This is a genomic window from uncultured Marivita sp. (assembly GCF_947488135.1).
Classification (GTDB): Bacteria; Pseudomonadota; Alphaproteobacteria; order Rhodobacterales; family Rhodobacteraceae; genus Marivita.
The window spans coordinates 622508-679906 of the sequence record NZ_CANKYW010000002.1; the positions used below are offsets into that span (position 1 = coordinate 622508).

The 57399-nt window shown below is 61.0% G+C and carries 52 protein-coding genes (2 of these 52 only partly in view); 22 read left to right on the plus strand and 30 right to left on the minus strand.

Annotated elements, in window-relative coordinates; all coding sequences use genetic code 11:
• The 8 genes from Q1B16_RS10130 to cysQ all read right to left on the minus strand — a co-directional run.
• Positions 1–393, minus strand: partial view of a sulfotransferase family 2 domain-containing protein gene (locus Q1B16_RS10130; protein WP_299787453.1) — the beginning only. Its footprint begins 1047 nt before the window's first position; 393 of the gene's 1440 nt are visible here — the first part of the coding sequence; the start codon lies at positions 391–393; its stop codon lies beyond the left edge, outside the window.
• Between the two features lie 3 nt (positions 394–396).
• Positions 397–2103 carry a beta-1,6-N-acetylglucosaminyltransferase gene (locus tag Q1B16_RS10135; protein WP_299787455.1) on the minus strand — a complete coding sequence of 569 codons (1707 nt, stop codon included), beginning with the start codon at positions 2101–2103 and terminating at the stop codon, positions 397–399.
• On the minus strand, positions 2100–3110 hold the full coding sequence (locus tag Q1B16_RS10140; protein ID WP_299787458.1) for a glycosyltransferase family 2 protein: 1011 nt from the start codon (positions 3108–3110) through the stop codon (positions 2100–2102). The genes Q1B16_RS10135 and Q1B16_RS10140 overlap by 4 nt, the downstream gene beginning before the upstream one ends.
• Positions 3111–3153: 43 nt before the next feature.
• A complete protein-coding gene (locus Q1B16_RS10145) occupies positions 3154–4332 on the minus strand; it encodes a glycosyltransferase (protein WP_299787461.1) in 1179 nt (392 codons plus the stop codon).
• 19 nt (positions 4333–4351) lie between these two features.
• Positions 4352–5332 (minus strand): UDP-glucose 4-epimerase GalE, encoded by a 981-nt coding sequence (gene galE, locus Q1B16_RS10150; protein WP_299787464.1) that lies wholly within the window; start codon positions 5330–5332, stop codon positions 4352–4354.
• A 3-nt stretch (positions 5333–5335) separates the two neighbouring features.
• Positions 5336–6226: a UTP--glucose-1-phosphate uridylyltransferase GalU gene (gene galU, locus Q1B16_RS10155; protein ID WP_299787467.1), complete on the minus strand. Its 891-nt coding sequence runs from the start codon at positions 6224–6226 to the stop codon at positions 5336–5338.
• A 115-nt stretch (positions 6227–6341) separates the two neighbouring features.
• The gene (locus Q1B16_RS10160) at positions 6342–7580 is read right to left on the minus strand and encodes a glycosyltransferase (protein ID WP_299787470.1); all 1239 of its coding nucleotides are present in this window, start codon (positions 7578–7580) and stop codon (positions 6342–6344) included.
• Positions 7581–7588: 8 nt separating this feature from the next.
• Entirely contained in the window at positions 7589–8386 is a 798-nt protein-coding gene (gene cysQ, locus Q1B16_RS10165; protein ID WP_299787473.1) for a 3'(2'),5'-bisphosphate nucleotidase CysQ, read from the minus strand.
• 124 nt (positions 8387–8510) lie between these two features.
• Between cysQ and Q1B16_RS10170 the strand changes: the two genes are divergently transcribed.
• Positions 8511–9341 (plus strand): ABC transporter permease, encoded by an 831-nt coding sequence (locus Q1B16_RS10170; RefSeq protein ID WP_299787476.1) that lies wholly within the window; start codon positions 8511–8513, stop codon positions 9339–9341.
• Here the strand turns inward: Q1B16_RS10170 and Q1B16_RS10175 are convergent, their stop codons facing one another.
• Entirely contained in the window at positions 9342–9944 is a 603-nt protein-coding gene (locus Q1B16_RS10175; protein WP_299787479.1) for an alpha-ketoglutarate-dependent dioxygenase AlkB, read from the minus strand.
• Positions 9945–10152: 208 nt separating this feature from the next.
• Between Q1B16_RS10175 and dnaK the strand changes: the two genes are divergently transcribed.
• The 3 genes from dnaK to radC all read left to right on the plus strand — a co-directional run bounded on the left by dnaK (position 10153) and on the right by radC (position 14146).
• Positions 10153–12075, plus strand: a complete 1923-nt coding sequence (gene dnaK / locus Q1B16_RS10180; protein ID WP_299787482.1) for a molecular chaperone DnaK — start codon at positions 10153–10155, stop codon at positions 12073–12075.
• A gap of 77 nt (positions 12076–12152) precedes the next feature.
• The gene (gene dnaJ / locus Q1B16_RS10185; protein WP_299787485.1) at positions 12153–13301 is read left to right on the plus strand and encodes a molecular chaperone DnaJ; all 1149 of its coding nucleotides are present in this window, start codon (positions 12153–12155) and stop codon (positions 13299–13301) included.
• 59 nt (positions 13302–13360) lie between these two features.
• A complete protein-coding gene (gene radC, locus Q1B16_RS10190; RefSeq protein ID WP_299787861.1) occupies positions 13361–14146 on the plus strand; it encodes a DNA repair protein RadC in 786 nt (261 codons plus the stop codon).
• A gap of 6 nt (positions 14147–14152) precedes the next feature.
• Here radC and Q1B16_RS10195 read toward each other — a convergent pair whose 3' ends face one another.
• The 3 genes from Q1B16_RS10195 to secA form a co-directional block, all read right to left on the minus strand.
• Positions 14153–15712 (minus strand): phosphate ABC transporter substrate-binding/OmpA family protein, encoded by a 1560-nt coding sequence (locus Q1B16_RS10195; protein ID WP_299787488.1) that lies wholly within the window; start codon positions 15710–15712, stop codon positions 14153–14155.
• A 24-nt stretch (positions 15713–15736) separates the two neighbouring features.
• Positions 15737–16699, minus strand: a complete 963-nt coding sequence (locus Q1B16_RS10200; RefSeq protein ID WP_299787491.1) for a translocase — start codon at positions 16697–16699, stop codon at positions 15737–15739.
• 107 nt (positions 16700–16806) lie between these two features.
• Positions 16807–19518: a preprotein translocase subunit SecA gene (gene secA / locus Q1B16_RS10205; RefSeq protein ID WP_299787494.1), complete on the minus strand. Its 2712-nt coding sequence runs from the start codon at positions 19516–19518 to the stop codon at positions 16807–16809.
• A gap of 174 nt (positions 19519–19692) precedes the next feature.
• Between secA and Q1B16_RS10210 the strand changes: the two genes are divergently transcribed.
• The 4 genes from Q1B16_RS10210 to Q1B16_RS10225 all read left to right on the plus strand — a co-directional run bounded on the left by Q1B16_RS10210 (position 19693) and on the right by Q1B16_RS10225 (position 22417).
• On the plus strand, positions 19693–20544 hold the full coding sequence (locus tag Q1B16_RS10210) for a peptidylprolyl isomerase (RefSeq protein ID WP_299787498.1): 852 nt from the start codon (positions 19693–19695) through the stop codon (positions 20542–20544).
• A 2-nt stretch (positions 20545–20546) separates the two neighbouring features.
• A complete protein-coding gene (gene argJ / locus Q1B16_RS10215; protein WP_299787501.1) occupies positions 20547–21776 on the plus strand; it encodes a bifunctional glutamate N-acetyltransferase/amino-acid acetyltransferase ArgJ in 1230 nt (409 codons plus the stop codon).
• A 1-nt stretch (position 21777) separates the two neighbouring features.
• Positions 21778–22176 (plus strand): 8-oxo-dGTP diphosphatase MutT, encoded by a 399-nt coding sequence (gene mutT, locus Q1B16_RS10220; protein ID WP_299787504.1) that lies wholly within the window; start codon positions 21778–21780, stop codon positions 22174–22176.
• Between the two features lie 106 nt (positions 22177–22282).
• Complete coding sequence (locus Q1B16_RS10225) at positions 22283–22417, plus strand: hypothetical protein (protein WP_299787507.1); 135 nt, start codon at positions 22283–22285, stop codon at positions 22415–22417.
• Positions 22418–22485: 68 nt separating this feature from the next.
• Here the strand turns inward: Q1B16_RS10225 and infB are convergent, their stop codons facing one another.
• The 7 genes from infB to Q1B16_RS10260 form a co-directional block, all read right to left on the minus strand.
• Positions 22486–24972, minus strand: coding sequence for a translation initiation factor IF-2 (gene infB, locus Q1B16_RS10230; protein ID WP_299787511.1), 2487 nt, complete (start codon positions 24970–24972; stop codon positions 22486–22488).
• A complete protein-coding gene (locus Q1B16_RS10235; RefSeq protein ID WP_299787514.1) occupies positions 24969–25616 on the minus strand; it encodes an RNA-binding protein in 648 nt (215 codons plus the stop codon). The genes infB and Q1B16_RS10235 overlap by 4 nt, the downstream gene beginning before the upstream one ends.
• Before the next feature lie 29 nt (positions 25617–25645).
• On the minus strand, positions 25646–27331 hold the full coding sequence (nusA, locus tag Q1B16_RS10240) for a transcription termination factor NusA (RefSeq protein WP_299787517.1): 1686 nt from the start codon (positions 27329–27331) through the stop codon (positions 25646–25648).
• A gap of 7 nt (positions 27332–27338) precedes the next feature.
• Entirely contained in the window at positions 27339–27908 is a 570-nt protein-coding gene (gene rimP / locus Q1B16_RS10245; protein WP_299787520.1) for a ribosome maturation factor RimP, read from the minus strand.
• 133 nt (positions 27909–28041) lie between these two features.
• Positions 28042–28848, minus strand: coding sequence for a metal ABC transporter permease (locus Q1B16_RS10250; protein WP_299787523.1), 807 nt, complete (start codon positions 28846–28848; stop codon positions 28042–28044).
• A complete protein-coding gene (locus Q1B16_RS10255; RefSeq protein WP_299787864.1) occupies positions 28845–29588 on the minus strand; it encodes a metal ABC transporter ATP-binding protein in 744 nt (247 codons plus the stop codon). The genes Q1B16_RS10250 and Q1B16_RS10255 overlap by 4 nt, the downstream gene beginning before the upstream one ends.
• Positions 29585–30061: a Fur family transcriptional regulator gene (locus Q1B16_RS10260; protein WP_299787526.1), complete on the minus strand. Its 477-nt coding sequence runs from the start codon at positions 30059–30061 to the stop codon at positions 29585–29587. The genes Q1B16_RS10255 and Q1B16_RS10260 overlap by 4 nt, the downstream gene beginning before the upstream one ends.
• An 83-nt stretch (positions 30062–30144) precedes the next feature.
• On the opposite strand from Q1B16_RS10260, the gene Q1B16_RS10265 reads away from it, so the two are divergent.
• Positions 30145–31125, plus strand: coding sequence for a zinc ABC transporter substrate-binding protein (locus Q1B16_RS10265; protein ID WP_299787529.1), 981 nt, complete (start codon positions 30145–30147; stop codon positions 31123–31125).
• Here Q1B16_RS10265 and Q1B16_RS10270 read toward each other — a convergent pair.
• From Q1B16_RS10270 to Q1B16_RS10280, 3 genes are all read right to left on the minus strand, one after another.
• Positions 31119–35198, minus strand: a complete 4080-nt coding sequence (locus Q1B16_RS10270) for a translocation/assembly module TamB domain-containing protein (protein WP_299787532.1) — start codon at positions 35196–35198, stop codon at positions 31119–31121. The genes Q1B16_RS10265 and Q1B16_RS10270 overlap by 7 nt on opposite strands.
• A 1-nt stretch (position 35199) precedes the next feature.
• On the minus strand, positions 35200–36990 hold the full coding sequence (locus tag Q1B16_RS10275; RefSeq protein WP_299787537.1) for an autotransporter assembly complex family protein: 1791 nt from the start codon (positions 36988–36990) through the stop codon (positions 35200–35202).
• A 196-nt stretch (positions 36991–37186) separates the two neighbouring features.
• Positions 37187–37696: a hypothetical protein gene (locus Q1B16_RS10280; protein WP_299787540.1), complete on the minus strand. Its 510-nt coding sequence runs from the start codon at positions 37694–37696 to the stop codon at positions 37187–37189.
• A 181-nt stretch (positions 37697–37877) separates the two neighbouring features.
• On the opposite strand from Q1B16_RS10280, the gene Q1B16_RS10285 reads away from it, so the two are divergent.
• Positions 37878–38162 (plus strand): hypothetical protein, encoded by a 285-nt coding sequence (locus Q1B16_RS10285; RefSeq protein WP_299787543.1) that lies wholly within the window; start codon positions 37878–37880, stop codon positions 38160–38162.
• Positions 38134–38838, plus strand: a complete 705-nt coding sequence (locus Q1B16_RS10290; RefSeq protein ID WP_299787546.1) for a hypothetical protein — start codon at positions 38134–38136, stop codon at positions 38836–38838. Before Q1B16_RS10285 ends, Q1B16_RS10290 begins: the two co-directional genes overlap by 29 nt.
• Before the next feature lie 17 nt (positions 38839–38855).
• Here Q1B16_RS10290 and Q1B16_RS10295 read toward each other — a convergent pair whose 3' ends face one another.
• The 4 genes from Q1B16_RS10295 to rbfA all read right to left on the minus strand — a co-directional run bounded on the left by Q1B16_RS10295 (position 38856) and on the right by rbfA (position 42172).
• Positions 38856–39638, minus strand: coding sequence for a 3'(2'),5'-bisphosphate nucleotidase CysQ (locus Q1B16_RS10295; RefSeq protein ID WP_299787549.1), 783 nt, complete (start codon positions 39636–39638; stop codon positions 38856–38858).
• Positions 39625–40971, minus strand: a complete 1347-nt coding sequence (locus tag Q1B16_RS10300; protein WP_299787553.1) for a TldD/PmbA family protein — start codon at positions 40969–40971, stop codon at positions 39625–39627. Before Q1B16_RS10300 ends, Q1B16_RS10295 begins: the two co-directional genes overlap by 14 nt.
• A 63-nt stretch (positions 40972–41034) precedes the next feature.
• Positions 41035–41745 carry a phosphodiester glycosidase family protein gene (locus tag Q1B16_RS10305; RefSeq protein WP_299787867.1) on the minus strand — a complete coding sequence of 237 codons (711 nt, stop codon included), beginning with the start codon at positions 41743–41745 and terminating at the stop codon, positions 41035–41037.
• Positions 41746–41776: 31 nt separating this feature from the next.
• Complete coding sequence (rbfA, locus tag Q1B16_RS10310) at positions 41777–42172, minus strand: 30S ribosome-binding factor RbfA (protein WP_299787556.1); 396 nt, start codon at positions 42170–42172, stop codon at positions 41777–41779.
• An 84-nt stretch (positions 42173–42256) separates the two neighbouring features.
• Between rbfA and dapB the strand changes: the two genes are divergently transcribed.
• Both dapB and Q1B16_RS10320 read left to right on the plus strand, forming a co-directional pair.
• Positions 42257–43075 (plus strand): 4-hydroxy-tetrahydrodipicolinate reductase, encoded by an 819-nt coding sequence (gene dapB / locus Q1B16_RS10315; RefSeq protein ID WP_299787559.1) that lies wholly within the window; start codon positions 42257–42259, stop codon positions 43073–43075.
• An 88-nt stretch (positions 43076–43163) separates the two neighbouring features.
• A complete protein-coding gene (locus Q1B16_RS10320) occupies positions 43164–43523 on the plus strand; it encodes a dihydrodipicolinate reductase (protein ID WP_299787562.1) in 360 nt (119 codons plus the stop codon).
• Positions 43524–43526: 3 nt separating this feature from the next.
• Here the strand turns inward: Q1B16_RS10320 and Q1B16_RS10325 are convergent, their stop codons facing one another.
• Entirely contained in the window at positions 43527–43709 is a 183-nt protein-coding gene (locus Q1B16_RS10325; protein WP_299787565.1) for a DUF1674 domain-containing protein, read from the minus strand.
• A 79-nt stretch (positions 43710–43788) separates the two neighbouring features.
• Here Q1B16_RS10325 and Q1B16_RS10330 point away from each other — a divergent pair, with 79 nt between their 5' ends.
• From Q1B16_RS10330 to Q1B16_RS10360, 7 genes are all read left to right on the plus strand, one after another.
• Positions 43789–45069 (plus strand): transcription antitermination factor NusB, encoded by a 1281-nt coding sequence (locus Q1B16_RS10330; RefSeq protein WP_299787568.1) that lies wholly within the window; start codon positions 43789–43791, stop codon positions 45067–45069.
• 85 nt (positions 45070–45154) lie between these two features.
• Entirely contained in the window at positions 45155–46903 is a 1749-nt protein-coding gene (locus Q1B16_RS10335) for a heparinase II/III family protein (protein WP_299787571.1), read from the plus strand.
• Between the two features lie 21 nt (positions 46904–46924).
• Positions 46925–48514: a bifunctional phosphoribosylaminoimidazolecarboxamide formyltransferase/IMP cyclohydrolase gene (gene purH / locus Q1B16_RS10340; RefSeq protein ID WP_299787574.1), complete on the plus strand. Its 1590-nt coding sequence runs from the start codon at positions 46925–46927 to the stop codon at positions 48512–48514.
• Positions 48515–48557: 43 nt separating this feature from the next.
• A complete protein-coding gene (lspA, locus tag Q1B16_RS10345; protein WP_299787578.1) occupies positions 48558–49028 on the plus strand; it encodes a signal peptidase II in 471 nt (156 codons plus the stop codon).
• 59 nt (positions 49029–49087) lie between these two features.
• Positions 49088–49612, plus strand: coding sequence for a DUF3035 domain-containing protein (locus Q1B16_RS10350; RefSeq protein WP_299787581.1), 525 nt, complete (start codon positions 49088–49090; stop codon positions 49610–49612).
• Between the two features lie 135 nt (positions 49613–49747).
• Positions 49748–51091 (plus strand): pitrilysin family protein, encoded by a 1344-nt coding sequence (locus Q1B16_RS10355; RefSeq protein ID WP_299787584.1) that lies wholly within the window; start codon positions 49748–49750, stop codon positions 51089–51091.
• Positions 51088–52392 carry a pitrilysin family protein gene (locus tag Q1B16_RS10360; protein ID WP_299787587.1) on the plus strand — a complete coding sequence of 435 codons (1305 nt, stop codon included), beginning with the start codon at positions 51088–51090 and terminating at the stop codon, positions 52390–52392. Before Q1B16_RS10355 ends, Q1B16_RS10360 begins: the two co-directional genes overlap by 4 nt.
• Before the next feature lie 110 nt (positions 52393–52502).
• Here the strand turns inward: Q1B16_RS10360 and dapA are convergent, their stop codons facing one another.
• On the minus strand, positions 52503–53378 hold the full coding sequence (dapA, locus tag Q1B16_RS10365) for a 4-hydroxy-tetrahydrodipicolinate synthase (RefSeq protein WP_299787870.1): 876 nt from the start codon (positions 53376–53378) through the stop codon (positions 52503–52505).
• Positions 53379–53508: 130 nt separating this feature from the next.
• Between dapA and Q1B16_RS10370 the strand changes: the two genes are divergently transcribed.
• Entirely contained in the window at positions 53509–55473 is a 1965-nt protein-coding gene (locus Q1B16_RS10370; RefSeq protein WP_299787590.1) for a lytic transglycosylase domain-containing protein, read from the plus strand.
• Here Q1B16_RS10370 and Q1B16_RS10375 read toward each other — a convergent pair.
• Positions 55438–56304 (minus strand): DMT family transporter, encoded by an 867-nt coding sequence (locus Q1B16_RS10375; protein ID WP_299787593.1) that lies wholly within the window; start codon positions 56302–56304, stop codon positions 55438–55440. The two genes, Q1B16_RS10370 and Q1B16_RS10375, sit on opposite strands and share 36 nt — an antisense overlap.
• The gene (gene mnmD / locus Q1B16_RS10380; RefSeq protein WP_299787596.1) at positions 56301–56975 is read right to left on the minus strand and encodes a tRNA (5-methylaminomethyl-2-thiouridine)(34)-methyltransferase MnmD; all 675 of its coding nucleotides are present in this window, start codon (positions 56973–56975) and stop codon (positions 56301–56303) included. Before mnmD ends, Q1B16_RS10375 begins: the two co-directional genes overlap by 4 nt.
• Before the next feature lie 47 nt (positions 56976–57022).
• Here mnmD and Q1B16_RS10385 point away from each other — a divergent pair, with 47 nt between their 5' ends.
• Positions 57023–57399, plus strand: partial view of an FAD-binding oxidoreductase gene (locus Q1B16_RS10385; protein WP_299787599.1) — the 5' end (the start) only. Its footprint extends 664 nt past the window's final position; the window shows 377 of its 1041 coding nt (coding positions 1–377); it begins with the start codon at positions 57023–57025; the stop codon falls past the right edge of the window.

Consider the following 57399-nt stretch of genomic DNA (forward strand, 5'->3'; position numbering starts at 1 on the left):
CTGGACATTGGTGAGTTTCCACTGATCCGTTGCCCGCGCGATCTTGAGGCTGATGTAGCTGTCCAGCGGGTTGCGGGTGAGCACGATCTTCGCGCAACGTGGGTCCGACAGGATCGACGCCAGAATGCGGGGGTCGTGATCATGAAAATACCGGAATCCGCCAAGGCCGTCGGTCTCTTGACGAATGGCGCGAAGTAGGCGGTCCGGATTGTCCTCACGCTGGCGCTGGGTCACACCGAGAATATCGGTGCGGTTAGGATACCCGATGAAATTCGAGTTGAAGGCTTCGCCGTGGCTTGTGATGCCGTCGATCTGGTTAAGGTAGTCTTCCAGCAAATTGGACCCGGTCCGCATCTCGGCGAAAACGACGAAGAAATCGAAGGGTCCGGTCACGGCTTACTTCTTCACGAGATAGGGCCGGGGGCGCGGCGCATCGCGGGATGGGCCCTGAGCAATGGGATCGGCCGGGAAATCACCCATCAGGTACGGGTGCATGCCCTGGTTCTTGAGGTTCTGAAGGAACTGGCCAAAACCCGTCAGATCGACCATCAATGGGGCTTCGGTCAGGCGCCTGTTGGGTTGCACCCCGATTTCATCGACGATGACCTGGATGGCCTCCATCGGGCTCTCCATGAACTCCGCCATGGTCCAGATGCGTTTGCGGCACGTGGCGTATGGCGACCTGAGCGCATCCAGCATCTCGGTTTCGATCTTTTGCAGCTGCGCCGCCTCGCGCCTCAGATCGGTAAAACTTCGGTTTGATTGGAACAGCGGGATCGCCCAGGCGCCGCTGATGACCGACATCTGAGCATTTGGGTCTTTTGCAATATCCCAGATCACGTGTCGGGTGCTGTTTGGGCCAAGCTGGAAGCACTGCCGTTCGCCACGGGTGTTCCAAAGCAGGTTGGTCAGAAACATCTTGGGATCGTAGTCTCGCAACACCGGGTTGTCCGACAACGCGCCGTTCATGAAGCTTTGGCCCTCTGCGAAATGCGCCCGATCCGGCGCGAACAGATGACCATGAACGCGCGCGCCTGTCACCTGCGCGAGCCACGGTTCGAAATCCGTGAAAAGCTCCGTGAAGCCTTGGAACACTGAATACTTGGCCGCGGTCACGCCGTTTTCCCAGTCTTCGTTGGGGAACCGGCTTTGCATGTAAAGCCCGGGACGCCCGCGCGTGCGGCGGTCCACAGCTTTGGCAAAAATGCGGTCGATCTTGCCCGGATTGGGCTCCTGCAAACTAAGCTCACCGGGTTTCGGGTTCAGAAAAGTCTCGTACAGCCGGTCCGCGTTGTGCCAGATTTTTCGGGCGACAAAGCAATCCGAGCGGCGCAGCAACTGAAGATGGTCGTCATAGAAAATGTGCGGTTTGCCTTGGAAGTCGAACTTGGAAAGCGTCAATGACCGACTGATGACGTTTGTGGAATACAGGCGGGTAAGGGTCTGGAAGTAGCTTTCGTCCGGGATCCAGACGTGACGGAAGTACTTGTCGTAGACCTTGCGTTTCGGGTCTTCGAGGATTGAGGACAATGTCTGACGTGTGAGGCACCACCATTGGCTACCCATGTGCGGCGTCAGGCCCTCTGGGATCTTGCGTTTGTAACCGACCTTACGCTGCAATTCGACGAAGCGGTCGAACAGATACCTGTTGCGCCGCCAAGAGAAAGGGAAGCGCAGCGTAAATCGTTCCTCGTCCAGTCCACCGATTGTCCAAGGCACATCGGCGGTGGTGGCGCTTTCGATATGGTCGGTGCGCGGGCGCGCCTTGAGGTAGTCGATCAACTCCTGCACCGGGCGCAGAGGGAGGCACGAGCCCGAGGTGAGGTAGACGTGGCTCACCTCTTCGAACTCGGCCAGCATCAGTTCGCTGGCATCTTGGCTTGCGGCGACAAGCCCCCACGTGCCCCAATCACAGCGATGTCTGCGCGAAAAGCGGATCAGGGGATCGTCGCTGAGACGTTCGGTGAAGATCTTGTAACGCTTGTTCGACACGATCTGATCGACATGGATCACAACCGGACATCCAGCCTTTGTCCAGTGGCGCGCGACCTGTTCGGCGCGGTGCAGCGCCGTGTGGGCCAGCATGATGATCCCGATGCTCATGCCCAGTTGCCCATGGACATCAGGCCGAGGATCTCAAGTTGGCGCCAGTTGATGTATTTTTCCGACCACTTGCACCAAAGCTCGGGATTGTCCTGAAGAGCAGAGGCGTAGGCGACGTATTCTTGGCTGCCGGCATAGTGTTCGCGGCGCTTCAGCTCTTCCATCGCCTTTTCATTGAACGTGCTGATGAACTTGGTGTGCAACAGCGCGCCGGACGCTTTTTCTCCACCCCATTCGTCGTAGACGTAGTTGAGACCGCGCGGCAGAAGCATGTGGGTCGAGCTGGCGTAGGCGTAGCGGTGATGCCACTTCACCAGCGGGATCTTGTTCAGTGCAGGGGCCGCTTCGGGCCGGTCGGCGAAGAACACCCGCGCGCGTGGGCCGCCCTGGATCCAGAGATTGCCCAAAAGGTGATTGCGCTTGAGCGTGTAATTCCCGGAGTCGAACCACGATGCAATTTCCAGCGGGTCCTGTCCGGCCTGATATGGCACTGCGTCGATCCGGCCCTTGGGATACATATCCAGCAACATCGCGCTGAAGGATCGGATCGACGACGCGTCAAGCCAGTCCGTGAGCGCGGGCAAGGGACGCGAGTCGCAGAACGGGTAAACGAAGAATTCGTCGGGATCGACGGTGAGGCACCAGTGATCGTGGCCGTATTTGCGCAGAAGCCAGTTCATCCAGTCCATTCCGAACCGGGACCGTTTGTAGCTTTTGCGCGAATGCCAGACCGACACATCGGGTTGTTGCGCCAGCAGTTCGGCGGTGCCATCCGTACTGTCGTTGTCGACGAAAAAGAAATGGGACACCCCCATCTCTCTGTAATACTTCAGGAAATAGGGAAGGCGAACACCCTCGTTTCGCAGGGTGCAGAACAGTAGAATGTCGGTCTTGCGGATGCGGTCGGTGCGATTTGAAACGGGTTTCAATTCGCGGCGTTTGCGGAACGCGCGAAGCCTCCAGCGTTTGCGCTGGAGTCGTAACCCATATCGTTGCACCACTCCCAAGAGCCAGCTGCCTGTGTCTGTGGTCGCACGTGTCGCGTGGGTATCAAAGAAGTGTAAACAGCTTGTTGAAGTGTGCCTGCCACGTTGGAGCCGAAAACGACCCCGAGCCTATGTGTTCACCGCTTTGTTCCCAGCGTCTCTGCGCCAGTTGCTCGATCTTATTGCGCCAAACGTAGCAATCTGATTCGTCTGCGTAAATAGGGTAATCGTCCAAGAGTTCCTTGAAGACCGGCAAGGGGTTGCAGATCAGCGGCACACCGAGCAGCGCGGCCTCCATCGCCGGGTATCCGAACCCTTCGGCCAAGCTTGGAAAGAGCAGTCCGCTGCTGCGCTGCAAAAGGGCCCACATCGCGGCGTCGTCAAGGTCGGGCAATTCGTGCACATTGGGTGGCCTGCGGTCCAGCCGTTCGAAGACGTCTGCGTTGAGCCATCCGCGCCGCCCGCAAAGGATCAGGTGCGGGTCGTTCGGGCCCGAAAAGTCCGACCAGAGATCAAGCAAGAAACCGATATTCTTTCGGGGCTCGATCGTGCCAATCGCAACGAAGTAGGGGCGGTCTTCCCAAGATCCGGAAGGCGCGGTTCCGATGCGCATGTCGGGCAATCCGGGCAGGAGATTGTGCACATTTTCTTGAGAAAGATGTGTTGCGCGGTCCAGGATCCGCGAACGGGTGTCCTGAGAATTGCAAAGAACCGTGTCCGCGTGACGATCCACGCGGGCAAAGAAGCGCTTGAAGGCAAGCCTGGATTTCTGCGTTTGCGTGTCAGGCCAGTCCAGCGGGATCGTATCATGCAGGTAGATGACGTTGCGCGCTGCGTTGCAGGCGCGCAAAGCGTGGATGATGCGATCATTGAAGTTTATTTGTCCGACATTGAAATACACCGCCCCGTCGGGAAGGTGACGTTTTAGCATCTTCGTCAAACGTGACGGAATGGCGCGATCCAGCGCAATTTTCCGTAAACCGCTTTCCGTTCGCCCTCGCGCCGCATCGGCCTTGCGAGACACCTTCGAGATCAGATCAGCGCTCTGCCAGATCGGCGTATCGCAGTGTGCGCGCAGGGCGGCGCAGCCGTCTTTATCGAGCAGCAGAAAGCCAAGCTTGGTCCGCACGAGCCCGAAGAGCGGCGCCGGGTCCTGGATCAGATGGTCGATATAGGCCCGTTCGATCCTGTCGATCCCGGTCGGACGTTGCCGCGCGCGACTGACCGTTCTTGTGACATCCAAAAGATGCGCCGGGGCAGGGCTATTCGCGGTAGTCTGCAACTTGATGCCACCGCCATGCGTCCTCAATCATCTGGTGCATGGTTGATTGCCGCGGTTGCCAATTAAGCTCCTCCTCGGCCCGAGTGGAGCCGGAGACGAGTTTCACCGCATCTCCGGCCCGCCGGTCACCAAGGGTGGTCGGAACGTCGCGATTGGTAACGCGCCGAGCGGAGTCAATCACCTCGCGCACGGAAAATCCCGATCCCGTGCCAAGGTTGAACACCTCATTACCCTTGCCCTCCATCAGCCAGCGGAGACCGAGAACATGCGCATCCACGAGGTCGGAAACATGCACGTAATCCCGAATACAGGTGCCGTCTTCGGTCGGATAATCCGTGCCGTAGATGGTCACACCATCCCGAATACCGGCCACGGCATCCAGGACGATCGGAATGAGATGCGTTTCCGGGCGATGGAATTCGCCAACCTCTGCCTCGGGGTCAGCCCCGGCGACGTTGAAGTAGCGAAAGATGACGTGTCGCAAGCCATGGGTCACGCCGAAATCGTGAAGGATACGCTCCACCGTCAGTTTAGATGCCCCATACGCGTTGAGCGGTTCCTGCGGCGACGATTCATCCAGAACCACGTTGTCTTGGTCGCCGTACGTTGCGCAGGTCGACGAAAACACGAAATCAAGACAGCCATGTTCGACGGCCGCTTCGATGAGGTTGAGCGATCCCAACACGTTATTGCGCCAGTAAAGGCCGGGATTGCTCATCGCCTCATCGACGCGGCTTAATGCTGCGAAATGCAGGATGGCCTTGGGATCGTGTTCCTGAAAGACGCGTGCGATGCTGGATTTGTCGGTCAGATCGCCTTCGACGTAAGGCCCGAAGCGCACGGCATCGCGCCACCCGGTCGAAAAATTGTCGAAGGTGATGGGGGTGAAACCGGCCCGCGCGAGCGCCTTACAGGCGTGCGATCCGATATAGCCCGCGCCGCCCGTAACAAGAATGTCCATGCTTTACTCTGCCGCGTTGTCGATCTGCATCACTGAATCAAGGAAGCTGCGAAGGTCGTCCTTGAGATCGTCGCGCGCCAGGCCGAAGGCAACAGTCGCCTGCAAAAAGCCGGCTTTCGACCCGCAGTCGAACCGTTGGCCGTTGAACCGGTAGCCATAAACCCCGGTCCCGTCGATTTCCTGCGCGATTGCGTCGGTCAGTTGAATCTCGCCCCCTGCACCGGTCTTGAGCTTGTTGAGGTTTTTCAGAACCTTTGGATCAAGGATGTAGCGGCCAATTACGGCGAGGTTCGATGGCGCGTCTTCGACCTTGGGTTTTTCGACCATGCCCTTGACCGAAACCATCGCACCCATGTCTTCCTTAACGTCAAGGATGCCGTAGCTCGACGTCTTGTTTTTCGGGACTTCCATCGCCGCAACCATGTTGCCACCGGTTTCCTCGTAGGCTTCGACCATCTGTTGCAGGCATGGCTTTTCGGCAGAGATCACGTCGTCGGGCAACATGACGGCGAAGGGTTCGTTCCCGATCAGACGGCGCGCGCACCAGACCGCGTGCCCCAGCCCCAGCGCTTTGTGCTGCCGCATATAGGCAATCGCACCGCTTTCCATGTTCGTCGATTTGAGATCTTCGAGAATGGCGGTTTTGCCCTTTTTACGCAGTTCTTGCTCGAGAATGGGTGACTCGTCGAAATAATCCTCGAGCGCGCTTTTCCCGCGCGAGGTGATGAAGATGAATTCCTTGATCCCGGCAGCTCGGGCTTCGTCGATGGCGTACTGCACCAACGGGCGATCCACGAGGGTCATGATCTCTTTCGGGACGGACTTCGTAGCAGGCAGAAAGCGTGTTCCAAGCCCGGCAACCGGGAAGACGGCTTTTGTCACTTTTCTACGCATCGGGCTGCTCCTTATGTGGTCGCGTCTTACTGCGCGTTTCCGTTTATGCCACAATATTTGCTTCAGGTGTATGACTTAACTGCGGAATTAATACGGTCTTTTGTCGGAATCCCGCTCATTGCCCAATCAATGATCCCTCTTTCGCGCGTATTCGGTCCAAGCGTTCCAGCGTTTTCCGGACGCGCTGTTCCAGCGTGCTTTTTTGGATCAATGGCTCATCACGATGTTCGCGACCGAAGATCCCACCGGTGTGCAGCCAATAGCCATCACTGGTGAATTCGACACGGTGATAGCGGGGTGTCGGTCGGTAATCGAAGACAGTCACCCTGTGGCCCTGTCCGACCAGCGCCCTTGCTTTTTCCGGCGTGGTTTCGCGTCCGGTCCGCGACGAAATCAGATAGATGTCGTTATTCGGTGACTGGATATCGCGCGAAGAGAATGTGCTTCTCTGCGAAAACGTCGGCTCGGGAACGCCTGATCGTCCAGCCCCGTCTTCGTACCCATCCGTCAATTCCTGGATCAACCGATAGGCCCGATCCGGCGTAAGAGCCCCGCGCACCATATGATTGATGATCCAGCTTCGCCGGTCCTTGAGAAACGCTGCGCGCGCGGCATATCTGTGGGCTATTTCACAATGTTTGCGGTGAAAAATCGCGGCGGAGGCTGCGATTTCAAAGACGCGGCGCGGGGTTCGTTCCTCGTCGCGATACCGGCTCGGCCCGCTGGCATGATGCACGACCGCTTGGGGGACATAGGCAGTCCGCCCGCCGCTTTTGGTTATGCGATAGCTCAGATCGGTTTCGTCGAGGTAAAACGCAAGCCGTTCATCAAATCCACCGTGCGAGACAATAACCTCCCGCCGGATCGCCATGTTCGTTCCGTGCAGTCTTGGGTGGCGGTCGCCGTCGGGGTCGATGATCACCCCTTTTAATTCGGCACCGTCCACCGGATAGGTTTGGCCCGCCGCCGAAACCCGCGCTGCGGCGTGTTGCACCGTGATCCCGTTGCGGCCAAGGGTTGTGCCTCCGGCCTGCGCGACAGAAGAGTTTTCAAACGCCGAAGAAAGATGCCAAAGCCAGGTCGGCTCGGGCACGGCATCATCGTCGATGAACGCAATGATATCGCCAGCCGCGGCGTCGACGCCTTTGTTCCTGGCGGCAGAGATATTCGCACGATCAGCGGTTAAGACGCGTTCGACCTTCATTTCCTGCGCAATCTGCGCGCCATCTGAACAGGCGACCACGACCACTTCAAAGCGGGTATAATCCAGTTGGCCGATGGCGCGCAGGCATTGCTTCAACCAGTCGGGCCTGTTCCAACTGACCACAACAACGCTGACCGCAGGCGACGCCATCGCGCGTCTCAGACAGGCTGGAGGTCGATGCCCGGAGCGGTTGCGACGAAGAACGGGTTGGCGAAAGTCGGTTTTCCGTAGGTCAGTGTCTGCAAGTCGTCCAGCCGCAGGACCTTGCCGCCTGCGCCATTGAGAACTGCGTGACCCGCTGCGGTGTCCCACTCCATCGTGCGACCCAGCCGCGGGTAAAAATCCGCCTCTCCGGTGGCGACGAGGCAGAATTTGAGTGAAGATCCCGCGCTTTTGCTGTCCTTGATGGAATACCTGTTGATGTAATCGTCGGTCGCCTGGTCACGGTGTGATTTCGACGCAACCACCATCAGCGCGTCGGACTTCGGAACCGAAACGTGGATGAGTGTGACGGCGCCGATCGTGTTTTTGTCAAAGCTTCCGGTTTCTTCCACGCTTTGGCCGGATGCATCCGTGAAGAACAGCCGTTCCTTTGCTGGCGCGTAGACTACGCCGCGCGTCGGAACGCCGTCTTCGACCAGCGCGATATTCACTGTGAAGTCGCCGCGCCTGTGGATGAACTCCTTGGTGCCGTCCAGCGGATCGACGATCAAAAAGTCGCGGACTTGCAGATCGTGCGTGTCGGATTGTTCTTCCGTTACCAATGCGATGTCGGGGAACGCGTCACGCAAACCCGCCGAGATCAGCGCATCCGCGGCCTCGTCCGCTTCCGTGACGGGACTGTCATCCGATTTCGAGCGCACGTCGAAATCATCGGCGCGGTAGATTTCCATGATCTGGTGACCTGCCTCGAGCGCGAGACGGCGCATTTCGTGCATCAGTGCATCATAGTCCATGGCCATCTGTCCTCACGTCGATTGATTTGAAAGCGCGCCTCTCTTATCATTGTCTTAACAATTGTTCGCAACAACAGTCAGAAAAACTGACGGAAAAACGCGGACCGAGGCAGAGGCAGACCACATGTTTCAGAAAACGGCTCCGATGAACCGGACGGCTTCGGCCGTAAACATCGCCGAACTCATCTATCACAACACGGTCCGCGCCATTCGCAAAACGCATGGAAACGCGTTCATGTCGATCGCGGTCAGTGTCTTTCAGTCCCTTTTGTTCGTTCTGTTTTTCTACGTCATGTTCACGGTCATGGGGCTCAAGGGGTTGGCGCTTCGTGGCGATTTCGTGATTTTTCTGCTTACCGGGATCTTCATGTTCATGACCCACAACAAGGCTGTGGGCGCCGTCTTGGGAAGCGAAGGACCGGCCAGTCCGATGATGCAACACGCGCCGATGAACACGTTTATTTCCATCGTGTCCGGAATGCTGGCGACGCTGTACATTCAGACGTTGGCTGTCGCGTTCATCCTCTTCGTCTATGATGTCGCGATAAACCCTTACGTCCTCCGCGAGATCGTGGATCCCGTTCCGGTGATGGGCATGTTCCTGTTGTCATGGTTTTCGGGCGGGGCGGTCGGCCTTGTGTTTCTCGCGCTGAAGCCGTGGTTTCCGGGCCTGACCGGAACACTCTCGACCCTTTACAAGCGTGCGAACATGATTGCGTCGGGCAAGATGTTCGTTGCGAACTCTCTCCCCTCGTTCATGATCTCGATGTTCGACTGGAACCCGCTCTTCCACACAATTGATCAGGCGCGGGGATTTGCATTCATCAACTATGTTCCGCGAAACACCAATTGGGAATACGTCGTGTATCTGTCGCTGACGCTCGTCATGATCGGGTTGATGGGGGAATTCTATACCCGCAAGCACGCCTCTGCATCCTGGTCGGCGCGGCGTTGATCACGTCACGACACGCAGGGTCAGGTTGATCCGGCCCCCTTTTGGCAAGAGTGTCGAACTCTGCGGCCGCACCCGGTCGATCCCGTGATAGGCTCTCCGAGCCGTACCGGCCATAACCACGACATCCCCAGAACGCAGCCAGACCGACTCGGTCTTGCCGCCGCGTGTCTGGTTGCCCATGCGAAACAGCGCCTCATCGCCAAGCGATACCGACACAACGGGTTGCGACAGGTCCGCCTCGTCCTTGTCCTGATGCATTCCCATCTTCGCTGCTTCATCATACCAATTGATCAAACAGCATTCCGGCAGCCGGGCATCTGGCACCAGATCCTGCCACATGGTCATAAGCGCATCGGGAATCGGGGGCCATTCTTGTCCCGATGGATGTCGCGCTTCGTACCGGTATCCCTTTCGGTCGCTGATCCATCCGTACTGTCCAGCCGCGCTCATCCGTACTGACATCGGCGTCCCGCGTGGCGTCACCGGTTGGAAAAGGGGCGCTTGTTCAAGGCATTCCCGCAATCTCGCCACAAGTTGCTCCTGCGCCACCGAGGAGAAATAGCCGGGATGAATCTCGAAATCGCGGACGTGCAGAACAGTCATGTGGTAAGAATAATGCCGCAAAACCTGAAACACATACCGAATTTTCAGAAATTCACGTTAGCTGCGGCGCTTGCAGGCGTCTTGATGCCTCCTTATATACCCACCGGACCCGCTGAACGGTAACGTCAGTGGAATGAAATGCGGGGCGGGATGCCGGAATGGGTCTTCGTCTCGTGACATCGCCTTAAGAAATGAAGGGATCGAAAACATGGCCAAAGTGATTGGTATTGACCTCGGTACAACCAACAGCTGCGTCGCGATCATGGATGGTTCGCAACCGCGCGTGATCGAAAACTCCGAAGGCGCACGGACGACCCCGTCCATCGTCGCTTTCACCGACGACGAGCGTCTGGTCGGCCAGCCGGCGAAACGCCAGGCGGTCACCAACCCCGAAAACACAATCTTCGGCGTCAAGCGCCTGATCGGTCGTCGGAATGACGACAGCGATCTCGCCAAGGACCGCAAGAACATGCCGTTCGAAGTGATCGACGGCGGCAATGGCGACGCATGGGTGCGCGCCAAGGGTGACAAGTACAGCCCCTCCCAGATTTCCGCCTTCATCCTGCAAAAGATGAAGGAAACCGCTGAGAGCTATCTTGGCGAAGAGGTGACACAAGCTGTCATCACAGTACCCGCCTATTTCAATGACGCCCAGCGTCAGGCGACCAAAGACGCCGGCAAGATCGCCGGCCTCGAAGTGCTGCGGATCATCAACGAACCGACGGCAGCCGCGCTCGCCTACGGGCTCGACAAGAAAGAGTCCCGCACCATCGCGGTCTATGACCTTGGCGGCGGTACGTTTGACGTGACCATCCTCGAAATCGACGATGGTCTCTTCGAAGTGAAATCGACCAACGGCGACACGTTCCTGGGTGGTGAAGACTTTGACATGCGGATCGTCAACTACCTTGCCGACGAGTTCAAGAAAGAGAACGGCGTCGACCTGACCAAGGACAAGATGGCGCTTCAGCGTCTCAAGGAAGCGGCGGAAAAGGCCAAGATCGAGCTCAGCTCTTCGAGCCAGACCGAGATCAACCAGCCGTTCATCTCGATGGACAGCAAGACCGGTCAGCCGTTGCACATGGTGATGAAGCTGACCCGTGCCAAGCTGGAAAGCCTGGTTGGTGATCTGATCAAAGCATCGATGAAGCCGTGCCAGGCCGCTTTGAAAGATGCAGGTCTGTCCACCTCCGACATCGACGAAGTCGTGCTTGTCGGCGGTATGACCCGCATGCCCAAAGTGGTCGAGGAAGTGACCAAGTTCTTCGGCAAGGAGCCGCATAAAGGCGTGAACCCGGACGAGGTCGTGGCGCTGGGCGCGGCGATTCAGGCCGGCGTACTGCAAGGCGACGTCAAAGACGTTGTCCTTCTCGACGTGACTCCTCTGTCGCTTGGTATCGAAACGCTGGGTGGCGTGTTTACCCGCCTGATCGACCGCAACACCACGATCCCGACCAAGAAGTCGCAGATCTTCTCGACCGCCGAGGACAACCAGAACGCCGTGACGATCCGGGTGTTCCAGGGCGAGCGTGAGATGGCGGCGGACAACAAGATGCTCGGCCAGTTCAATCTGGAAGACATCCCACCAGCGCCGCGCGGCATGCCGCAGATCGAGGTGACGTTCGACATCGACGCCAATGGTATCGTGTCCGTGTCCGCGAAAGACAAAGGCACTGGCAAAGAGCAGAACATCACCATTCAGGCGTCTGGTGGTCTGTCCGATGAGGACATCGAAAAGATGGTCCAGGATGCGGAGCAGAACGCCGAAGCGGATAAGGAACGCCGCGAGATGGTCGAGGCCCGTAACCAGGCCGAAAGCCTCATCCACTCGACAGAGAAATCGGTGGAAGAGCACGGCGACAAGGTCGATCCGACGACTGTCGAAGCGATCGAACTTGCCATCGCGGCTCTGAAAGATGATCTGGAGGATGAAAAGTCTACCGCCGACAAGATCAAGTCGGGCATCCAGAACGTGACTGAGGCGGCGATGAAACTTGGCGAGGCGATCTACAAGGCGCAGCAGGAAGAAGGCGATGCCGAACCTTCCGCAGCGGACTCGCAGGGTGGCGACGATGATGACACCATCGTCGATGCCGATTTCGAAGATCTCGACGACAATAAGCGCGCCTAACGCTTGTTGGGCGGAACCGAAATGGGGCCGGACCGGACACCGGGCCGGCCTCTTTCGTTCCGGTGAAGGAGGGCATGATGTCCAAACGTGACTACTACGATGTGCTCGGCCTCAAGAAAGGCGCCTCTGCTGACGAGATCAAGAAAGCCTACCGCACCAAGGCGAAAGAGCTGCATCCTGACCGCAACGCGGACAACCCACGGGCCGAAGAACAGTTCAAGGAAGCGAACGAGGCCTACGAGGTCCTGAAAGACGCGGACAAGAAGGCGGCGTATGATCGCTACGGCCACGCCGCATTCGAAGGCGGTATGGGCGGAGGCCGTCCTGGTGGCGGCTTCAGCGGCGGTCAGGGCGATTTCGCCAGCGCGTTCTCGGACGTGTTCGACGATCTTTTCGGCGACTTCATGGGCGGACAACGCGGCGGTGGACGGCAACGCGCCTCGCGTGGCGCTGACCTGCGCTACAATCTCCGTGTGACGCTGGAAGACGCCTATATGGGCATGCAGAAAACCATTCAGGTCCCGACATCCGTTCAATGCGGTTCGTGTTCGGGATCGGGTGCCGAAGGCGGGGCAGAGCCGACAACCTGTCCGACCTGTTCGGGCATGGGCAAGGTCCGTGCGACCCAAGGGTTTTTCACGGTCGAACGCACCTGTCCGACCTGTTCGGGGCTTGGCCAGACGATCAAGAACCCGTGCAAATCCTGCGGCGGGGCAGGGCGTGTCCAGAAAGAGCGCGCCTTGTCGGTGAACATTCCCAAGGGGGTGGAAACCGGAACGCGCATCCGTCTGGCTGGTGAGGGTGAAGCAGGCCTGCGCGGCGGGCCGCCGGGCGATCTCTACATCTTCATCGAGGTGGCCAAGCACGAGCTTTTCGAACGCGACGGCGTTCATCTGCATTGCCGGGTGCCGGTGTCGATGATCGTTGCTGCCCTTGGTGGTAACATTGAGGTGCCCACCATCGACGGTGGGCGCAGCCGCGTCGCGATACCGAATGGCAGCCAGTCCGGCCGCCAGATGCGCCTTCGTGGCAAGGGCATGCCCGCGCTGCGCGGCTCTGGGCAGGGCGATATGTTTATCGAGCTTGCGGTGGAAACGCCGGTGAACCTGACGTCGAAGCAGAAAGAACTCCTGCGCGAGTTCGAGGAATTGAGCGAAGACAACAACCCGGAATCGAAGAGCTTTTTCAAATCCGTAAAAGGCTTTTGGGATTCCATGAAAGGATAACGCCGACGGCCCCCAATGTGGGGCCGTTAGCATTTTCTTAAACGTTCGTGTGCCACGGATTGCACATGCCGCGTCACACCAATTCAGCCCAACTTGCTTTGTTTGAACCGTCTGCACGGGCGCTGCATGGTGCGCCAAAAACCGAAAAAGCGGCAAAAAAGCCAGAGAAGGTGCCGTCTTACCTCAAGGACCACCGAAAACGCCTGCGCAGTCGTTTCCTTATCGGCGGAGCAGAGCCGTTTCCTGATTACGAGCTGCTCGAACTGATCCTGTTCCGGATGCATAGAAACGGCGACGTCAAACCCACTGCGCGCCTGCTCATCGACACTTTCGGCGATTTGAACAGCGTCCTCGCGGCGCCGATCGAGCGTCTCCAAGAGGTCAAGGGCATCGGCCCCGAAACCGCCTTCGATCTGAAACTTATCGAAGCTGTGTCGCACCGCATGACCCAGACCAAGGTTCTCAAGCGCGAAGTGATTTCAAGTTGGAATGCCTTACTCGAATATTGCCGCGCGTCCATGGCGCATCGCGATACCGAACAGTTCCGCATCTTCTTTCTCGACCGCAAGAACGTTCTTATTGCAGACGAAATGCAAGCCAAAGGCACGGTGGACCATGTGCCTGTCTATCCCCGCGAAATCATCAAACGCGCCTTCGCGCTGAACGCCTCGGCGCTTATCCTTGTGCACAACCATCCGTCCGGCGATCCGACCCCGTCGCAGGCCGACATCACCATGACGCAAGACATCGTCGCGGCATGTGACGCCGTGGGCATTGCCGTGCACGATCACCTGATCATCGGCAAATCGAGAGAGGTCAGCTTCAAATCAGAAGGGTATCTTTAGGGCGGTCTAACGAACCCAGACTTCGACCCGACGATTGACCTGTCGACCCCAGCTCGTGTCATCGCAGGCCATCGGCATGGCCTCTCCAAATGCATCCGTGGACAACCGGACCTGTGACAGGTTCGACGCCTCGACCGCAGTTTCTATCGCAAGCTTGACGGCCTGGGCGCGCTGTTGTGCGATCCGGAGATTGCCCTCGGCCGGGCCTTCTCCGTCGGAGAATCCAACGAAAACAAGCTGGCGTCCGTCATAGATGCCCGCCTCGATCGCGTGCGCGAGCTGTTGCACGTTGGAGCGCGATTGCGCATCCAATCTTGCTGCACCCGCCTCAAAACGGAACGATGTCGACAGGCGTCGCAGCGGCGACAACGTGTCGACCATGCGCTTCAATTCACTCAGACCTGCCTCGCCTTCTGCCACCGAGATTGCGTTGGCGAACCGGTCGCCCTGAGCGTTCAAGGCAATCTCTTCCGGCGCCTGGTCCATGAAACCCGCCCTTCGGGTGATAATCTGAGCGGGCGCCGTGCGCGTGTAGGCAAGAAACTCACGCGCCAGTTTGGGAAGACGCCGCGCAGGGATGTAGAGAAACATCGGCGCAGTCAGCGGATAGTCCTCGGTCTTGATGTTCAGACGGTTGGCACGAAGTTGGAAACCGCACGGTCCTGTCAGCGCCAGAGGCTTGCTGTTGCCGATTTCGGAATAGCTCGCCACGCCGATGCCGAGTTGGTCCTCTGCCACGGCGCGTGCCAGGGCTGCATTCGTGGCGTGCCGTGTCACATCTTCGGACAGCACCATCCGCGCCGGTTTGAGGACGCGATCCTCGACGGCCTGCGCGATCCCCGATTGCGCGTCGCGCATGTGGACCGAAATCGGCGCGTCAGGTCCTCCCAAGGTGCGCCAATTGTCGATATTCCCGGAGAGGACCCGCGCCAGATCGGAAACGGAGAGGGCGGAAATGGGATTGGTCGGCGACACGATCACCGTCATCGCGTCAAGCGCGAGAACCCGGCTTCGGTTGACCTCGTCCAACTGCCCCAACCCAACTTCCGCAGCGAGCGTCAGCTCTCCGGGGCGGATTTCGCGCAACGCCATGACGAGGTCGGCTTCGTCCGCCAGCAGATCGGCAAAGCCTTCATCCGTGCTGGACACCCGAAACCGGAATCGACCGACCGTTTTTTCCTCTTCGACGTCTGAGAGCACGTATTCGAAGTGGGTTTCATCCTCGACGATCCGGTCGGCCTTCAACCCGTTTTGCAGTGCAAAGCCTTCGACCAAAGCGGGCATAAGGACTTTGCCCACTGTCGAGGAGCCCGAGATGGAGAGTTCTGCGACGAAATCGGTCAGCGACGGACAGCCCGGCCCTTCACACAACACGCCGGACCCATCGACGGTGAGTTCGCCGTATTGCGTTTCGACGCGGTAGAATTCCCCGTCGAAGCCCAGCAATGTCCCTGACAATTCGATGGCACCATCGCGCGACCGCAACGTCACGTCGTCGGCGATTGCCGACGCACTGGTCAGGCAAAGGAAAAGTGCGGCCCAAAGCGCCGCACAGAGATGTTTCATGGATCGCGCCTTTGAACCGCCCTCTTATTTTGCGGCGATTGTCAGGTCTTCGACGATATTTTTCAACAGCAAGAAATCACCAACGGCATCGCAGCCGGGGACGTCGATCGTCAATTCCTTGGACATCAAGGCCGAGCCGTTGCGCAACTCGAGCGTTTGGGCTTCGACGCTGGTGTCACAATTCGAGGCGAGGATTTCTGTCTCGACCGTCAGGGCAACCGTTCCCGAAGCTTCGGTCATGCCCGACGGGAACGTGTAGACCTCTGCCAGAAGAGCGTCCGGCGCATCCGCCGCGCCCAGTTTGGTCAGGAAACCGCCTTCGCCGGTAGCGGCACGTGTTGGATCCGCGATCGACCCCTGCCAGATATGGCCGTCGGTGAAGTATTCTGCGTCGAATTCGCGGGCGTGCAATTGAAGACCGGCATTCCCGCGCCATTGCAACGCGACGCGATCATAGAACGGAACCGACGTCACTTCTGCCGTCGCAACGGCACCCGCCCCATCCATGAAGGACGCGATAACCAAAGCGTTTTCGGTCAAGGCCGGGACATCGACGGTCAGCGATCCATCGGGCTGCATCACCTCGGTGAACATCAAGCCGTTGTGGTGGAAGGTCACCCGGTCACTGCCGTGGCAGGGCGCGCTTAGCGTGACCGTCATCATCGCGCCTGCAATCGGTGTCGCGGTCATGTCGACTTCGCAGGCAAAGCCGGAGTCCTTTGGGGCTGTCGGAACCGTGATCTTCGGCTCCTCGACCGATGTGACCGCTGCACTGATCACCGATGACGGAAGGGATGCGGTGATCGGCATATCGGAAGGTACAATGTTGCGCGGTGCAGAGGACACGTCCTGAACGTCGGAGACGACAAGAGGAGCCTGCGCGCTTTCTGTGTCGGAAGACGTTGGCCAGTATTGCATCGCCGCCCCGATTGCGAGTGCGCTCACGACTGTCGCAGTGGCAATGCGGATAGAGGCTTTGCGGTCCATGACAGACTCCCGATACGTACGTTGCATCGTCTTGTCTGTCAGGAGATTTTGGTGCGCCTAGGGCGCAGTTTTGGTCACTTTACGTCGGCTTTGTGTCAAAGGCGCCCTCAGGCCAGGCGCCCATGACAATGCTTGAACTTCTTTCCCGATCCGCAGGGGCAGGGATCATTGCGTCCCGGGTTGCCCCACGTCGTCGGATCGGATTCGTCAAACCCGTCTACGGCGGCATCAGACACGGGCGCGGCGGAGCCGTCCTGCGGTTGTGCGGCCTCGGCAGCCTTTGCCATCGCCGCCTGTTGCGCTGCAAGCTGTTGCAGCATCGCTTTCTGCTCTTCCTCGGTCATCGGGCGCACTTGACCAAGCTGCTTGGTCACGTTTTCTCGAAGACTGTCGAGCATGGATTCGAACAACTGGAATGCCTCGGACTTGTATTCGTTAAGCGGATCGCGCTGCGCATATCCGCGGAACCCGACCACGGACCGCAGGTGCTCCAACGTCAGAAGATGCTCGCGCCACTTGCTGTCGATGGTCTGCAACAACACTTGCTTTTCGATCTGGCGCATTGTGTCGGGGCCAAATGCCTCGGCCTTTTTCGCCATCATGTCGTCCGAGACCTCCTCGAGACGTTCGCGAATGACATCAGCATCGACGCCTTCTTCATCGCCCCATGCGACAACGGGCGCGTCGACACCGACAAGCTCCTTGACCGCATCCTGTAGCCCTTGGGTATCCCACTGGTCAGCGTAAGTCTTTGGCGGCACATAAGTATCCACCAGATCATCGATGACCTGATGGCGCATGTCCTGCGCGATTTCCGACAGATCCTGCGCTTCCATGATTTCGCGACGCTGGCTGAAGATCACCTTCCGCTGGTCGTTCATCACGTCGTCGAACTTCAGCAACTGCTTGCGGATATCGAAGTTGCGACCTTCGACCTTGGCCTGTGCACGTTCCAGCGACTTGTTCACCCACGGGTGAACGATCGCTTCGCCCTCTTGCATCCCCAAGGTGGACAGAACCTTGTCCAGACGTTCGGAGCCGAAGATGCGCATCAGGTCGTCATCAAGCGACAGGAAGAACGAGGACCGGCCCGGATCGCCCTGACGCCCGGAGCGACCGCGCAGCTGGTTGTCGATGCGGCGGCTTTCGTGGCGCTCGGTGGCGAGAACAAAAAGACCACCTGCGTCCTTTACGGCTTTCTCGTCGTTGGCGTGCTCGGCTTCGATCTTCTGGCGGATCGCTTCCGGATCCGCTTCAGGATCGGCGGCAATCGCTTCCATGATCTTGAATTCGACATTGCCGCCGAGTTTGATGTCCGTCCCACGCCCGGCCATATTGGTGGCAATCGTGATCGCGCCCAGCTTGCCGGCGTCAGCAACGATCTGCGCCTCTTGCTCGTGCTGGCGCGCGTTTAGAACGTTGTGCTTCAAACCTTCTTTTTCCAAAAGCTGGCTGAGCATCTCGGATTTCTCGATCGACGTGGTGCCGACCAGAACGGGCTGGCCGTTGGCATGCGCTTTTTTGATCTCTTCGACGATCGCGTCGTATTTTTCCTGCGCCGTGCGGTAAACCCGGTCGTCTTCGTCGATCCGCGCGATTTCGCGGTTGGTCGGCACCTCGACGACGCCAAGCCCGTAGATCTCGGCGAATTCGTCGGCTTCGGTCACGGCTGTGCCGGTCATGCCGGACAGCTTTTCATAGAGCCGGAAATAATTCTGGAATGTTACGCTTGCGAGGGTCACGTTCTCGGGGCGAATTTCGCAGCCTTCCTTGGCTTCGATCGCCTGATGCAGACCTTCGGACAAACGGCGGCCTGCCATCATGCGACCGGTAAATTCGTCGATCAGCACGACCTCACCGTCGCGCACGATGTAATCCTTGTCGCGCTGATAGAGCTTATGGGCGCGCAAACCCTGGTTCACATGGTGGATCAGCGTCGTGCTTTCGGGATCATACAGCGACTGCCCCTCGGGCAATTGGCCCAGTTCATGCAGCGTCTGTTCGAGGAATTCATTGCCCTCGTCCGTGAAGGACACGTTCCGCGTTTTTTCGTCGAGCGTGTAATGCTCTTCCGTCAGCGACGGGATCACCTTGTCGATGGCAACGTAAAGCTCACTGCGGTCCTGCGCCGGGCCGGAGATGATCAGCGGCGTCCGCGCTTCGTCGATCAGGATGGAGTCGACCTCATCCACGATGGCGAAGAAGTGGTCGCGCTGGTACATCTGGTTCAGCTCGGACTTCATATTGTCGCGGAGGTAATCGAAGCCAAGCTCGTTGTTGGTGGCATAGGTGATGTCGCAGGCATAGGCGGCCTGTTTTTCGGCATCGGGCTGGCGCGGATAGACCACACCGGTGGTCAGGCCAAGCGCGCTGTAGACCTTGCTCATCCATTCGCTGTCGCGCTTCGCAAGGTAGTCGTTCACCGTCACGATGTGCACGCCGCGCTCGGTCAGCGCGTTCAGATAGGCGGGGAAGGTGGCGACAAGCGTCTTGCCTTCGCCGGTCTTCATTTCCGAGATGTTGCCTTGGTGCAGGAATATCCCGCCCATAAGCTGCACGTCAAAGGCCCGCAGACCCAACGCGCGCTTGGCGGCCTCGCGGCAGTTTGCAAAGGCTTCGGGCAGAAGCGCATCAAGCGCCTCACCGTTAGAGTGTCGCGCCTTGAGCTCGGCCGTTTTCTCGATCAGCTGCGCATCGTCCAGCTTTTCGAATTCCGCTTCCAGTGCGTTGATTTTTTCAACCAGCGGGCGGGTCGCCTTGACTTTGCGGTCGTTCGGCGTTCCGAACACCTTGCGCGCGACTTTACCTAATCCCAGCATGCACTCACTTTCAGCTTTGACATCTTCGTGTGCGGCATCTGCTTGCCCGCCTCGCACACAGCCCATATGTCACAGGGGAACGACCGGCTTCACAGCGCCTTGTGGCGATGTAAGGTCAGGGAAATACACTGTCAATGTCGCCCCGCAATGCGGGCGGCTCTGGAAGGAACAAACATGACGAATCTTATCACGAAATTGTCTGCAAGCGCGTTCGCCCTGATGCTGGCCCTGCCGGTACAGGCGCAGGACACGCTTACGGCCGACAGTGTCGTGGCCACGGTCAACGGCACAGAGATCACGCTCGGTCACATGCTGATGGTGCGCGCCTCCCTGCCGGAGCAGTACCAGCAGCTTCCCGATGACGTTCTCTGGGATGGCATCATGGACCAGATCGTTCAACAGACGGTCCTCGGCCAGGAAACGTCTGGCGAAGAAAGCCGTCGTGTGCAGATCGCACTCGAGAACGAGCGCCGCGCCCTGATGGCCGCGCAAGCGGTTGAGGACATCGTCGATGGCGCCGTGAACGAAGAGGCCGTGCAGGCGCTTTATGAAGAGACCTATCTTCAGGGGGAACCGACCGAGGAATTCAACGCATCGCATATCCTTGTCGAGACTGAAGAAGAAGCCGCTGCAATCGTCGAAGAGCTGAAGGGCGGCGCGGACTTCGCAGAAGTGGCCCGCGAGAAGTCGACGGGTCCGTCGGGTCCGAACGGCGGTCAGCTTGGATGGTTCGGCCCCGGCATGATGGTGCCTGAATTCGAGGCCGCCGTGGAAACGCTCGAAGTCGGTGCGATCTCCGACCCGGTGCAGACACAGTTCGGCTGGCATGTCATCACGCTCAACGAAAAGCGTAATCAGGAAGCCCCCGAATTGGAGAGCGTCCGGCAAGAGCTTGAAAGCATCCTGAGCCAGAACGCCGTCACCCGTAAAATCGACGAACTGACCACCGCCGCAGACATCTCCCGTACGTCCGGCGAAGAGGTCGACACGTCGGTGCTCAGCAATCTGGATCTCCTGGAGGAATAATCTTGGCCAAGATCACATCGGTTTCGCCGCTAGCACCCGCCAGCTTCCCGGACCTGCCCGTCATCAAGGGCGCCCGCTTTGCAACCGCTGCTGCGGGGGTCAAATACGCGGGGCGAACCGATGTGATGCTGGCGATGCTCGATCCGGGAACCTGCGTTGCGGGCGCCTTTACCAAGTCCGCAACGCGGTCTGCCAACGTGCTTGATTGCCAATCCAAGATCCGGCTTGAGGACGAGGCAGGCGCGGCGATTATCGTCAATTCCGGCAACTCGAACGCCTTTACCGGACGCGCCGGCGACGAATCCGTGCAGGCCATCTGTGCCGAAGTCGGTCGGGTCGCGGGACTGCCCACCACCCGCGTATTCACAAGCTCCACCGGCGTGATCGGCGAACGGCTCCCGCATGACCGCATTCAGGCCAAAGTTCAGGAACTGTACGACACGCTCGATGAGGGCGGTTTGGCTGCGGCGGCCAGGGCAATCATGACCACGGACACCTTTCCGAAAGGCTCGACCGTCACGGTCGATCTGCCCGACGGTCCGGTCAAGATCGCTGGTATCGCCAAAGGGTCGGGCATGATCGCGCCCGATATGGCGACGATGCTGGTCTACATTTTTACCGACGCGAAGATCGCGCAGTCCGATCTTCAGAGCCTTGTCTCCGATATCAACGAAAAGACCTTCAACAGCATCACCGTGGACAGCGACACCTCCACCTCAGATACGTTGCTGGTTGTGGCCACAGGCGCGTCCGGTGTGTCGGTCCCTGCACACGACGCCGCCTTCCGCGACGGCTTGCATCACATCATGCAGGACCTCGCGCATCAGGTGGTGCGCGACGGCGAGGGTGCCACCAAGTTCGTGGAAATCACGGTCACCGGTGCGCTGAGCGATGCCGACGCAAAAACCCACGCCATGTCCATCGCGAACTCGCCGCTGGTCAAGACGGCCATTGCCGGTGAGGATCCGAATTGGGGCCGCGTCGTGATGGCTGTCGGCAAATCTGGCGCGCCTGCTGACCGGGATACGCTCAGCATTTCGTTCGGTGATGTGAAAGTCGCGAACAAAGGCTGGGTCGATCCCGATTATCGGGAAGAGCAGGGCGCCGCGGTGATGAAACAGCAGGACATCTCTATGACCGTCGATCTAGGGATGGGGTCGGGCTCTAGCACCGTCTGGACCTGCGATCTGACACACGGCTACATCTCGATCAACGCCGACTACCGGTCTTGACGTGAAGATTGTCCTGGTTTCTGCCGTCGCGCTCATCGATCCCGATGGGCGCATCCTTCTGGCACAACGCCCCGAAGGGAAGTCCATGGCGGGCCTATGGGAATTCCCCGGCGGCAAAGTGGAACCGTGCGAGACGCCCGAGCAGGCCCTGATCCGCGAATTGCACGAAGAACTTGGCATCGACACGTGGGAAAGCTGCCTGGCGCCGCTGACCTTCGCCTCGCACAGTTACGAGACGTTCCATCTTTTGATGCCGCTCTTTGCGTGCCGCAAATGGAAGGGCACTCCCGAATCGAAAGAGGGTCAGGCGTTGAAATGGGTGCGGGCAAACCAACTCAGGGACTACCCGATGCCCCCGGCCGACATTCCGCTGATCCCGATCCTGCGGGACTGGCTTTAGAAAAGCCGACTTTCGTAGGAAATCATGCGCTCTCGGATGATTTGCTCTGGCCAAGAATTTCCCAGCATTTTAACAGGTGCGTGTCAGGCCTTGGGGGAGATTTGACGTGTTGAAAACCATCATCATCGGAAGCTGCATGTCCGTTCAGGGCATTCTTGAAAAGACCCTGCCGGACGGGCGTATTTCCGTACGCGTCGGTAACAGGATCTTCACCGGATTGCCGGTTCTCACAGCCGGCTGAATGCGGCGATCGGCAAAAGAAAAAGGGCAGCGGTGACGCTGCCCTTTTCCGTTTTCGGAGATTGGATATCAGTCCAGCGCGCGTTCGACTTCCTCGCGCTCGAAGATTTCGATCACATCGCCCTGGCGGATGTCCTCGTAGTTCTCGAAGGCCATACCGCATTCCTGACCGGACTGAACCTCAGAAACTTCATCCTTGAACCGCTTGAGGGTCTTCAGAGTGCCTTCGTGGATCACCACGTTGTCCCGCAGCAGGCGCACACCGGCGCTACGGCGGGCCACACCTTCGGTGACGAGACAACCCGCAACCTTGCCGACGTTGGACACCTTGAAGACGTCCTTGATCTCGGCGTACCCGATGAAGGTCTCCTTGATCTCGGCACTGAGCAGGCCGGATGCAGCCGCTTTCACGTCGTCCACGAGGTCATAGATCACGCTGTAATAGCGGATTTCCACGCCCTTCTGGTTCGCCGTATTGCGCGCAGACGCGTTGGCACGCACGTTGAAGCCGATCACTGGACATCCCGACGCTTCGGCAAGGCCGATATCGGTTTCGGTGATGGCACCCACGCCAGAGTGCAGAACGCGTACGCGCACCTCGTCGTTGCCGACCTTTTCCAGGGCCTGCACGATCGCTTCGGCGGAACCCTGAACGTCTGCTTTGACCAGCACAGGAAGCTCGGAGACGTTTTCGTCGTCCTTCGCCTTCTTCATCAGTTGCTCAAGCGTCGTCGCAGCGCCAGCCGCGGCACGCTTTTCTTTGGCGACATTGGCACGGTATTCCGCGATCTCGCGCGCCTGCGCTTCGGTCTCGGTCACGTTGAGAACGTCGCCCGCTTCGGGCGTGCCGTTCAGGCCAAGCACCTCGACAGGCACTGACGGTCCCGCTTCCTTGACGCGCTCGCCCTTGTCGTTGATCAGCGCACGCACTTTACCGTACTGCTCGCCCACGACGAAGATATCGCCCTGACGCAGCGTGCCGTTTTGAACGAGAACCGTCGCGACCGGACCGCGGCCCACGTCCAACTGCGCTTCGATCACGGCACCCTGGGCGGCCCGATCCGGGTTCGCCTTGAGTTCGAGGATCTCCGCCTGAAGCGCGATGGCTTCGAGCAATTCCGGCAAGCCTTGACCCGAGATGGCCGAGACTTCGACATCCTGCACATCGCCCGACATTTCTTCGACGATCACTTCGTGCTGAAGCAGGTCGGTCCGCACCTTGGTCGGGTTCGCATCCGGCTTGTCGATCTTGTTGATCGCCACGATCATCGGCACCTTGGCCGCTTTCGCGTGGTTGATCGCTTCGATGGTCTGCGGCATCACCGCGTCATCCGCAGCAACCACCAGGACAACGATATCCGTCACCTGGGCGCCACGAGACCGCATCGACGTAAACGCCGCGTGGCCCGGGGTATCGAGGAACGACAGGACAGCACCGTCCTTGGTCGTGACCTGATAGGCGCCGATATGCTGCGTGATCCCGCCAGCTTCGCCAGACGTGACATTGGCATCGCGGATCGCGTCGAGAAGTGACGTCTTGCCGTGGTCGACGTGACCCATGATCGTGATGACCGGAGGACGTGGCTTCAGGTCTTCCGGATTGTCTTCGACCTCTTTGATGACGTCTTCCACATCCGCGTCGGAAACGCGGGTCACCTTGTGACCGAACTCTTCGATGATGAGCTCTGCCGTGTCCTGATCGATGGTCTGGTTCTGCGTGGCCATGATGCCATTGTTCATCAACGCCTTCACAACGTCGCCGACCTTTTCGGTCATCCGATTTGCCAGCTCCGCAACCGTGATTGCCTCGGGCAGCTTGACCTCGCGCACAACCTTCTCGCGCGGCTGGCTGCCGCCCATGGCTTTCTGACGCGCACGCTCCTGCTTGCGCTTCATAGCGGCCATGGATTTCTGACGTCCACCTTCGCCGCCCAGAGCCTGGTTCAACGTCAGCTTGCCGGAACGGCGTTCGGAATCGTCGCCCTTGCGACGACCGCGATCTTCGCGTTCGCGATCAACCTTGCGCGGTGCGGCTTGCGACGGCTTGGGCCCACCCGAAGGTTGACGCGCGGCCGGGGTTTCGACTGGTCCCGCAGCAGCCTGCTTGGCGGCTTCAGCCGCCTCACGTGCTTTGCGCTCTTCGTCCTCGGCTTTCTGGCGTGCGCGCTCTTCGGCCTCGCGCTGTTCGCGCTCCTTGGCCTCTTTTTCGGCGCGCATCCGCTCGCGTTCTTCCGCACGGGCCTTTTCTTCGGCTTCGCGCTGGGCGGCTTCTTCACCTTCGCGGGCCTTGGCGGCCTGGAGCGCTTTCAGACGGCGCTCCATCTCGGCATCGGAAATGCCTGCCGGCCGTTTGCTGCCTGCGGCAGCCACAGCGGCGCTTGCCGATCCATCCGATGTGGATTTGGACGCGCCGGGTTTCGGCACCACAACGCGCTTGCGCTTGGTCTCCACCACGACGTTTTTGGTACGCCCGTGGCTAAAGCTCTGCTTCACGTTCCCGGAACGGGGACCGCCGCCGCGCAAACCCAATGTCTTTTTGCCGTCGTTATCGCTCATTTAGCTCTTTTTTCCTTCCCAGCGGCCCCTGCCGCTGTCTTTGCATCAGACGTTCCGATGCGAAAGCCCTTCAATCTTTGGGCTTCCTCTACAACACGTTGCGTGAGTCCGCCAGCGCCAAGCGCGGCATGTATCACAGTTTGTCGCCCGAAGGCCATTCCAAGCTCGTCTGCCGTAAGCCAACCAATGTAATGGCCGTAATGCGGCGTGCTGAGTTTCGATTTTCCGCGGCTCGATCCGTCTTCCGCCTGCAAAAGCACTTCGGCGGTTTCCTTGGACAAGGCGTCCTTGACCTTTTCATAGCCCGAGACGGCCACACCGGATTTGCGGCTGAGACTTATCAGATCGACAACTCGGCGTGCAAGCTGCTGCTCGAGATCGCTGACCAGCGTTTCCGAAAGGCGCAACTGCGTTTTTGCCGCACGATGAAAGATGTTCTTTTTTATCGCGGTTTCAAGAGCAGCGCGTGTCGATGTCACCCAGATGCCCCGACCCGGCAGTTTGCCTGCAAGGTCGGGAACAAGCTGGTTTTCGGGACCGATGACAAAGCGGATCAGTTCGGATTTCGGGCGCACCTCTCCGGTCGCAACACACTTGCGTTCCGGTCCGCTCTCCCGATCCTTGTCTTTTCCACCTCGTGCCACGTGTGTCGTCGTCCCTTGTTGTGCGCAGGTCAGGCCTGCTCTTCTTCCATACCTTCGAGATCGTCACCCTCGGCGTCTTCTTCCTCGAGCTCGGTCGGATCGACCCAGCCCAAAAGCACGCGCGCGGTCATCACCAGATGCTGCGCTTCTTCCAGAGACATATCGAAGGGCTCGAGCAGACCTTCGTCCTTGTGACGCTCGCCATCGACGGTCGTCCAGCCACCGGCCAGCTCCCAATCCGCACAGGTCGCGAAATCTTCGAGCGTCTTGACCCCGTCCTTGGCCAGCACTTCGATCATCTGCGGTGTCAGGCCTTCGAAATTGATCAGGCTGTCTTCCGCACCCAGAGCGCGGGCATTGTCGAGCGCCGCTTTCGCCTGTGCCTCGAGGTTCTCGCGGGCACGGGTCTGAAGCTCTTCTGCCGTCGCCTCGTCCACACCGTCGATCACCAGAAGCTCGTCGAGTTCGACATAGGCGACCTCTTCCAGAGTGGTGAAGCCTTCGGCGACCAGAAGCTGGGCAAAGAACTCGTCGAGGTCCAGCGTGTCCATGAAGAGCTGCGTGCGTTCTTCAAACTCCTTCTGACGCCGCGCCGATTCTTCTTCCTCGGTCATGATGTCGATGTCGAGCCCGGTCAGTTGCGACGCCAGACGCACGTTCTGACCGCGGCGACCAATCGCCAGCGACAGCTGTTCGTCGGGAACGACGACTTCGATGCGCTCGGCGTCTTCGTCCAGAACCACCTTGCTCACTTCGGCAGGTTGAAGCGCGTTCACCAGGAAGGTCGGCACATCCTCGTTCCACGGGATGATGTCGATCTTTTCGCCCTGAAGCTCGTTCACGACGGCCTGAACGCGGCTGCCGCGCATACCAACGCAGGCACCCACGGGATCAATCGACCCGTCATAAGAGATAACGGCGATCTTCGCGCGCGAGCCCGGATCACGGGCAACAGCCTTGATCTCGATGATGCCGTCATAGATTTCCGGCACTTCCATCTTGAACAGCTCGGCCATGAATTCGGGCGCCGTCCGCGACAGGAAGATCTGCGGTCCACGCGTTTCGCGGCGCACATCCTTGATGTAGCAGCGGATGCGGTCGCCGTTGCGATAGCTTTCGCGGCCGATCTTCTCGTTGCGGCGCAGGATACCTTCGCCCCGGCCCACATCGACGATGACGTTGCCGTATTCCTCGCGCTTGACCACGCCGTTGATGATGGTACCCGCGCGATCCTTGAACTCTTCGTACTGACGGTCGCGTTCGGCTTCGCGCACCTTTTGCAGGATCACCTGCTTGGCGGATTGCGCGGCGATACGGCCCATCTCGACCGGGGGCACTTCCTCGACAAACGTGTCGCCTACCTGCGCCGTGCCGGAGAATTCTGTGATCGGCGCGCCATCGCGCATCCAGACTGCGTTTTGCCCGGGCTTGGGTGCCATGAAATAGGGCTTTGCGCTCTCGGTGGTGAACTCCGCCTGGTAGTTCTCGAGCTCTTCATCCTCGACCACGGTGCGCACGCGCGTGAACTTGGCCCGTCCCGTCTTGCGGTCGATCGACACGCGGATGTCCATTTCGGACCCGTAGCGCGACTTCGCTGCACGGGCGAGGCTTTCTTCCATCGCTTCGACGACCAACCCGGGGTCGATCATCTTTTCGCGCGCGACCGCTTCGGCGGTCTGCAACAGTTCCAACTGGTTGGCGGAGGTGATTGCCATCGGTCTCTTACTCCTCTTCGGGCCCTTCGGCCTCAATCACGTCGTCAAATTGTTTCTCGTCAAAGCCTTGGGCCTTGCGCGCCTTCAGCATTTCCTTGATCAGCTCGTCCGTCAGGACCAGCTTCGCGTCGGTCAGCCAGTCGAACTTGAGACCGACCGTGCCCTCATCGAGATTGATCAGCACTTCGTCGCCCTCGACCCCGGCCAGCACACCCTTGAAGCGCTTGCGCCCGTCGATCAGCTCGGATGTCTCGATCTTCGCCTCATAGCCTTCAAAGGTCTCGAAATCCTTGAGACGCGTCAAAGGCCGGTCGATCCCCGGCGAGGAGACTTCCAAAGTATACGTGTCGAGGATCGGATCTTCGACATCCAGTGTTGCGCTCACCGCCGTACTTATGGCGGCACATTCGTCCACTTCGATCCCGCCCTCGGGACGTTCGGCCATGATCTGCAAGGTGGCGGTCTTGCCGCTCATCAGACGGATGCGCACCAGTTCGAACCCCATGTCTTCGATGACAGGGGTGACGATCTCGGCCAGACGTCGGTCCATCGCGGCTTTTGCGATCAGGTCAGACATTGTCGTGCAGTGCTCCAGACACAAAAAAACGGGCGCGCGGCCCGTTGAAGAATTCGGTGGGTGCCGACCGAAGCCAACACGCCGCTGTTGAGGTGCATATACGGAGCGTTCCCCGAGTCTGCAAGGGGTTTCCTCAGGCCTGTTGTCGGGTCCGACGGATCAACCCGAATATCGTGCAGGCCAGAAAGATCGCAGCGGCCACCGAAACGATGGTCGGTCCGGTGGGCGTGTCCAAGTGCCACGAAGCGGCCAGCCCGCCCAACGCCGAGGTCACTCCGATCCCTCCCGCCAGGACCGCCATCTGTTCCGGCGTCTTCGCGAACACGCGCGCGGCGGCCGGTGGCACGATCAGCATCGCTCCGATCAGTAGAACGCCGACGACCTTGATCGACACCGCGACCACCACCGCCAGAGTCAAAGTCAGGATCAATTTCTCGCGCTGTGGATCAATGCCCGACGCGCGCGCCAGATCCTCGTTGAGCGTCGCAGTCAGCAAGGCGGACCAGCGCCATCCCAACAAGCCGACGACCGCCATGGCCCCGCCCCAGATAACCGCCAGGTCCATCCGGCTCACTGCCAGAATATCGCCAAAGAGGAACGCCATCAGGTCGATGCGTACCCCGTCAAGGAAAGACACGGCCACAATCCCGATGGCCAGAGCGCTGTGCGCCAACACCCCGAGCAGCGTGTCCATCGCGACATTGCGCCCCGACAGGGACGCCACCAGAGACGCCATTGCCAGCGCGATCACCAAAGCCCCGAGAAAGACCGGAAGGCCTGCCGAAAGCGCCAGGGCAACACCCAGAATAGCCGCATGGGCCGTCGCGTCGCCGAAATAGGCAAGCCGTCGCCAAACCACGAAACACCCAAGCGGAGCTGCCGCCAAGGCAACGCCGACACCGGCAAGCGCTGCGCGCCAGATGAAACTGTCCAGAATCATTCAGCCGCCTCATGCGGGTGGTCATGTGCGTGATCATGCGAATGGTTGTGTTCGTGACGATAGAGCGCCAGCGCACCCTGGGTGCCTGTCCCGAACAGCGCGCGGTATTCCGGGGCGCTCGCCACATGCTCGGGCGCGCCTTCGCAACAGACATGCCCGTTCAGACAAATCACCCGGTCGCTTGCGGCCATTACAACATGCAGCTCGTGGCTCACCATGAGAACCGCGCAGCCGAGGTCTCCGCGCAAGTCCTCGATCAGTCGGTAAAAGGCGGCGGACCCGCTTTGGTCCAACCCTTGCGTGGCCTCGTCCAGCACCAGCACCTCCGGGTCGTTCAGGATCGCGCGCGCCAGAAGCACCCGCTGCATCTGCCCACCGGACAAATCCGCGACCTGACGATCTGCCAATGCCGCAACCCCGGTACGCTCGAGCGACTTGCGCGCGAGCGTCTTCGGCACCGCTTTCGGCAGGCTCAGGAACCGCAGGACGGGCAGGGGCAGGGTCGGGTCGATATGCAGCTTCTGCGGCACATACCCCACCCGCAGCCCCGGTCGCGCGATCACCTGTCCCTGCGTCGGCGTCACCGCGCCCAGAAGCGTCTTCAACAGGGTCGATTTTCCCGATCCGTTCGGACCCACGATCGTGACGATTTCGCCGGGGCGGATGGTCAGGGACACATGAGACAGGATGGTCGCTCCGCCCAATCGAACGGTCACGTCGCGCGCTTCGATCAGGCTCATGTCGCGGGCCCGGTCTGACAATTCGGGCATAACCCCTCGAATTCGATGGTGGTGCTTTCGATCGAAAAGCCGGTGTCGCGCGTACTCTCGTCGAGCGCGACACGCGCGCCCTGCGCTTCGGCCACCCCGTTGCAATCGCGACAGATCAAAAAGGCGGGCGCGTGGTCCTCACCCGGATGGATACAGGCTACAAAGGCATTCAGCTTTTCGATCTTGTGCGCGAAGCCGTGCTTCACGAGGAAATCGAGCGCGCGATAGGCCACTGGCGGCTGCGATCCCAGCCCTTCGCGGCGCAGCACATCAAGGATGTCGTAAGCCCCCATCGCCTGATGACCCCGCAACAGGATCTCGAGCACACGTCGCCGAACCGGCGTCAACTGAAGCCGGGCAGCGGCGCATTTTGCTTCCACCTCACGTACCACCTGCGTGATGCACATGCTGTGGTCATGTTTTGCGAATCCGACAGTGGGCACGTCAATCTCCGTTTGACGAAAGTGTTATGATATTACATTACACATGGCAAGTCTTAGAATCACCCAGTGTCAGGATACCAAAGATGCTCCGCAGTATTTGCCTTGTCGCCTCCACCGCTGTTTTCACACAATCCGCATGGGCGGATGTGCCGAAGGTCGTCACCGATATTGCTCCGATACATGGTCTGGCGTCGATGGTCATGGGCGATCTGGGCGCGCCGTCCATGATGATCGAACCGGGTACCAGCCCACATTCGAACGCCATGCGCCCATCGGTCGCCGCTGCCTTGCAGGACGCGGATGTCGTGTTCTGGGTCGGCGAGGAACTGAGCCCCTGGCTCCACGACCCGATCGAGACGCTCGGGGAAACGGCGCAGCACGTCGCGCTTCTTGATCTCGACGCATCCCGCCGCCTTGCGTCCCGCGATATTGAATCCTTCTCTTCGCAGGAAGATGACCACGGTCACGACGATCACGGTCACGACGATCATGACCACGACAATCACGGGCATGACGACCACGCGGAAGAGGGGCACGACCACGATCATTCCGGCACCGATCCCCATGCCTGGCTCGATCCGCAGAACGCGCAAACCTGGGTGACCCACATCGCCGAGGTTCTTGCAGAGCGAGCTCCCGAGAACGCCGACACCTACAAGGCAAATGCGGCCTCTGCCGTCCAGCAAATCGAAACGGCTGTTGAAAATGCGCAGGAGCGGCTCTCTGCGTTTCAGGATCGTCCTTTCATCGTCTTCCACGACGCCTACCAGTATTTCGAGACACGCTTCGGCCTCAAAGCCTCCGGTGCGCTCTCCCTGAGCGATGCCGTGCCGCCAAGCCCGTCGCACGTGGCCGAGATCCAGACCAGGATCCGCGAGACCGGAATTGTTTGCGTCTTCTCCGAACCGCAATACAGCGACGGCCTCGTGCAGACGGTGATTGACGGGACCGAAGCACGGTCTGTCGAACTCGATCCGCTGGGCGTTGCGCTGGAACCGGGCGCGTCGTTCTATCCAGACCTTATCAACGATATGGCCACCCGGTTCGAGACCTGTCTTCAGTAGTCGCGTTCAAAGAAAATTCCGAGCGACGAATTGCCAGTGTTGTCCACGCTTCCGCGGGCGGTGATGTCGGAGGTCACATCAAGGTTGAGATTGATCTCGGTCCGCCCGCCGCTTTCGACCACCACGTCGGAATAGACGTTGTTGGAAATGTACTTGCCCGCCCGTACGGCCGTCCCGCCATCATCGGTCTGACTTACATCAAGATCGTCGAGCCCGAACCCATCGCGTAGGCGGGACAAAATGCCAACGCCGCCGCGCCCGGCCAAGGTGGCGACCGCGTTGGCAAGCTCAAGCGCCTGCAAGGCCGACAGGTTCGACAGGTTGCGCCCGAAAAGAAGCTGCGCAAGCACCTCGTCCTCGGGCAGTTCCGGGGTCGAGGTGAAGGAGATGTCAGGCGACGACGCCGGCCCTTCGAGAATGATGCTCACGGTAATCCCGTTGGCATCGGTCGATGCAACGAAACGCAAAATCGGATTGAAACTGCCGCTTAGCTGAATGCGTCCTTCGTCCAGGACGAAGCGTTGGTTCAGGATATCCAACCGCCCGCGCACAAGCTCGAACCCACCTTGCGGAATGATGTCCGACGTAGGCCCGGTCAAGCGCAAGGACCCGGCCAGTTCGGCATCCAGCCCGCGACCGCGCACGAACACCTGGCCCGGCGCCGTCAGTGACAGGTCAAGCCGGGTGCTCGACGGTCCGCGCTCTGCCGCGACCTCTTCTTCGGCGGAGCCATTGATCCCCGCCCGGTCAAGCGTGCGCATCACGGGTCGCGTCGCGCCCAGATGATCGATCGGTGGGATCTCTCCCAAGGCCGATACACCAGAAGAGGGCACCTGAATTTCGGTTTCGTTCAGCCTCAGATCCCCGCTGATCAGCAGATCGCGCCCGATCGGACCGTTCAGGGAAACGGTGCCGTCGATGCTTGTGTCATAGAGATCGACATCACGGATACCGAATTGCCGCAGCGTTGCGGTGATATTGGCGTCAAAGCCGCTCAAACCGAGCCGCCCGTTCACGTCCACGCTTCCGCCGTTATTGCCCTGCGCCGACAGCCCAAGCTGTGCCGCGCCATTTGCCATTTGGATCTGACCGGTGATGGGCGCGAGGATGATCCCGAGCGTTGGCGCGCTGAATTCCGCCCCTTGCGGGGTGACCGTGCCCGACAGGCTCTCCAGGCCAAGTGGCCCGGAAAGGGTGAGATCAAGATTGGCCTGACCGTTCAGGCGTCGCGGCGTGATGAAGACATTGGCAAGACCCAAGGGGGCAGACCCGTCAATCGACAGGTTCGCAGTACCACCATTCGCAACGGTTCCATCAACGGCGAGAGTCGTCCCGCCTGGCCCGTCCAGATCGATATCGACGCCGTAGCCATCGCTGCGTTGCTGAACCGCCCCATCGACCACCAGCGCGCCCTGAAAATCCGGCGCGATCAACCCGACATTGGCAAGACGGGCCGAGATATCCAGATTGCTCAACGGCCCGTTTACCTGTGCCGAAATCTCGGAATTCTGAACATCCGCAGACAGGGTGCCTAGCGTGCCATTCTCGCCACTGGCACCGAATTCGAAGCGCGTCACTCCGGCGAGCAACCGGTCGACCGTGGCATTGTTGATGCCAAGACCCGAGCCCTGCCCGGAGGCGCTCACATCGAACGTCCCGCTATCCTGATAAGTGCCGCTCACATCGATGTTTGCACTGCCGCGCAACGGTTGTCCGGCCAGAGCGGACAAGGGCGCAAGGCTGTCCGCCACAAGCGAGACTGCAAATTCCGCATCTGGCGCGCTCAGAGCCTGCGAAACGGTCGCCGATCCTGTGGCGTTCAATGCGCCTGTATCCAGTCGGAACGCCTCGAGCGTCAGCCGTTCGCTTTCCTGCAACCAGTCAAATCGCCCAGTTATTGCCGGTGACGCGCCAATGGCTTGTGCCACCCGCGCGTCGGCAAGTCGCAAATTTGCCCCGTTCACGCGCAAATCGCCACCGACGGATACCAGCCCACCTCTCTCGCTCTGCGCAATCGCGCCGTCACCGGTGAGGGCGATCGTGGACGCAGACACTTGGGGAGATTGCAGATCGGTGACTTCGATCTCTGCATCCCACGACCCATCCAGGCCGCCGGTGGCGGTGATATCTACCACCCCGGCGTCAAGCTGCATCCCTCCCGCGAAAGGCAGGCGCACCGGCTGGGTCTGGTTCGACAGATCAGCCGTAATCTCCAAATTGCGCAACGTTGTCCCGGACAGGGAAACAGCGCCGTTGAACTGCGCGGCACCATCGGCTTCACCGGGATAGACCCTTTCAAGATTGCTCACCCGACCATTGAACCGAAGCGCGGTGTCCTCGCTTGTGATCTTGCCTGCCGCCTGCACATTCGCAGCCGGCGTCACCACACGCGCCTCGCGCAAGGTTGTGCCGGTCTCGTCGCGCCGCACGTCAAGCCGCGCAGACCCGACACCTTCCAAAAGGCGGTCCGCCACATCCTGACCCACCGACACATCCAGCGTTGTTCCGTCGATCACCAGATCCGCAATACCGGAGATCGGAGCGACCGTCCCATCGACCTGAACCTCGATCCGACCGGCAAGCTCGCGTCCGGCCGCGCCCGAAAACCGCGCGATGTTTTCGGCCACGACGCGCAGGTCAAGCGACAGTGGCATGGTATCCTCGGCGGTCCAGGTAACCGTCCCGTTCAACCCGTAATCTTCGCCATTGGCCTCGAGACCGGTCACGCGGATCGGCTGTCCGCTCTGGTAGTCGACCCGCGCCGCACCCGACAAATCCTGCCCAACCGCATCTGCCAAGCCCTGATCCGCAAGCGCCAAATCCTCGGCGGCCCAGGTGATGTCCAAACCAAGCTGCCCATCCTCGGCAAAGCTCGCCTGATCGATTTCGCCCCGTCCGGTCAGGGTCAGCACGTCCAGGCGCGCCGCAGGGTTTTCGAACTCCGAGACACGCGCGTCAAAAGTCAGATCGCCATTGAGCGCGGCATCGAACGTCACCTCGGCCACGCGTGTGTCACCGCCGCCGAAGGGAAGAACAACCGGTCCCCCATCCGGATTGGCGATCCGCCCTTCCGCGTCCAAGGTCTCGAGCCAGCCTGTTTCGGATACGACGGCGCTGCCGGTCAGCGACAGGGTATTGGCCGTCAAATCGAACTGCGGAAGCTCCGTGCGGCCGGACGCATCGCGGATGACCCGTGCCTGAAGCCCGATATCGGTGCCGAAGAAATCCCGTGTTTCCTCGGTCAGAAGCGGCGTCGGATCGCCGGAGATATCGACGCGCACGTCCCAGCCGCCGGTTTCAGCGGGTGCCAGGATTTCAACCGTTCCGGTGATGCGCGGCTCGTCGTCTGTTGCCAGAGCGATATCGGCGGCGAAATCGTCGACCGCGCCCTCGCCCTGCACCGTCAACGCCAGAGACGGCGCGCCGGGAATGCCCAGCAAGGTACCGGCCAGACCGCCTGCATCTTCCTCGGCACTCAGATCGACGGACAGTTGCCGCGAAGACGGATCATAGCTCGCTGCAAGTGCGATCTGCGCCTCATCCCCGTCGGTGCGGTCGAGGTTCAGATCAACCGTCGCGCCGCCATCGGCCAGATTTGCCGATCCGTTGACGGCAAATGTCGCGGCCTCACCCAAGAGCGGCGCGCCAAGCTCGACCGACCTGAGGGCGAATTCCGCAATCCGAATTTCCACCGGTAGGTCAGGAATGCTGAACGGTTCCGCCTCCGCGCTGGGTACCTCGGGTCCTGCGTCCGGGGCGCGTTCAACGACGACTCGTTCGGCTGTGAACGATGTGACATCCACGATCCCCCGCAACAGCGCCGCGCGGTTCCAATCGAGCACGACGTTTTCTGCGCGGAACCATTCGCCGGTATCATCCGAAATCGACAGCACTTCAATCGACGCCTCGCTCGATAGCGCACCTTCGAACCCGCGGATACGTACATCGCGTCCAGCCCCGGAAAGGGCGTCCTGCAACAACCCAGCCAGATAGCCCGGATCGTCGTCGCCATCTTGGGCAAAGCTGACCACCGGCCACCACAGCACTAAGAGAAGAGTCGCAAGAAAGCGCATATCAGAAGGCCTGCCCAATACCGATGTAAAGCTCGTATGCCTGTCCGGCCTCGTCGCCGGTCACAGGTGTGGCGAGGTCGACCCGGATTGGGCCGATCCCCGTGTTGTAGCGAAGTCCGACGCCGGCACCCGCGTGCCAATCGCTTTCACCGGCAAAGCCGCTTTCGTCGGTGATCATCCCGGCGTCGTAAAATCCGACCAGACCGATATTCTCGCGCACGCTGGCCCGCAATTCGGCCGAGATGCCGGCAAAACTCTGCCCGCCTGTGAATTCACCGTTGTCCAGTGTCACGCCGAGAGACTCGTAGGCCTGACCTCGCACGGTGCCGCCGCCGCCAGAATAGAACAGATAGTCTGGTACCGTGTCCTCAAGGCTCGGTCCCCAGATCGTCCCGATCTGCGCGCGTCCGGCGAGAACGAAACGATCCTCGGCCCCGAACCCGAAATATGCGCGTGCATCCGATGTGAATCGCAACCCGCTTTCGGTATCGTCGAGCCCGAGGAACGGCGTTCCCGTGGCCGACAGGTAATACCCGCCCGTTGGGTTCAACGTACTGTCCCGCGTATCGTAGGTCGCGCCAAGATTGGCGGTCAACAGTTGAAAATCACGCTCCCCAAAGGCGTCATCGGTGTCGATGTACCGGTACCCAAGCCCGAACGTGGCTGTTAACTGGTCTGAAAACCGATGTGTGAGCCCCGAGGAAATACTCGCCTGGTTGCTGCTATAACCGGGCTCGTTCAGTTGTTCGATTTCGGCGGTGAGGTAGAATTCGGTGTCCGGGGTAAAGGTCGCTGGCCGTCCGTAGGTCAGGATCAGCGAGTAATCCATTTCGTCCTCGTCGGTCCCGATCCCACCGATCTCACCCTCGATCCGCAGGCGCTCGGCACCCTGAAACAGATTGCGATGCAGCCAGAACGCGCTGAGCTTGCCACCCTCTTGCGTCGAAATCTCGGCGCCAAAGCCGAAACGGCGCGGCTTTTGTTCCGCCACCTGCAAGGCGAGGTCCAGAGTGCCGTCTGCATTCGGATCCTCGGCTTCGGAAATGGCGACAGAGCTGAAAACGCCGGTCTGGCGCAGACGCCGTTCGGCTTCGGAGATCTCTTCGGGATCGAACACTCCGCCTTGCGGCAGCCCGGCGATTTCGCGGATCCGTGTCCGGCGCACGCGATCATTGCCGGTCACCACGATATCGCCGAAACGCAGGCGGGGGCCGGGTGCAAGATCAAGCCGCACATCCAGTTCACGATTGGGGTGATCCGCTGTGATCTGCTGTTCGTCTAGCCGCGCCTTGGCATGACCGACATTCCGCCAGCCCGACACGCCCGCATCCACGGCTTCGCGGATCGGTGTCGTTCCAGCACGCGCGCCAGTCTGAAATGTCTCGGGAAGTTCCGTGCCCTCGGCCAAGGGCGCGATCTCTGCGCGACCAAAGCGAAACCGTGGGCCGGGGTCGATGTCGATCACGATATTGGCAATGCTGCCGGGTGCCTCGAACGGAGAAATGCCAGCCGCCTCGCGCCCGTCGATCCGGATCGACACGACCGGGCTGAACCGCCCGCCATCGTAAAGCGCAGCGACGATCCGACTGTAATCCGCCTGCGCCGCCGCGATCAGAGCTTGCGGCGTTGCCTTTTCGCTGTCCTGCAACGCGAACAGCGACATGGCATCTTTCAATTCGCTGCGAAGGTCGTCGCTTCCGCCCGAGACATTGAGGTCGAGGTTCTGAGCCGCGCCGATCCCGGGTGCTGCCAGCAGAGACGCGCACAGGATCGTGCGTTTCAACCTGTTCATTTGCCCTAAACCTCGTTTTTGGTTTTTTTAACCGTAACAGCCCAACGACTCCGCGTGCAAACGAGTTCCGAGGCGATCTCATCACATTTCGGACGACACAGCAGCGATGCAACAAAAGGCACGCATGGCTTGGGGTCACCATGCGTGCGAGGTGCGGCGGACCAAGGACCAAGGTCCGCCGTGGTTCCAGCGCGGTTTAGTTGCGCGCCAGTGTGTATCCACGGTTCCGCAAGCAGGGCAGGGCGTAAGCGCGTGCGGTCCCGCCACGTGTTTCGACATTCATGCGGCATGCATTGGGCAGGGACCGGGAACTGAAGTTGTTGCGCTGCAAACACCGGTCCAGAACAACGCGGTTCACGCGCCCGCCTTCGATCCGACGCACGCACTGGGCAGGCAGTGCCGTCGCACGATCGTGACGGCCGTAATTCCGCGGAACCACTTTGGGGACCGGCTTGTAGGACTTTTGATTGTAGTACTGCTGGTTGTAATACTGCTGTTTCGGTCGATGTTGCGTGATGACCTTTTTGCGGTCGTCGCGATCATCGTCCCGCGCGTTCTGGATCGCTTTGCCGATGATGAACACTGTCGCGGCACCGGCCAGCAATCGGGCGATGTCCTCTTCCGATGCGGCGCGCGCGGGGGCGGCTGAGAATGCGGCGATCGTTGTGGATATGGCCAGAACGGCCGCGATGAATTTGCGTGACATGGTTGGGGTTCCTTTCCCTGTCTGACGCCGGTGGGGCGATGTGATACGCAAGGACCATCTGGCCTTTGCTCGTATCTCCATCTCGGTTCGACTTCGGGAGTCAGACAATATCGCCCCCCGGTTATCCGATAGCGGCACCGCCGTTATTGAATTTCCCCCGACTTCGCCGCACGTTGAGCGCATGAAACACATTCTTCCCATTCTGGTCGTTACGGCCCTGGCCATGCCCGCCACCGCGCAGGCCGCTTGCTACGCCGATTACAAGGCCAAGCAGGACGCGCCTCTGCGCCTGCATTACGGCGTCGCCGAGATCTCGGATCCCTGCACGCCCGCCTCTGCGAGACAGCAGTTACAATCCCGGCTTGCACAGGCGGGCTGGACGCTGCTCAATGTGGTGTCGGTTTTTGATGAAACCGGGCTTGCGGAAAGGAAAGACAGTGCCGGACCTCACTTCCTCCGTTACTGACGCGCGCCGCTCCGGCAGCCGCATCGTGGTCATCGGTATCAGCGTGATCGTGGCGCTTCTGGTGCTGGCGGGTGTGTTTCTTGTCCTCACCCTGCCCGACGCAAATGCGTTCAACGCGCGGGTAGAGCGGATTTTCGTCGAAAACGACGATCTCACCTCGCAGGCCGAGGTCAAGCTGCTCGAAATCCTCGCGCAGTCGGGCACCGCCTTTTCCGATACGCTGGCGGGGTATCGGACGACCATCTTCGTGCTTCTGGTCTTTGCCACCGCCATGCTCGTAGCGGCGTTGGTATTTCTCGTGATGCTCGTGATCCTGAACCGGCGCATGGCGCAGATCGAACGCTCGGGCATTCAGGTCAATTCGCTGATCGTCAGCCGCGAGGAGAACACCGTCTACCTCAATACGATGGGGTTCAAACTGACTGATGCGATGATCGAAACCATCTCGATTCTGGCCGAGGCCCGCCTTGACGACGAATTGCTGTCAGGCGCGCAGATCGAGGCGATCATCTCGGGCCGGTCCGAGGTCGATTGCGACGAAGCGGCGGGCGCCACGCGGATCAAGCGGCTGCGCGACGGGCTGGGCAATCAGCTGGTCAGCGAACTGCTTATCAAGAACATCGCGCGTCGGGGATATATGCTCGCCATCGACAAGGACGTGATCGAGGTGCTCTGACCCGCTTTGGTCAGCGTCTACGCAGTATAGACAAGCTCGTCCGAAATCCGTCGGTGCAACGCCTGTCCAGCGCCCAGAACGCCATCCGTCTGCGGCATCCGATTGTTGAATCGCAGGTCCTCGCCGGATCGGTTAGACACCCTCGCTCCCGCTTCCGACAGGATCAGGGCACCCGCGGCGATGTCCCATTCCCAACTTGGCCGGAACGTCAACATCGCATCATAGCGCCCTTGTGCCACCAGACACAGCCGATAGGCGAGCGAGGGACGATGCGACCGGGCAAAACCGGGCACGGCATCGCGCCAATGAATCGGGTCCATGTTCGGCTTGGTGGCCAGAACCCGAGCATCATCAATATCGGCAGTATCGGAAACATGGATCTGATCCCCATTGCAAAACGCGCCCTGCGTGATGCTTGCGGAATAAAGCAAATTCATTTCCGGAAGGTAAACGACACCCTGCGTGACGATGCCGTTTTCGACAACCGCCAGCGAATGCGCCCAGGTCGCCTCGCCTTTGACGAAACTGCGTGTGCCGTCGATGGGATCGACGATGAACACCCTCTCCGTGCCCAAGCGCGACGCATCGTCCTCGGTCTCTTCGCTCAGCCAGCCGTAATCGGGCCGCGACGCCGTCAGGCTTTCGCGCAGGGCGTTGTCCACGGCGTAATCCGCCTGCGTGACCGGCCCAGCGTCATCTGCCTTATGTTCGACATCCAGCCCCCGCGCCTTTTCGCGCAGCGCGATCTCTCCCGCCATACGGGCAGCGTCTATGAGGAGGTCAAGATCACTCACCTGCAAGGGTCAGCCCCTCGACCAGAAGCGATGGCACGACCCGGCTCAGCCACGGACGCGCGTCATTCGCCGGAACGATGGTCTTGAGCATCTCGATCAGGTTGCCCGCAATCGTCACGCCGCTGACCGGATAGGCCACTTCGCCATTCTCGACCCAGAATCCTGCCGCGCCCCGCGAATAGTCGCCCGTGTTGGGATTGATCGTCGATCCGATCATCGACGTCACGACAAGCCCGGTGCCCATGTCCGTGATCAAACCCGCGCGATCCTGTGCGCCTGGCGTCAGTGCCACGTTCGAGACACTGGGCGACGGCCCCCCGGTTGTCCCGCGCGCCGCGTTTCCGGTGGGGTCCAGCCCAAGTTTCCGCGCCGTCGCCAGATCGAGCGTCCACCCCGTCAGCACCCCGTCCTTGACGATATCGCGCTTCTCTGTCGCCAACCCTTCGGCATCGAACGGACGCGATCCCCCGACACGCACGCGATGCGGATCCTCGGTCAGGCTCAGCTCCGCTGGCAGAACCTCTTTGCCCAGCAGGTCCAGCGCCCAGGACGACCGCCGCGCAATCGCAGCGCCGTTGATCGCCATCAGCAAATGCCCGATCAGCGACGATGAAATCCGCTCGTCAAACAGCACCGGATAGGCGCCCGTTTTTGGCTTGCGCGGGTTCATCCGTTCCAGCGTGCGCTCGGCTGCGGTACGGCCGATCTCCTGCGCCGACCGCAGATCGGCCTGAAAAATGCGCTGATCGCCATCGTAATCGCGCTCCATCCCGGTTCCCGTGCCTGCAATTGCGACACAGGACACCGACCGTGACGTCCGCTGATAGCCACCGGAAAACCCGTTGCTGGCGGCAAGGTGGATCGCCTGCGACCCATAGCCTGCCGAAGCGGACGACACCTGCGTGATCCCGTCCACCGCCAACGCCGCCGCCTCTGCATCCCGCGCATCCTGCTCCAGCGCGGCGGGCGACGGCTCGGGTGACGGGTCATACATCTCGAGCCAGTCGGACTCGCGGTTCCGGGCCAACTGATGAGGATCGGCCAGCCCGGTATAGGGATCCTCCGGGGCCTCCCGCGCCATCGCGACCGCGCGTTCCGCCATGATCGCGAGACTGTCCGCCCGCACGTCCGATGACGATACGTTGGCAACCCGCTTCCCCACGAAGACCCGCAAACCGATATCGGTGCTTTCCGACCGTTCCGCCTGTTCCAGTACCCCGCCCCGCACGTCGATGGAGATGGAGTTGCCCTGCACCGCCAGCACATCGGCGGCATCGGCCCCGGCGGCGTGGGCGCGCTGCAACAGGCTTTGCGTCAGATCGTCAAGCGTGTCTGTCATGGAGTCTCCGATGCCAAAATTCGTGTCGCAGAGAGGTAGAGCGGCGAACGCACCACCGCAACCCTACGGATCGCGCGGAGCCACGACGCCCACGATCGGCCCAAGCCAGCGCCCGAAATCCGACCGGTTCAGCTGCGGCGCATGGATCCGCGACACACTGCCATCCAGGAAAAGCGCCTGCGGCAAGCCCAGATCGTCGCGGAAAATGCGACCGAATTGGTGGAAGGTGACCGGCTGATCCGAGATCACGAAGACCACCCGCGTGCCGTCCTCGGACGTGCCCACACCATTGCGGATATAGCGCGACGTGCTGTCGACCAGGAATCTCGGGTGCAGTTCCCCGTCGATCACCAGCATTGGCCCCGATTGCGTCGCAAACCGGCATTCCGGACGGGCGGCATCATAGGCAAGCGTTTCGATCACGTCTGCCCGATCGTCGCGGATGCAGAAAATCCCGTTCGGCAACAGCCCGAAATTCCCTGGCCCGGCATTTGGGATCACGCGCATGATCTCTTCGCCGTCCTCGACATAGTGACCCACCGGCGCACGATCGCTGTGATACATCCCGCCGTTCATCGCGAAGACCAGCGTCTTGCCTTCTGCCGCCAGGGCCCCGTCGATGGCCGTGAACTGCCCGTATTTTTCTCCTGACGGCGCGTCGAGGAAAAGGCGCAGATCGGCTTCGCGAGGATCGACCTCGCAAGCGGTATAGGCCAGCCCGTCGAATTGGCGTTCCTCGCAGGTCACACTGGCCCGCGCCGAGAGCCCGGTCATCGCGACAAGCGCCAACGACGCCAAAACCGCCCTAGTTTTCGATATCACGACGCACATCGTCTTGTTCAAACATCCGGCGCGTATCGTCCATCCGGTCGAACGTGTCGTCCAGCTTGAACCGCAATTCGGGCGAGAACTTCAGCGTCAGATTCTTCGACACCGCGCGACGCAATTCGCTGCGGTTGCGGTTGAGAAGCTCCAGCACATCCTCCTGGCCCTTGCCGCCCAACGGCACGACAAAGGCCGTGGCGACGCGCAGGTCAGGCGACACGCGCACTTCCCCCACGGTGATGGAGTAGCGGTTCAGATCGGGATCGTGAATGTCCCCCCGCGCCAGCACATCGGCCAGCGTCCGGCGGATCAATTCCCCCACGCGCAGCTGTCGCTGGCTGGGTCCCTCAGAGCTGTGAGATCGGTTTTTTGCCATATTCGGCACATAAGCGGTCTGGCGGCCTTTGCCAAGCAGAGGGTCACCCGCTATTGAGGCGAAAATCCACCAGCGGAGACTGTCATGAGCGAAGAGATCGGTGTCGTTGTCACGGGGGTGTCCGGGCGCATGGGGCAAATGCTGGTGGCCGAGATCGCCAAACATCCCCGGATGCACCTCGCCGGTGCGGTCGAGCGCGAAGGCCACGACTGGGTCGGTCAGGATGTCGGCACTGCGATGGGGGGTGCGGCGATGGGCGTGATCGTGGCCGATGATCCGCTGGATTGCTTCGCGCGTGCGCAGGCGGTGATCGACTTCACCGCGCCTGCTGCTACGGTCGCATTCGCCGAACTCGCGGCTCAGGCACGCGCGGTGCATGTGATCGGCACCACTGGCCTGTCCGACAATGACCTCACCAAGATCAAGGCAGCCGCGCACCACGCCGTGATCGTGCGCGCAGGCAACATGAGCCTTGGCGTCAACCTGCTGACCGTGCTGACCCGCAAGGTCGCGGCGGCACTGGACGCCGATTACGATATTGAGGTGATCGAATACCACCACAACAAAAAGGTCGATGCGCCCTCCGGGACCGCTCTGATGTTGGGGGAGGCGGCGGCTGAGGGGCGCGGTGTTGACCTGCGCGAGGTGTCCGATCGGGGTCGCGACGGCATAACCGGCGCGCGCAAGCGTGGCGATATCGGCTTCAGCGCCATCCGGGGTGGCGATATCGTCGGCGAGCATGACGTGCTCTTTGCGGCAGAGGGCGAACGCATCACACTGCGCCACGTTGCCAGCGACCGTGCGGTCTTTGCCCGCGGCGCGCTCAAGGCGGCGCTTTGGGGGCAGGACAAGGCGCCGGGTGAGTACGATATGCTCGACGTTCTGGGCCTGTCCGAGGAATGATCGCGCCACGCACCTTGGGAACTCTTTGATCCAATCGTGCATTTCTTGCGTATCTTAAAGCAAGAAACCTGCCCGGAGGACCAAAGAGATGACACGTATCGCCCTGATCGCCGCTGTCGCTGCCGGTTTCGCGCTGCCGACGATGGCCGCCGCAGACCTCAAGCGCGTTGAAAGCAAGTCAGAATTTGTCCAGCTCGTACAGGGCAAAACTCTGTCTCGCCCGCTCGTACGTCTTCAGGTCAGCCCAAATGGTCAGATCTCGGGACGCGGCGCCACTTGGGATGTGACCGGTTCATGGACGTGGCAGGACGGCTTCTTTTGCCGCGATCTGAATTGGGGCGGCGATGATCTTGGCTATAATTGCCAGGCTGTTCTCGCAAACGGATCAGAGATGCGCTTTATCGCCGATCAAGGCGCGGGCGATGCCGCCGATTTTCGTATCCGCTGACGGTCAGAAGTCGATCGCGAGGCCGCCTTTTTCCCAGTCGCCATAGCGCACGGGCTCGGGTCCATCGCGGCCCCCCAACTCTTTGGGAAGCGGCTGTTCGGCAGCCGCTTTTTTGCGGCGCTCCTCCGCTTCGGCGAGGGCACGCTGGGCGGCGGGGGGCAAGTCTTTGGGTGTGTCAGAACTCATCGCGGTCTTCCATATCTGCTCTCTTTGATATACGCGCCTTCCGGTCCGGGACAACCCCGGCCCGTTACAGGATAGCCCCTTGCCCGCACCCGCATCGCCTCGCCTCGTCGCCTTGGACGGCCTTAGCCAGATCATCGGCGAAGGCCGCATGTTGTCCGAAGTCACAAGCGATCCGGTCTGGCAGGATTTGACCCCTCCCGAGCGCGCGACGGCGCAACGGCTCATCACCGAAACGCTCCGCTACCTGGGCCGCGCCGATCACCTGCTGACCCCGAACCTGCAACGCCAGCCGCCACTGCGGGTGATGAACCTGCTGCGCATGGCGACGGTCGAACTGATGACCGGCGGCGCCGCGCATGGCGTGGTGAACGAAGCGGTGAAACTCGCCGGTCGGAACAAGAAGACCGCACCGATGAAGGGGCTGGTGAACGCAGTCCTTCGCAAGATCACCGCTTTGGATCAGGACGCGTGGGAAAAAGCCCCCGACACCATGCTGCCGAAATGGCTGCGCCCGAAACTCGCGAAAGCGTGGAGCAAGCCCGTCGTCGCACAGATCGAACGCGCTCATGCCGTGCCGCCACCCATCGACCTGTCGGTGAAATCCGACCCGCAGGGCTGGGCGAAAAAGCTTGATGCAGAGCTGTTGCCGACGGGCTCACTTCGTCTGTCCGCGCGCGGTCAGCTTTCGGCATTGCCGGGGTTCGACACCGGCGATTGGTGGGTTCAGGACGCTGCAGCGGCGCTGCCTGTGCAACTGCTCGGCGATGTCACGGGCAAGCGCGTGCTCGACATCTGCGCCGCGCCGGGTGGCAAGACGATGCAGCTCGCGGCCAAAGGCGCCGACGTGACCGCGCTCGACATCTCCGAAACGCGCATAGCCCGACTGACAGAAAACCTCGCGCGCACAAAGCTGACGGCGAAGACCGTGATCGCGGACGCCCTGACTTACGATGACGGTCTCTTCGATGCGATCCTGCTGGACGCGCCCTGTTCGGCCACCGGCACGATCCGGCGGCATCCTGACCTGCCCTACGTGAAATCGCAGACCGGGATCGACGATCTGGTCAAACTCCAGCGCGCGTTGCTGACCCGTACGGTTCAGCACCTCAAACCGTACGGCACGCTGGTCTACTGCACCTGTAGCCTGCTGCGCGAAGAAGGCGAGGATCAGGTCAAATGGCTCCTGTCCGAGACCGATGATCTTGAACTCCTGCCGCCAGACGCCCCCGGCCTCGACCCCGACTGGATCAGCCCCGAGGGCGGCGTTCGCCTGCGCCCGGACTACTGGCCGGACAAAGGCGGGATGGACGGGTTTTACATGGCTGTGCTGCGCCGCAAGGGCAATCCATCGCCAGCATGACAATTGAACCGTGACTCGATGCGATCACGAAGGTATGATGTCGGCATAAGAACGCTTGCGCAAACGCAAGGCTGAGGCAGAGCTGATGTTTCGACTGGACGCCGCAAAACGGGCGCAGACCCGGCTTTTGAACCGTGTTCACGCGCGTCTGTCTGCACGCGTCAAACCTGCCACCGCCTTTGTCGGACACCCCGAACCCCGCACTGTCGGCTCCTTCGCGCGGGGGCGGCAACTGACGGCGGGCAATCTGCTTTTCGCCGGCCATCTGGTCGAAGCCCCCGGGGCGAACCTGTGGGACATCACGCCGCCGGACGATGCGTTTCTCGAAGAAATCCACGGGTTTCACTGGCTCGACGACATGGCCAGCGTCGGCGATGCCACAACCCGAAAAACCGCGCAGGACTGGCTGTTCACCTGGATCGAGCGGTACGGCAACGGCTCGGGACCGGGCTGGACCCCTGAATTGGCCGGGCGGCGTGTCATCCGCTGGCTGCATCACGCGATCTTCGTGCTGAGCGGAGCGACGCCCGAGCAATCCCGCGCGTTCTTCCGCTCCATCGCGCAGCAGACCATTTTCCTCAACCGCCGCTGGCACAGTTCGCCCCCCGGTCTGCCCCGGTTCGAGGCGCTGACCGGCCTGATCTCTGCCGGGCTGTCGCTGCAAGGCATGGAGGGTCAGGCCGCCCCGGCGATCAAGGCTCTGGGCCAGGAATGTGCCCGCCAGATCGACGCGGCAGGCGGTATCCCGACGCGCAATCCCGAGGAACTGCTCGAAGTCTGTACGCTGCTCATCTGGGCGCGGGACGCCTTGCACGAAACCAGGCGGACCCCTGAACTCGCGCATATTCAGGCCATCGCCAAAATCGTGCCCACGCTGCGCGCTTTGCGACACGCCGATGGTGGTCTCGCGCGGTTTCATGGCGGCGGCCGGGGCGTCGAAGGACGGCTCGATACCGCTCTCGCAGCCGCTGGTGTCAAGGCGCAGGCGGCGCAGGATTTGGCGATGGGCTATGCCCGCCTGTCGGCCGGCCGCACCACCATGATCATCGACGCCGCCGCCCCGCCATCGGGCATGGCCAGCTTCAACGCCCATGCCTCCACCCTCGCGTTCGAGCTGACCTCGGGGCGGCGCCCGCTGATCGTGAACTGCGGATCGGGCGCGACATTCGGTGAGGATTGGCGCCGGGCAGGGCGGGCGACACCGTCCCATTCCACGCTCTGTCTCGATGGCTTCTCAAGCTCGCGCCTTGGCGCCACCTCGCGGATGGGCCCGATCGAACGCGAGTTGCTGGATGATGTGCCGAAAGGCGTGCCGGTCGAACTGTCCCGCGCGACGGACGGCGTTCGGTTCGAAGGCGGGCATGACGGCTATCTGCGCACGCATGGCCTGACCCATGCCCGCATCCTTGAGCTCACCTTTGACGGGCGCGGCATCGTGGGCGAAGACCTGTTGGTGTCGCTCGATGCCACCAGCAAAGCGCGCTTCGACCAAAAGATCGAAGCCACCCGCCTGTCGGGCATCCCCTTCGACATCCGCTTCCACCTGCATCCCGAGGTCGACACCGCCATCGACATGAATGGCAGCGCCGTCAGCATGGCGCTGCGCAGCGGCGAGATCTGGGTATTCCGCTTTGAAGGCTATTGCGAATTAGCGCTGGAACCGTCGGTTTACCTCGAAAAAGGCCGTCTGCGTCCCCGCGCGACGAAACAGATCGTTTTATCTGCCCGCGCAATGGAGTATGCGACCCGCGTTCGCTGGTCGTTGGCCAAGGCTCAGGACACCGCCATCGCGGTGCGGGATCTTGTTCAGGACGATGCGACGCTGCTGAACTGAACATCGGGATTCCTTGCTGCCATGACCAATCTTGCCCCCCTCCGCCGTGCGCTCTTGTCCGTGTCAAACAAAACCGGACTCGTCGATCTTGCCAAGGCGCTGCACGCGCGGGATGTGGAGCTTCTGTCCACCGGCGGATCCGCCAAGACGCTGCGCGATGCCGGTATCCCGGTCAAGGACGTGGCCGAAGTGACGGGCTTTCCGGAAATGATGGACGGTCGGGTCAAGACGTTGCACCCGATGGTGCATGGTGGCTTGCTGGCGTTGCGCGACAACGACGACCACGTCGCGTCGATGTTTCAGCATGACATCAAGGCGATCGATCTGCTGGTGGTGAATCTTTATCCGTTTGAGGAAACCGTCGCCGAAGGTGCCGATTATGACACCTGCATCGAAAATATCGACATCGGCGGTCCCGCGATGATCCGCGCGGCGGCCAAGAACCATGCCTTCGTCACCACGGTCGTGGATGTAGAGGATTACGACGCGCTGCTCAGCGAACTCGACGCGCATGACGGTCAGACCACGCTGGCGTTCCGCCAGCGCATGGCCCAAATCGCCTACGCGCGCACTGGGGCGTATGATGCGGCGGTCAGCACCTGGATGGCAGGCGCCATTGGCGAGGCGACCCCGCGCCGCCGGGTCTTTGCCGGAACTCTGGCGCAACCCTTGCGCTACGGTGAGAACCCGCATCAGGGTGCCGCCTTTTATCGCGATGGCAGCAACCGTCCGGGTGTCGCCATCGCCGAGCAATTGCAGGGCAAGGAACTCAGCTACAACAACATCAACGACACTGATGCGGCCTTCGAGCTTGTGTCGGAATTTCTGCCGCGTGACGGCTTTGCCTGCGCGATCATCAAACACGCCAATCCTTGCGGTGTGGCCACGGGCCGGACCTTGAAAGAAGCCTACCAAAAAGCGTTCGACTGCGACCGCACTTCGGCCTTTGGCGGGATCGTGGCGCTGAACTCGACGCTCGACGGCGAAACGGCCGAGGCGATTTCCGAGATTTTCACCGAGGTCGTCATCGCCCCCGGCGCGCATCAGGATGCCAAGGATGTGTTTGCGGCCAAGAAGAACCTGCGCCTGCTGATGGCTCCGGGTCTGGCCAACACCGCTGAACCGGGTATCGCGTGGAAGCAGGTCTCCGGCGGTCTGCTTGTGCAGGATCGCGACAACGGGCGGATCGACTTGGACGATCTCAAGGTCGTTACCAAGATCGCTCCGACCGATGACCAGATGCGCGACTTGCTGTTCGCGTGGACCGTCGCGAAGCACGTCAAATCCAACGCCATCGTCTACGTCAAGGACGGCGCGACCGTGGGTGTCGGCGCGGGCCAGATGAGCCGCCTCGACAGCGCGCTTATCGCCGCCAAGAAAGCCGAACGCATGGCTGAGGCGCTTGGCTTGCCCGAACCGTTGACCAAGGGAAGCGCCGTCGCCTCTGACGCCTTCTTCCCCTTCGCCGATGGCCTGATGGAAGCAGCGGCGGCGGGGGCGTCCTGTGTCATCCAACCGGGCGGGTCGATGCGCGACGATGAGGTTATCAAGGCCGCGGACGAGGCTGGTCTGGCGATGGTTCTCACAGGGATGCGTCACTTCCGGCACTGATTTTACCGAACGGTAAAATTTCTGCCTATCGAAAGGAACGAACATGCGTCTGGTCGCTCTTGTTGCCGTGATCGTTTTCGTGATCGACCAGATCAGCAAGTGGCTGGTGGTTCACGTGATGGATCTCGCCCGCCTCGGGTCCATCGACGTGTTCCCGCCGTACCTCAACTTCCGCATGGCGTGGAACACCGGCATCAATTTCGGCCTGCTGTCCGGCAATGCCGACTGGACGCGCTGGGTGCTGATTTCGGTTGCGTTGGGTATCTGCCTTTTCGTGCTGGTCTGGATGCGGCGCGATCCGCCCGGGCGGACCGGGTTGATCTTTGCCGGGCTGCTCATCGGCGGCGCGCTGGGCAACGTGGTGGACCGGTTGCTCTATGGCGCGGTGGCGGATTTCCTGAACATGTCCTGCTGCGGATTCGACAACCCCTATGCCTTCAACGTGGCTGATATCAGCGTGTTCATCGGGGCCATCGGGCTTGCGCTTTTCTCGGGCGGGAAAAACGCCTCGTGACGGGCGCGGCCGGATGGGTTAAAGCAGGGTTGAGGCGACCACGGAGACGGGCAGAATACATGCCGCGCATATTGATCATACTGGCACTTATGGCGCTGACCGCATGCGGGTCGCGTCAGGATACGGCGGATCGGGACACCAATTTGCGTCAATTGCGCAACCCCAGCGGTGCGCCGGAAGAGTTCTCGATCGTGCCGCCGAAACCGCTCGAAGTGCCCGAAACCCTCGCTCAGTTGCCTCAGCCGACCCCGGGTGGCAGCAACCGCACTGACCCGACGCCGTTGCAGGACGCCGTGGCCGCCCTTGGTGGCAACCCGTCGCGTCTCAATCCCGGAGGTGGGATCGGCGCCGGGGATCAGGCGCTGGTGGCGCGCGCGACGCGCTTTGGCATTCAGCCCGGCATCCGCCAGGAACTCGCCGCGGCCGACCAGGAATTCCGCGAGCGCAGGTCGCTGTTCAACTGGCGCCTCGTCCCGCAGGACACCTACAACCGGATTTACCGCAGCCAGACCCTCGACCCCTATGCGTCGCTCGAGGCCGCCCGCCGGGCCGGTGCCCTGACGCCGTCTGCGCCGCCGCAGTGATGCACGTGGTTGCCGCAGGGTAATCATCGACGGAACTGAACGGGTGGCGCGGGTACGGCCGCTCACGAAACTGTTGGCCGGGTTGAACTTGGCCCGCCGCATCGTACCTTACTTCAAAACCAAGGAGATTTGCCGATGCGTCGCCTGATAGCCCTTGCCAGTACCTGTTTGCTCGCTGCTGTGCCATTGCGGGCGCAAACGATCGAAGATCAGGTCACCACCTTCCAGCTTGAGAACGGGATGGATGTTGTGGTGATCGAAGACCACCGCGCCCCTGCCGTGGTGCACATGGTCTGGTATCGGGCCGGATCCGCCGATGAACAGCCCGGTGTGTCGGGCGTGGCGCATTTCCTCGAACACTTGCTCTTTAAGGGCACCGAAAAACTTGCCCCCGGCGAGTTCAGCGAAATCGTCAAGGCCAATGGCGGCACCGACAATGCCTTCACCAGCTATGACTACACCGCCTATTTCCAGCGTGTCGCGGCGGATCGGCTTGGCCTGATGATGGAAATGGAAGCGGACCGGATGAAGAACGTCCAGCTTGACCGCGAGGACATCCTGACCGAACGCGACGTGATCATCGAAGAACGCAACCAGCGGGTCGAGAACGATCCCGGATCGCTCTTCCGCGAACAGCGTATGGCGGCACAGTATTTGAACCATCCCTATGGCACGCCGATCATCGGCTGGCGGCACGAGATGGTGAACCTCGATCTGGACGATGCGCTGGCCTATTACAAACAGTTCTATTCGCCCAATAACGCAGTTCTGGTCGTCGCCGGCGATGTGATGCCTGATGAAGTCCTTGCGTTGGCGCAGGAGCATTACGGCCCGATCCCGCGCAATGACGCTTTGCCGGAACGGGCGCGTCCATCAGAACCGCCGCAGATGGCCGAGCGTCGGATTTCTTTCGAAGACCCGCGCGTGGCGCAACCCTACGTGATGCGCACCTACCTTGCTCCGGAACGCGATCCGGGCGACCAGCGCAAGGCGGCGGCGCTGACGCTGCTGGCCGAAGTGCTTGGCGGGTCGCAGACATCCGTGATGCCGCAAAAGCTCCAGTTCGAGGAGCGCCGCTCTGTCTATGCCAGCGCGTTCTACAGCGGGCTGTCGCTGGATGACACGACCTTCGGGGTCGTGAACGTGCCCGCCGAAGGCGTCACGCTCGAAGAGGCCGAAGCCGACATGGACCGTATTATCGCGGAGTTCATCGAAACCGGTGTCGATGCGGAACAGCTCGAACGGATCAAGTTTCAGCTGCGCGCGGCGCAGGTCTACGAGCTTGACAGTTCCGACTCGCTGGCCCGCCGCTATGGCGCGGCCCTGACCTCGGGGCTGACGATCGAGGACGTACATGCTTGGCCCGAAATCGTGCAATCCATCACGCCGGAAGAAATCATCGCCGCGGCAGAAGACGTGTTTGACCGCGATAAGGCGGTGACCGGGTTCCTACGCACGGCACCGGAGGTAACGCAATGAAGTTCTTTGGACCCCTGATCGCCTTCATGATGCTGGCCGCGCCACTGCGGGCGGAGATCGACATCGTCGAAGTGCAAAGCCCGGGCGGCATCAACGCTTGGCTGGTCGAGGAACAGTCGATCCCCTTCGTCGCGCTTGAGTTGCGCTTCAAGGGCGGTGCATCCCTGGATCAGCCCGGAAAGCGGGGCGCGACCTATCTGATGACCGCTCTGCTGGAAGAAGGGGCAGGTGATCTTGATGCGCGCGCCTACGCCGAAGAGGTCGAGTCTCTGGCGGCGAGTTTCGACTTTGACGTGAGCGACGATGCCGTTTCGGTTTCGGCGCGGTTTCTGACCGAGAACCAGGATGAAGCCTTGGCCCTCTTGCGTGATGCGCTGATCCAACCGCGGTTCGACCAGGACGCGATCGACCGCGTGCGCGCGCAGATCATCTCGGGCATCCGGTCCGATCTTCAGGACCCCGATACCATCGTCGGCCGCGAATTCGACCGCATGGTGTTCGGGGATCACCCTTACGGATCGGCCATCGAAGGCACCGAGGAAAGCGTGTCCGCGCTGACGCAAGAGGATTTGATTGCCGCGCATGAAGGCGCCTTGGCGCGGGATCGCGTTTACGTCAGCGCAGCCGGCGATATCTCGGCCGAGGAACTGGCCGCTTTGCTCGACGATCTGCTGGCTGGCTTGCCCGAAACCGGGACGCCACAAGCCCCGGATATCGACGTGACGACCGAGGCGGGTGTGACCGTCGTTCCGTTCGACGTGCCGCAATCGGTGGCGATCTTCGGACATGAAGGCATCGCGCGGGACGATCCCGATTTCTTCGCGGCCTACGTGTTGAACGAAATCCTGGGCGGCGGTGGTTTTGAGGCGCGCCTCATGGAAGAGGTACGCGAGAAGCGTGGGCTGACCTATGGCGTCTACAGCTACCTCGTGCCCAAAGATCACGCGGCTTTGTATCTGGGCCGCGTGGCGAGTGCCAATGATCGCATAGCCGAAGCCATTGAGGTCATTCGGGACGAATGGACCAAGATGGCGGAAAACGGCGTTACGGAAGAGGAATTGGAGACCGCCAAGACCTATCTGACCGGGGCCTACCCGCTGCGGTTCGATGGCAACGGGCGGATTGCGAATATCCTTGTCGGTATGCAGATGGACGACCTGACACCCGAGTATGTCACGACCCGAAACGCCCAGATCGAAGCGATCACGCTGGACGACATCAAGCGCGTCGCGGCGCGTATCCTCAAGCCCGACGCGTTGCGATTTGTGGTGGTTGGCCAGCCCGAGGGGCTTGAGTCCTGATATTTGACCAAGTGGTAAAAAAGGGCCGCGCTGATCCAGCGCGGCCCTTTTTTGGTTGGGGCAAAATCCTTCGAAGGATTTCACCAAACTCTTCGAAGAGTCTGTGCCGTCTAGTTCAAAAGCCCCGCATGGCGCAGACCGTTGTCGATCAGATCACGCGTGGGCTGCGAGACCGGGAACAGCGGTGCGCGCATTTCCTCGTCGCAGAGACCGAGACGGCTCATGGCGTATTTCGCGCCGCACAGACCCGGTTCCACGAAGATGCTGTGATGCAGCGGCATCAGCCGGTCCTGGATTTCCAGCGCGGTGATGTAATCGCCCGCCAGCGTCGCCTCTTGCATCTGCGAACAGAGCGCCGGCGCCACGTTGGCGGTGACCGAGATGCAGCCCACTCCGCCCTGTGCGTTGAAACCGTGCGCCGTGGCGTCCTCGCCGGAAATCTGGATGAACTCCCGACCACAGGTCAGGCGCTGGGCGCAGACGCGGGCCAGATCGCCGGTGGCGTCCTTGACGCCAATGATGCGGGGCAGTTTCGCCAGTTCACCCATCGTAGCGGGCAGCATGTCGACGACCGACCGACCCGGAATGTTGTAGATGATGATCGGAAGCTCGCAGGCATCGTGCAGCATCGTGAAATGCCGGATCAGCCCGTCTTGCGTCGGCTTGTTGTAATACGGCGTCACCACAAGCCCCGCCTGAGCACCGGCCTTTTCGGCGTGCTGAAGAAAACGGATGGCTTCGTCGGTGTTGTTCGACCCGGCCCCGGCAATGATCGGGATACGCCCGTCAGCGGCCTTGACGACGAAGGACACGACCTCTTCATGCTCTTCATGGCTGAGTGTCGGGCTTTCGCCGGTGGTGCCCACAGGAACAAGGCCGTGGCTGCCCTGATCGACATGCCAATCCACCAGACGTTTGAGCGTGTCGAAATCCACCGCACCGTTCTTGAACGGTGTGACCAGTGCAGGCATCGACCCTTTGAACATCGTCACGCTCCTTATCGTTGGTGGCAGAACCGCCATTGTGCCCGTCCCGCGAATGTGAGTTGAAGGTCGCGGGGTGTGGGTTATCCTTTAGCGAGCCGTCTATCCTGTTTCAGTGGAGAAAATGCAAGTCATGTTTCGGCGTATCGCGATCCTGGCCGTGGCAGTGCTCATCCTGCCGTTGGCTGCCTTGGCGCAGGGCAGTGCGCGTCCGCTCGAACGGGCGATGGACCTGATGCGGGACGGAAACTGGGCCGCCGCGCAGATCGAGGCGCGGGGCGACGGGCAGGCGGCGCTGGACGTGATCCTGTGGCATTACCTTAGGGCGGGGCTCGGATCGCCGCGCGAGGTGCAGGATTTCCTGACCCGCAATCCGGACTGGCCCGGCTTGCCCTACCTCAAGGAAAAGAGCGAGGCCGCAATGACTTCGGCCCCGGCCGAGGCGATCCGCACGTTCTACGCGGGCTACGTTCCGGAGACCGGTGCAGGCGCGCTGTCCCTCGCACGCGCCTTGCTGACGGCGGATGATCGACCCGCCGCGAATGACGTTATCCTGACTGCGTGGAAAACGCTGCACCTGACGTCCGAGGAGCACGCGGCGTTTTTGTCGTCCTACGGTGATTTGCTGGCGGCGCATCATACCACGCGGTTGGATACGATGCTGTGGGAAGGGCGCGAGATCAACGCGCGTGCCATGCTGCCGCTTGTCGATGATGGCTGGCGCAAGCTCGCGCAGGCGCGGATCGCCTTGCGCACGGATGCGCCGGGGGTCGATGCGTTGATCGAAGCGATCCCCGCCAATCTGAGCGCCGATGCCGGGCTGGCCTATGAACGGTTCAACTGGCGTGCCCGCAAGGGGCGGATCGATGACGCGGTAGAACTGTTGCTGGCCCGTTCCAAATCGCGCGAATCGCTGGGGCGCCCGGATATCTGGGCGCGGCAGCGGGACGATATCGTGCGCCGCCTGATGCGCGAGGGCCGTCACCAGGTGGCTTATGACGTGGCGTCGACACACTGGCTGACCGAAGGGTCATCCTTCGCCGATCTCGAATGGCTCTCTGGGTATCTATCACTGCGCTTTCTCGATGCGCCGGAACGCGCTGTAGGTCACTTCCAGGCGATGCGCGGGGGGGTGGAGACTCCGATATCTCTGGGTCGCGCAGGATATTGGTTAGGCCGGGCGCAGGAGGCTGCGGGCAATGCCGACGCGGCGGCGCGCGCCTATACGTTCGGGGCGCAATACCAGACGTCGTTCTACGGACTTCTTGCGGCCGAGGCGGGCGGGTTGCCCGCCGATCCGCTGCTTGCGGGGACCGAACCCTTCCCCGATTGGCGGGATGCGCCGTTCACGGACTCATCGGTCTTTACCGCGGCGATCCTGCTCTTGGATGCCGAGGAAAAGGTGTTGGCCGAACGGTTCTTGACGCATCTGGCGGAATCGCTGGATCGCACGCAGATCGGGCAGATGGGCCAGATGCTTGACGATCTCGGCTTGCCGCATGTGCAGGTCATGCTTGGCAAGCGCGCGGCGCAATACGGACACGAGGTGCACGCGCCGTATTATCCGCTGCACGCGCTGGCCGATCTCGCTCATCCGGTGCCGACAGAACTGGTGCTGGCAATCGCACGGCGCGAATCCGAATTCGAACCCAACGTCGTGTCGCCTGTGGGGGCGCTTGGGCTGATGCAGGTGATGCCCGGCACCGCCCGTGAAGTGGCGGGATGGCTGGACGTGGAGTTCTCGGAAGCCAAGGTTTTGGCCGATCCGGTCTACAACGCGGTTCTGGGCGCCACGTATCTGGACCGCCTCGCACGGCAATTCGACGGCAATGCAGTCATGATCGCGGCAGGCTACAACGCGGGACCAAGCCGCCCGATCCGGTGGATGGAAGAACGCGGCGATCCACGACGCGGTGAGATGGACGTGATCGACTGGATCGAACACATCCCCTTCACGGAAACCCGGAACTACGTGATGCGGGTGACTGAAAGCCTGCCGATCTACCGGGCGAGGTTGGGGCGCGACCCGCACCCGGTGCCGTTTTCGGAAGAGCTGAAGGGCTCAACCCTTTTGCCGCTGACGCCAGAGGGTGAATAGACCGGCTCCGACGATCAGGCTTGCGCCGAAGACCACGTTGGCGCGGATCGCCTCTCCGAAGGCCAGCACTCCGAGGCTCGCCGCGAAGGGCAGTTGCAGGTAGGCAAAGGGCTGAACCGCGCTGGCCTCGGCCACATCGTAGCACTTGATCAGCAGATAATGCCCGGTCGCCCCCGTCACGCAAAGCAGCGCCATCAGGGCCCAATCGGATGCAATCATCGGTTCCCAGAACCAGATGCCGATGGTCGTCATGAATACGGCACCCACGGTGCCGGTCCAGAAAAAGCTGGTCGCGGCGCTGTCCTTGCGGGCGGCGTAGCGTGTGAGCAGGCCGTAAAGCGCGAACATAAAGGCCGCGATCGTGGGAATGATGGCGAGCGGAGAGAAGACGCCGAAACCCGGTTGCAGGATGATCAGGATGCCGATGAAGCCGACGCCGATCGCCGTCCAGCGCCGCCAGCCCACCTGCTCGCCAAGGATCGGACCGGAAAGCGCGGCGATGAGCAGCGGGTAGCAGGCGAAGATCGCGTGGCTTTCGACAAGGCCAAGATAGGTGAAGGCGAGGACCATTACACAAATCTCGGCGGCCAGAAGCAGCCCGCGAAAGCCCTGTAGCCAAGGCTGGGTCGTGGCCGCAGCAGCGCGCAGGCCACCGGCGCGGCGGCTTGCCACGAACATGACGAAGGTGGCGAAGAACCAGTAGCGGATCATCACCACCATCAACACGTTGTATTCGCTTGCCAGGTGCTGCGAGAGGCCGTCCTGCATGGCGAAAACGAAGGTGGTCGCGACCATGAGCCAGACGCCCAGACGGTTGTTGGTCTCGGTCATGTGGCTTTCCAGGCGATGGTCATGTGGCGTTTGCGACCGAAACCGGGCACGCGGGTGGTGATCAGTCCCGCCGCATCCAGTGCGCGGCGGACATGGCCTGCGGCAGTATAGGTCGCTGCGGTACCGTTTGGTGCGGTGTGCCGGGCCACTTGCGTCAGAAGCGCGGGTTCCCAGAGTTCGGGGTTCTTGGCGGGTGAAAAGCCGTCGAGGAACCAGGCATCCACTGGTGGTGTGAGCGTCTTCAGGGTCTCGCGCGCATCGCCTTCGACAAGCGTGAAATGAAGGTCCGGCAGGGTGATCTGCCGCGCCCCGTTTTGCCAGCACGGGGCCAATTCCTTTGCAATGCCCGCCAGTTCAGGAAACGCCTGTTGCGCGCGGATCATGTCGTCTGCCGTCATCGGGAAGGCTTCGAAACTGGTGAAATGGAGCGTTCCGGTCTGACCGCTCGACCGCCAGAGATCGAGAGCCGCCAAAAGGTTCAGCCCGGTGCCGAAGCCAAGCTCGGCGATGTGGAATCCGTCCCTGAACCGCGCGGGCAGATCGTTGCCCGACAGAAACACATGCCGCGTTTCCGCATGCCCGTTGTCGAGCGAAAAATAGGGATCGTCGAACCGGCGGGAGACAGGAACATCCCCGTCGCGCCAGTCGAGCGGTTCCGTCTGGAGTTCCATGATGACATACCTTAGCGACAGCGCGACCTTGGCGAGGAGAGACTGGAATGGCAATGCCCGAAGTGACAGTGCGCGGGGCCGGAATATTCGGGCTGAGCATCGCGTGGATGTTGGCGCGGCGCGGCGCGCATGTGCAGGTCGTCGATCCCCTTGGAGCCGGGTCTGGATCGAGCGGCGGTCTGGTCGGCGCACTGGCGCCGCATGTGCCGGAGAATTGGAACGACAAGAAGGCGTTTCAGTTGGAGAGTCTGCTGATGGCCGAAGCCTTCTGGGCCGAGGTGCACGATGCGGGCGGTGTTGATCCCGGCTATGCGCGCACCGGGCGTTTGCAGCCGATTGCGGATGATGCTGCCCTAAGCCTCGCGGAAGAGAGGACCCAAGGCGCGCGTGACCTGTGGCAGGGACGCGCCGTGTGGGAGGTGTT

What these genes read in the sequence shown, in the direction of transcription:
- Q1B16_RS10135 (WP_299787455.1), bottom strand. Translation starts at nt 2,103, where the DNA reads ATGAGCATCGGGATCATCATGCTGGCCCACACGGCGCTGCACCGCGCC.
- galE (WP_299787464.1), bottom strand. Translation starts at nt 5,332, where the DNA reads ATGGACATTCTTGTTACGGGCGGCGCGGGCTATATCGGATCGCACGCC.
- galU (WP_299787467.1), bottom strand. Translation starts at nt 6,226, where the DNA reads ATGCGTAGAAAAGTGACAAAAGCCGTCTTCCCGGTTGCCGGGCTTGGA.
- Q1B16_RS10160 (WP_299787470.1), bottom strand. Translation starts at nt 7,580, where the DNA reads ATGGCGTCGCCTGCGGTCAGCGTTGTTGTGGTCAGTTGGAACAGGCCC.
- cysQ (WP_299787473.1), bottom strand. Translation starts at nt 8,386, where the DNA reads ATGGACTATGATGCACTGATGCACGAAATGCGCCGTCTCGCGCTCGAG.
- Q1B16_RS10170 (WP_299787476.1), top strand. Translation starts at nt 8,511, where the DNA reads ATGTTTCAGAAAACGGCTCCGATGAACCGGACGGCTTCGGCCGTAAAC.
- Q1B16_RS10175 (WP_299787479.1), bottom strand. Translation starts at nt 9,944, where the DNA reads ATGACTGTTCTGCACGTCCGCGATTTCGAGATTCATCCCGGCTATTTC.
- dnaK (WP_299787482.1), top strand. Translation starts at nt 10,153, where the DNA reads ATGGCCAAAGTGATTGGTATTGACCTCGGTACAACCAACAGCTGCGTC.
- dnaJ (WP_299787485.1), top strand. Translation starts at nt 12,153, where the DNA reads ATGTCCAAACGTGACTACTACGATGTGCTCGGCCTCAAGAAAGGCGCC.
- Q1B16_RS10195 (WP_299787488.1), bottom strand. Translation starts at nt 15,712, where the DNA reads ATGAAACATCTCTGTGCGGCGCTTTGGGCCGCACTTTTCCTTTGCCTG.
- Q1B16_RS10200 (WP_299787491.1), bottom strand. Translation starts at nt 16,699, where the DNA reads ATGGACCGCAAAGCCTCTATCCGCATTGCCACTGCGACAGTCGTGAGC.
- secA (WP_299787494.1), bottom strand. Translation starts at nt 19,518, where the DNA reads ATGCTGGGATTAGGTAAAGTCGCGCGCAAGGTGTTCGGAACGCCGAAC.
- Q1B16_RS10210 (WP_299787498.1), top strand. Translation starts at nt 19,693, where the DNA reads ATGACGAATCTTATCACGAAATTGTCTGCAAGCGCGTTCGCCCTGATG.
- infB (WP_299787511.1), bottom strand. Translation starts at nt 24,972, where the DNA reads ATGAGCGATAACGACGGCAAAAAGACATTGGGTTTGCGCGGCGGCGGT.
- nusA (WP_299787517.1), bottom strand. Translation starts at nt 27,331, where the DNA reads ATGGCAATCACCTCCGCCAACCAGTTGGAACTGTTGCAGACCGCCGAA.
- rimP (WP_299787520.1), bottom strand. Translation starts at nt 27,908, where the DNA reads ATGTCTGACCTGATCGCAAAAGCCGCGATGGACCGACGTCTGGCCGAG.
- Q1B16_RS10250 (WP_299787523.1), bottom strand. Translation starts at nt 28,848, where the DNA reads ATGATTCTGGACAGTTTCATCTGGCGCGCAGCGCTTGCCGGTGTCGGC.
- Q1B16_RS10255 (WP_299787864.1), bottom strand. Translation starts at nt 29,588, where the DNA reads ATGAGCCTGATCGAAGCGCGCGACGTGACCGTTCGATTGGGCGGAGCG.
- Q1B16_RS10265 (WP_299787529.1), top strand. Translation starts at nt 30,145, where the DNA reads ATGCTCCGCAGTATTTGCCTTGTCGCCTCCACCGCTGTTTTCACACAA.
- Q1B16_RS10270 (WP_299787532.1), bottom strand. Translation starts at nt 35,198, where the DNA reads ATGCGCTTTCTTGCGACTCTTCTCTTAGTGCTGTGGTGGCCGGTGGTC.
- Q1B16_RS10275 (WP_299787537.1), bottom strand. Translation starts at nt 36,990, where the DNA reads ATGAACAGGTTGAAACGCACGATCCTGTGCGCGTCTCTGCTGGCAGCA.
- Q1B16_RS10280 (WP_299787540.1), bottom strand. Translation starts at nt 37,696, where the DNA reads ATGTCACGCAAATTCATCGCGGCCGTTCTGGCCATATCCACAACGATC.
- Q1B16_RS10285 (WP_299787543.1), top strand. Translation starts at nt 37,878, where the DNA reads ATGAAACACATTCTTCCCATTCTGGTCGTTACGGCCCTGGCCATGCCC.
- Q1B16_RS10300 (WP_299787553.1), bottom strand. Translation starts at nt 40,971, where the DNA reads ATGACAGACACGCTTGACGATCTGACGCAAAGCCTGTTGCAGCGCGCC.
- Q1B16_RS10305 (WP_299787867.1), bottom strand. Translation starts at nt 41,745, where the DNA reads ATGACCGGGCTCTCGGCGCGGGCCAGTGTGACCTGCGAGGAACGCCAA.
- rbfA (WP_299787556.1), bottom strand. Translation starts at nt 42,172, where the DNA reads ATGGCAAAAAACCGATCTCACAGCTCTGAGGGACCCAGCCAGCGACAG.
- dapB (WP_299787559.1), top strand. Translation starts at nt 42,257, where the DNA reads ATGAGCGAAGAGATCGGTGTCGTTGTCACGGGGGTGTCCGGGCGCATG.
- Q1B16_RS10320 (WP_299787562.1), top strand. Translation starts at nt 43,164, where the DNA reads ATGACACGTATCGCCCTGATCGCCGCTGTCGCTGCCGGTTTCGCGCTG.
- Q1B16_RS10325 (WP_299787565.1), bottom strand. Translation starts at nt 43,709, where the DNA reads ATGAGTTCTGACACACCCAAAGACTTGCCCCCCGCCGCCCAGCGTGCC.
- Q1B16_RS10335 (WP_299787571.1), top strand. Translation starts at nt 45,155, where the DNA reads ATGTTTCGACTGGACGCCGCAAAACGGGCGCAGACCCGGCTTTTGAAC.
- purH (WP_299787574.1), top strand. Translation starts at nt 46,925, where the DNA reads ATGACCAATCTTGCCCCCCTCCGCCGTGCGCTCTTGTCCGTGTCAAAC.
- lspA (WP_299787578.1), top strand. Translation starts at nt 48,558, where the DNA reads ATGCGTCTGGTCGCTCTTGTTGCCGTGATCGTTTTCGTGATCGACCAG.
- Q1B16_RS10350 (WP_299787581.1), top strand. Translation starts at nt 49,088, where the DNA reads ATGCCGCGCATATTGATCATACTGGCACTTATGGCGCTGACCGCATGC.
- Q1B16_RS10355 (WP_299787584.1), top strand. Translation starts at nt 49,748, where the DNA reads ATGCGTCGCCTGATAGCCCTTGCCAGTACCTGTTTGCTCGCTGCTGTG.
- Q1B16_RS10360 (WP_299787587.1), top strand. Translation starts at nt 51,088, where the DNA reads ATGAAGTTCTTTGGACCCCTGATCGCCTTCATGATGCTGGCCGCGCCA.
- dapA (WP_299787870.1), bottom strand. Translation starts at nt 53,378, where the DNA reads ATGTTCAAAGGGTCGATGCCTGCACTGGTCACACCGTTCAAGAACGGT.
- Q1B16_RS10370 (WP_299787590.1), top strand. Translation starts at nt 53,509, where the DNA reads ATGTTTCGGCGTATCGCGATCCTGGCCGTGGCAGTGCTCATCCTGCCG.
- Q1B16_RS10375 (WP_299787593.1), bottom strand. Translation starts at nt 56,304, where the DNA reads ATGACCGAGACCAACAACCGTCTGGGCGTCTGGCTCATGGTCGCGACC.
- mnmD (WP_299787596.1), bottom strand. Translation starts at nt 56,975, where the DNA reads ATGGAACTCCAGACGGAACCGCTCGACTGGCGCGACGGGGATGTTCCT.